The following is a 57671-nucleotide window of genomic DNA, read 5'->3' as shown; positions in this document are numbered from 1 at the left end:
GGCGGTAGCCCCGCCCAGATATTTTTCATGGTGAGAATGTGTTGATCTTGTCTGGCGTGGCGCTGTGAAAAATCGGCACCCACGGCGCGGTAATCCACTTCGCGTCCACCCACGCCCACCGTCACGGTGACGCGACCATTGGAAAGTAAATCCAAGGTGGCAATCTCTTTCGCGGCCCATACGGCGGAGTGCATGGGCAGCACATACAACGAAGGCACGATGCGCACGCGTTCGGTGACAGCAGCAGCAAACGCGAGTGTGTTGCGCATCTCCAAGGTGTAACCGGTAATGCGTTCACCGCAAGACAAACTGTGAAAAGGTCCTTGTTCGATGCGTGCGCACCAATCAAGAATCGTGCGCCGTGTGATCGTTTTTTTCATGTAGGGCAAACAGATGCTGATTTTCATGAAAGGCTCCACAGCGTGTAACTGAATAATTATTCGGGTAAATCTTCGATGTAACTTTTACCGCCCAAGCGCTGCATGTTACGCAGTATCCAGCGCTGTCGGCCGCGGATATAGCTGCTGGGTTTATTGGCTTGATACACGCGCGGATTGGGCAATACCGCAGCGAGTAGCGCGGCTTCGGAGGAGGTTAACTGCGCGGCATTTTTTTTGAAAAAATATTGTGCGGCGGCTTCAGCACCGTAAACGCCATCGCCAAGCTCCACAATGTTTACATAAACCTCAAGAATACGCTCCTTGGGCCACAGTGTTTCGATCAACACAGTGAAATACACTTCCATGCCTTTGCGAAACCAGTTGCGTCCACTCCACAAAAAAAGATTTTTGGCGGTTTGTTGCGAGATGGTGGAGGCGCCGCGCGTTTTTTTGTGTTTTTGATTATAGATAGCGGCTTTCTCGATGGCTTTCCAGTCAAAGCCAGCGTGTTCGGCGAACAACTGATCTTCTGCCGCTACTACCGCAACGCCCAGTGCTGGGTTGATTTTTTCGATAGCCGTCCATTGGTAGTGGCGTTGATACGGTTCATCAGAAAACCATGACTCGATGCGACGCTCCATCATCAAGCCGGAAGTGAGCGGTGGAAAAAAACGCAGCAGCAGCGTCAGGGCAACGGTGCTAAGAAAAAAGCCTAACGCACAAAATGCGGCAATTCGCAGTAGGCGTTTCATAGGCTGCGTTTACTGTGCGCTCAGCTGTTGCAAATTGCGCTCGGTGCTAGGGTCATCGCGCACCACGGATAATCCGCGTATCGCCATTTGTCGCGCGCGTGTTGTGTCGCCGCGCTGTTCGTAGATACGCGACAATTCTAGGTAAGCCCGTGCTTCTTGCGGTGCCAGTGTTTGCGCGCGTTCGGCCAGTGTTTGCGCGCGGGTGTAGTCACCCTGTGCGCGTGCTTGCGCCGCGTCTTCCAACAAGTTGGCTGCAGCAGGATTTTGAATCGGGCGCGGCGCCGCCTCGGGCTGTGGCTCAGCTGCAGCAGATACGGGGCTGTTGGTGCCGGCGGCGGTTGGCGCCGTGTGGTGCGCGTGCTGCGCGGAGCTGCCGATTTCTTCGATAGGTGCAGGTTTAGAGGAGGAGCTCGGTTCGATAGCACAGGCGCTGAGCAAAACGCTGCCAACAGCCAAGCAGCACAGCTTCAGTGAGCGTTGTAATGGTGGGTTCATGATTTAGTGTCCGAGAAACTGATCCAGCAAGTTTACCGGCGAGCGGCCGCGACAGGAAACATAAGCAGGTTGTGGGGAACGGCGATCAATGGGCATACGACTGGCGCCACTACAGCCTTCATCGGTGCGATTGCCGCTGGCTTCATCTATCCACTGCCATTCAATATTGGCGTGCGAGGGTTCCGGCAGTGTTTGGTTGGGCAGAGAGGCCATCAAGCTGATCCAAATGGGCAGCGCGCCTGTGGCACCGGTGAGTGGCATCTTCTGGTTATCATCTCGACCCACCCACACCACGGTGTTGTAGTTGCCGGAGAAGCCGGCAAACCAGCTGTCGCGCTGGCTGTCGGTGGTGCCGGTCTTACCGGCCAAGCGCAGGCCGAAGGGCAGGCGGTCATAAGCTGCTCGCGCGGTACCTTCGCGCAGCACGGCTTGCATTGCCCAAGTAATTTCTTGTGTGTAAGCCGCATCAACGGTTTGTTCCATTTCTAAACCGTAGCGTTTGATGGGCTTACCTTCGGCGGTGTACACATCGCGGATGGTGCGGATAGGCAGGGTGAAACCGCCCGAGGCGAGCATTTGATACAGGCGCGCCACTTCCAACGGCGACATGCCACCTGCACCGAGCAGGAGGGAAGGCACGGGATCCAGTTCCGATTGCACACCGGCGCGTCGAATCACCTGGACCAGCGGTTTCACGCCCACCTGCAAGCCCACGCGTGCCGTGGCCAAGTTGTAAGAGTGTGCCAGCGTTTCTAGCAGTGAGACATTGCCGTGCGATTTGCCATCGTAGTTTTGCGGTCGCCACCACGAGCCGTTGGCATTGCGCCAGCTCAGCGGTGAGTCATCTACCTGCGTGGCGAGCGAAAACTTGCCACTTTCCAGCGCGGATAAAAAGATGAACGGCTTCAGCAGTGAGCCCACGGGACGGTTGGCATCAATCGCACGATTAAAGCCGGAAAATTTAGGAGTGCGATCGCCAACCAAGGCAACAACTTCGCCATTGGTGGGATTGGTAACAACCACAGCACCTTGTAGCTGGCCCTTGGCCGCCGTCAGCGACTTGTGCGTATTTTCCAGTTTGTTGATGCCGTTTTGCAGCGCTTGTTCGGCTAGCCACTGCACCTGTGGGTCGATGGTGGTGAAAATCTTCAAGCCTTCGGTCAGCAAGTCTTCGTCTTTGTATTCTGTGTTCAGTTGGCGGCGCACCAATTCTAAAAATGCTGGATAAACGCCAATGCGTGCCTGTCCACCGCTACCTACACCTAATGCCTGCTTGTCTGCCCAGTCGTACTCCGCTTGGCTGATAACGCCTTGGTCCAGCATCGTGCCCAATACCACGCGGCGGCGCTCGGTGGCGCGTTCCGGATTGCGCCATGGGTTGTAATAGGAGGGGCCTTTCACCATGCCAATCAACAGTGCCATCTGGTGCAGTTTTAGCTCGTTCAATGGCTGGCGGAAGAACTGTTGGCTGGCCAAGCCGAAGCCATTAATGGAACGCCCGCCTTCCTGCCCGAAATACACTTCGTTGATGTAAGTTTCCAAGATTTCGCGTTTGCTGTAGTGCACTTCCAGCAACACCGACATCCACACTTCTAAGATTTTGCGCGACAGCGTGCGCTCAGAATTGAGGTAAAAGTTTTTCACCAACTGCTGTGTGATGGTGCTGCCGCCTTGCACCAAACCACCGGCAGAAATATTGATCCACAGCGCACGCAGAATGCCGCGTAGGGAGATGCCATGATGGTCCATGAAGTAGCGGTCTTCAGTAGCAACCAAACCCGCCAGCATCACCGGCGGCACATCTTCCAATTTCACTAGCAGTCGATCGTCATGCTTGCCGGAATACAAGCTGCCGATCATCAAAGGTTCGAGGCGCAAAAGCGGCAGTGTTTTGCCGCTTTTATCGTAAATCTGCGTGATGCCGCTGCTGTTGAAATCCAGTCGAACATGGCGCGAAGGCTCCGGTTTATCCGCAAACGCGAAGCCGCGGGTATGCATTTCTACGCTGTCACCTGTCTGGCGGTACTGACCGGGAAGCCCGCTGCGCTAGAGGCTTGATAGCCCAGCAGCGTTAAGGCATCGGTCATGCCCTTGGCAGAGAATGGCTGCCCGGGATACAGCTCTAAGGGCTTGGCGTATACCTTGGCGGGGATCGTCCATTTGCGCCCTTCAAATTTGTTGCGCACCAGTGAATCCACATACACGCTGGCAAGCAACACAAAGGGAATCACCACGGCGGCACATTTGGCAGTAAAAATCAGCAGCGACACCCACCAGCGACGACTGTTGCGGGCAGGGTGTTTGCGACGGGTGCGGCGGGGAGAGGGGCGGTGATTTGGCATCGCGTCAGTGTACGCAGGCGGGCATTACAGGCAAGGCTTTTGTGGTGGATAATGCCAGCTCGTTTAATTAAGTGAATAAAAAACAATGCGTTATCACATTTATGGCATAGGCGCGGCACTGGTCGATACAGAGATCGATGTGTCGGATCAGGATTTGGCGCAACTGGACATCACCAAAGGGCACATGACCTTGGTGGATGCAGAAAAACAGCAAGCCATCATGGCGTATCTCGCCGATCACACGATTCACAACAAACGCAGCGGTGGCAGTGCAGCCAACTCGGTAATCGCCGCCAGTTATTTTGGCGCGAAAACTTTTTATTCCTGCAAAGTCGCCAATGACGACAACGGCAATTTTTATCATCACGATATGCAAGTGGCTGGCGTGGCCTGCAACGGCATAGAGCCGTCTGCAGCGGGTGAAACCGGTAAATGTTTGGTGCTGATTACGCCGGACGCCGAGCGCACGATGCTGACACATTTGGGTATCAGTGAAACGCTATGCAGCCAAACATTGAATGCAGCGGCGATTGCACAAACGCAGTATGCGTACATTGAAGGTTATTTAGTGACATCGCCCACCGGTCGCGCCGCAGCGATTCAACTGCGCGAGACGGCTGAACAGCACGGTGTAAAAACAGCGCTGTCTTTGTCGGATCCAGGGATGGTGGAGTTTTTTGGCGATGGCTTGCGCGAAATGATTGGTGGTGGTGTGGATTTATTGTTTTGCAATGAAGATGAAGCGTGCGGCTTCACTGCTTGCAGCGATATGCAATCCGCCGCAGAAGCACTTAAAAAATATGCAAAAACTTTTGCTATCACGTGCGGCTCACGCGGTGCTTTGATTTTTGATGGTGAGCAGCTGCACACCATCGCGTCGCACGCGGTAAAAGCCATCGACAGCAACGGCGCGGGCGATATGTTTGCCGGTGCATTTTTGTACGCCATCACGCACGGTTATTCATGGGTAGAAGCGGGTAATTTAGCCAGCCGTGCAGCGGCAGAAGTGGTGAGCCATTATGGGCCGCGCCTAGTTGCAGAAAAACACGCGCAAATTTTCCAGGAAGTATTGGGCTGAATGTCGAACGGACTGCCAATTCAAGCAAAGGCGCAATTCACGACGCAGAAGCGTGAGGCAATTGAGTCGTTTTTGCGATTCTCTGAAGGGCAGGAGTTTCCGCGTTGGCCGTTGGAAGTGTTTCTGGAAGTAAGCAATATCTGTGATTTGCAGTGCGCGATGTGCCCAACATTCTCTGCTTTGAATGTTGATCGCTTTTTTGCGCTCAAACGCGAAGATCGCGGTGTGATTGCTTATGAAACAGCCACTGAGCCGTTAGAAGAAATTTTGAAGCATGCGTTGATCATTCACGCCAGTGGTTACGGTGAGCCTACCATACACCCGCAATATAAAGAGCTGCTGCAGTACTTGTCGCGCTACGAAGCACTGATCGACTTTTTTACTAATGGCATGCACTTGGATGACGAGTTGTGTCAGCACTTGGTGCAGGGTCATGTGCATCGCATCTCAATCAGTTTTTCCGGTGTGACTGCAGAAGAATATGAAAACATCTATATCGGCGGTGATTTTGATCGTGTGCTAGGCGGTATTCGTCGCTTGGCAAAAGCCAAACAAGCAGCGGGCAGTCAGTATCCGCGCATCGAAATTAACAGCTTGGCTTTTCAACACCATATTGAAAAGCTGCCTGCATTTGTGCAATTGATGGCCGATGCAGGTGCCAATGTTATTCATGTCAAACCGCTGCGCTTGTACGCAGGAAAAATTGCCGAGTTGAAACATCACGAATCACACATGCATCCAGAGCGAGAAGCGCATCTTGTGCAAGAGGCAAAGGCGCTGGCAGACACTTTGGGCGTGCGTTTGGCAAGCGCGCCTTATGAAGCTACGCAGAAACACGCGCTGAATTATGAGCGCACATTTAACGCCATGCCGGATGTAGAGCGAGAAGCGTTATTTCAACGCATTCTGGATGAGAAACTGCCTGTCTCACAGATTAAAGCCGTGGCGAATTCTTCTGAAAAGCGTGAAGAGAAAAAGGTGGCGGCGAGTGATGAAAGAAAAATGCGTGAGCGGCGTGCACTGTCTGTTGCGGACGACAATTTTTTTGCGCACAAAGGCACTCCCTGTTTTGAGCCATTCAAAACCTTTCACGCCTCGTTTGATGGCAGGGTAAAAACCTGTTGTTTTACGGAAACGAAACACTGGATAGGTCATTTGCAAGAAGCATCCGGCAGTGAAATTTGGAATAACGCAGCTTATCAAACCATCAGACAGCACGCGGCAAACGGCGAATACCTCACCGCTATGTGTGGCGCTTGCATGAAGAAAAGTGCGTATCCCAAACAGCATTCCTTTCACAGCCACTTCACTATGTACGCAGAGTGGTTTGAAAAAGTTTTTCAACAGGTGTTTATGCCAGAAGCACGAGATGCAGTGCGCGCTGTGCCATCCTCTGCGAATATTTTGGCGGTGCATCAGCGCAGAGAAATAAAGCTGTGAAAAAAATACTGGGCTGGCTGTTGGTCTGTTTGTTATGCAATGTTGTACAAGCTGCGCCCTTGCCACCCAATTTCGTAGTGATTATTGCCGATGATTTGGGTGCCAATGACTTAGGGGTTTTCGGTCACTCGGTGATCAAGTCGCCCAATATTGACCAGCTGGCCAAGCAGGGCATGCAATTTAATAATGCCTTTTTGTCGACTTCTTCTTGCACAGCCAGCCGCGCCAGTATTTTGACGGGGCGTTATCCGCACAACACCGGCTCACCCAAACTAAATGATGTATTGCCTGCGGAGCAGAAAACCGTGGCGGCGTATTTGCGCAATGCCGGTTATTACACGGCGTCTATTGGCAAGTGGCATAACGGCGGTTTGGTGGTGCCGCAGTGGGATGTGGTGAAAGACCCGCCAGGGGAGAGCGGTGCGGAAGGCTGGGTCGATGCACTGCGCAATCGCCCAAAAGATAAACCGTTTTTCTTTTGGTTTGCCAGCCGCGACCCGCATGTGCCGTATGCGCCACTGCAGCCAGATGGCCCGTATCAGCCCCAAGATGCCGTGATTTTGCCGGCATATTTAGACGGGCCAGATGCACGCTACACCATTGCGCAGTACTACACAGAAATTACGCGCCTCGACAGTTATGTAGGAAAAGTAGTGGATGAGCTGCGTGCGCAAAATTTGTTGGATAACACCTATATTATTTTTCTATCAGATAACGGCGCGCCCATGCCACGCGCAAAAACCACGCTGTATGACGCGGGCATTAAAACGCCCTTGATCATGGCAGGTGCGCGTATTGCTGCGCAGTCACAAAGTAATGCCTTGGTGAGTTCAATAGATATTATGCCAACGGTGTTGGAGCTCGCTGGCGTAGCTTCTGCTGAATCAATGCAAGGGAAGTCGTTCGTTTCTTTGTTTAAAAATACCACCGAAAATTTCCGCTCAGAAGTTTTTTCTGAGCAGTTTGATCACGGCTTCGTGTTAAATCGCCGCGCGGTGCGCAATAAAGATTTTTTATATATTCATAACTTTGCAGAGAGCAAATACCGCTGCTTGTTGGAAGCGCAGCCCATGGGTAAGGCGTTGATACAGGCTTTTCAAGCGAGCAAGCTCAACTCAGAACAGGCGCAGTGTTTTGATCGGCGTTCGCCTGTGGAGGAGTTGTACGATGTGCGTAGCGATGCGTTAAATAGGCATAATCTAGCGGAAAGTTCTGCGTATGCAGAAACTAAAAATGCTATGCGCCAACTGTTGTTGCAACAGGCAAGAGACACGCAGGATGTGGTGTATCTTCAAACCGCGCGCTGATGGCTGTGCTGAATTTTTTCTAGGCGCTGTTCGATAGTTTGGGTGATTGCTGCAGCAGAAAGCCCGCAATCATCCAGTAAGTCGCTGTGCTTGCCGTGATGGAGAAATGCATCGGGCAAGCCGAGGTTTAACACGGGCATCACCATGCCTTGTGCGGCTAAAAATTCGTTGACGGCAGCGCCGGCACCACCCATCAGTGTATTTTCTTCTAGCGTCACCAGCAGTGTGTGTTGTGCTGCCATCTGCAGAATCAGCGCTTCATCCAACGGCTTCACAAAACGCATATCAACAACGGTGGCATTCAATGTTTCTGCTGCACACAACGCGCGTTGTAACAAAGCGCCAAAACTGAGTATGGCAACGCGCTGTCCTTCGCGTTTCACAACACCTTTGCCGATGGGCAATGCCGTCATTTCACGCGCTACCACGGCGTTGGGGCCGGTGCCGCGCGGATAACGCACCGCTGCCGTGCCGCGGTATTGATAGCCGGTGTATAGCATTTGCCGGCACTCGTTTTCATCAGACGGCGCCATCACTACGATGTTCGGAATACAGCGCAAAAAACTGAGATCAAAACTGCCGGCGTGCGTAGCGCCGTCTTAACCGACGAGCCCTGCGCGATCAATCGCAAACAACATGTCCAGTTCTTGCAGCGCGACATCGTGTATCAATTGATCGTAAGCGCGTTGCAAAAAAGTGGAGTAAATCGCGACAACCGGTTTCATGCCATCGCAGGCCAAACCTGCCGCGAGTGTGACGGCATGTTGCTCGGCAATCGCCACATCGTGAAATTGTTCAGGAAAGCGTTCGCTGAAAGCCACCATGCCTGAGCCTTCACTCATGGCCGGTGTAATCCCGATCAGTTTTTTATCAACCGTAGCCATGTCACACAGCCAGTCGCCAAAAATATCCTGATATTTTTTGCCTTTCGGTTTTTCATCCACCAACTGCACTTTTTTCGGTGCGGCTTCAATTTTGGATAAAGCGTGATAAGTGATCGGATCGGCTTCTGCTGGTGCAAAACCTTTGCCTTTGGTAGTGATGATGTGCAGCAACTGCGGGCCTTCCAACTCGCGCAAATTGTCCAGTGTGCGCACGAGGTCGCTTAAATTGTGGCCATCGATAGGGCCGATGTAGTTAAAGCCCAATTCTTCAAATAAAGTGCCGGGCGCGACCATGCCTTTCATGTGCTCTTCGGTGCGACGCGCCAATTGAAACGCCGGTGGAATTTTTGACAGCACTTTTTTGCCACCGCTGCGCACGGAGGTGTACAACTTACTCGCCCAAATTTTGGCAAAGTAAGTGGCGAGGCCGCCGACATTGTGTGAGATCGACATATTGTTGTCGTTCAACACCACCAACATATTGGCACCTGTGTGGCCGGCGTGATTCAGCGCTTCAAATGCCATGCCCGCTGTCATTGCGCCATCACCAATCACAGCCACGGTTTTGCGCGATAAGTTTTGTGCTTTAGCGGCGAGTGCCATGCCCAGTGCAGCAGAAATGGAAGTGCTGGAGTGACCGACGCCAAAGGTGTCGTACTCGCTTTCACTGCGTTTTGGAAACCCCGACAAGCTGTTTTGCTGGCGAATTGTTGGTAGTTGTTCGCGGCGACCGGTGAGAATTTTGTGCGGATAAGTTTGGTGACCGACATCCCACACCAAACGATCTTCCGGTGTGTTGTAAACAAAGTGCAATGCGACTGTGAGTTCGACCACACCCAAGCCGGCGCCAAAATGCCCGCCGCTTTGCCCTACGCTGTACAGCAAATATTCGCGTAATTGATTGGCGAGTTCTTGCAGTTGTGATTCATCCAACTCGCGCAGTTGTGCCGGCGTATCGATGCGATCCAGCAGCGGCGTGTGCGGGCGCTGTTGCGGGATTTCATGAAACAGGGTGGGTGCGGTCGGAGGAGTCATGGGGTGATGCAAAGCCGAGCAGCAAAATGAGAGTGGCTATTGTAAACGCACAAAATACGACGAATTAAATCCAATGATGAATTTTATTGCGCAGAAGAAGGTTGTTGTTCGTTGCTGAGGCTGCGGTTGTTGTGCGCGTATGGACCGAGCGCGTATTTCTGCAGAAGTGCTCGTTCCGCGCGTGCTAAAGCCGGATCTGGCCGAGGATTGATGATGCGCAACGCCTTCTCTGCCTCTGGGGTATTGGGTTCGGTGAAGGCCGTCAGCCCTTTGTCTAAGCGTCGGTGCATGCGTTGCAAATCTTTCGTGCTGTAAACGCTGGTGATTAATCCAACAACGAGTAAGACGAGGGCAATCCGTCGAGAATGTACGCCATCGCGCAGCAGCATCAGTATTACCGACCAAAAGGGCAACATCAGCGTGGTGTAGCGGCTGGCCAACAACTGCTCCAAACCCATGCCGCCGCGCGAGAGAGCCAGTAACCCTGCTGTGCCTACGCTGAATAGCACCATGCTGTACCACGATGCATGCTTAAGGTGGCGAGGTTTTTTTCGCAGGACAGCCACCAGCAAGCCCAATCCGAGCAACCCAGCCATACCAGCTGCCACTGGATGTAGTCGCCCAATCAAACCGCCGAGGCCAACCAAAAGACTTTTAGCCAAGCCTACGCTGCTGGTGATCAATGTTATGTCGCGGGTATCCGTGTGTGGCACGAGTGCAGACGGTGAGCCTAGCCACCGGAAATATAGCCAAAAATTGACGGCTGTTAGCAGCAGCCAAGGCCAGAACAGCCCATCGCGACGCTGGTATACCAATGGCAACACCGCGAGCCAGAACACCATGCCGGCGGCAAAACTGCCACTGGCCAGCACGCCACAAGCAACGGCTGTCAGTCCTGCTCGTAACGGAGAACGAATTTCTTGCAAGGCGAGTATCCCAGCCAGCACAGCGCTGAGGCATAAGGGAACTTGCAGCTGCCATCCCCAAATCCAGTTTTCTGCTTGGGCAAAGGAGAATGCCAGCAGAGATAGACCGATGCGCAACAACGGCGCTGATGTGGAGGCGTGGTTTGGTAGTAGCAGGCGCAACAGCAGGGCGTAATTCAGGCAAGTCAGCAACAGACTGACGAGCACCTCGGCGCCAGTGTGCCACTGTGTGAGCAGTGCTAGGCCGAGCATCAACAGTTGTGGGAACAGCAGGATGTGCCCGTTATGTGGCGCGAGAAAGTCTGTCAGTGTGAGGCGGTTTTGATAATAGGCGTCCAGCAGGGGCAGTAAGTCCCATTGGTCATGGTAGGGAACATTGACATGCAGCATCCCAATTGCGCCGAATGGCAGTAGCGCCAGTGACCAAGCTAGCCCAGTTTGCTGTCGGATGCTTATCGCCATGCGCTTAATGGCCTTGAAGGAAATACGGCGGGTCTTGTGTTTCACCGATGACGGTGCGGTGAAGTAAATCCAGCGCGATGGCTGCCGCGCGCTGTTGGCAGTGTTTGCGCGTCTCGCCGAGCTGAAAGCAGTGTGCTTGCAGTTGTTGTTGGTTGCCCCATGCAATCCACACGGTACCGACGGGTTTTTCTGTAGTGCCGCCATCTGGCCCAGCAATGCCAGAGAGAGCGATGGCGTAATCCGCACCGCTGCGCTGTAGAGCGCCCAGCGCCATTTCGCGCACGGTTTGCTCACTCACTGCGCCGTGTTGCGCCAGCGTGGACGCTTGCACGCCGAGCATGGCGGTTTTCATGGCATTGGAATAGGTGATGAATCCGGCGTGAAAGGCGCGCGATGCGCCAGGGATTTCTGTTAGCAGGGACGACACCAAGCCGCCAGTACAAGATTCCGCGCAGGTCAGTGTTTTGCCTTGTGCAATGAGTGTTGCCAGCAATGTGGCTGCCGGTGTGAGTGGTAATTCTGAAAAAAAAGCGTCCGAATCACATGCCTGCACTGTTAATCACCCACTTCACCAGCAACACGATGCTGCTAATGAACAATGTGGTAAAGATAAGCCCCGCGGCGATGTACACCTTGATGTTGCCGTGCACAAAATCGCGCTCGCGGTTTTTGTTGCTTTGGATGCCAATGGCCGCTGCGAGTGTGCTCATCACAATCGCGCGGAAATTGGGTTTGTTGGAATTTTCTTGTTCGCTCATTGCTTGCCTCAGTGTTCGTAGCTCAGTGCCGGCGACAAATCGTACTCCACTTGCGCGATATCTTGCTGTTTGCGTGCGGCAATGGCTTCCACTTGGTCTTTCATGATTTTGCCCACGGCAAAGTAGCGCGCATTCGGGTGTGCCATATACCAACCACTCACGCTGGCGGCTGGCAGCATGGCGTAGTGTTCGGTGAGCGTTACACCGGCGTTTTTTTCTGCATCCAATAAGGCAAACAGTTTGCGTTTTTCGGTGTGATCGGGGCAAGCGGGGTAGCCTGGTGCCGGGCGAATACCGCGATAGCGTTCACGAATCAATTCTTCATTGTTGAAATTTTCTTCAGCGGCGTAGCCCCAGAATTCTTTGCGCACGCGCTGATGCAAATGCTCGGCAAAGGCTTCAGCCAAACGGTCGGCCAGTGCTTTTACCATGATGGCGGAGTAGTCATCGTGCTTGGCGTGGTAGGCCGCGACAAGCTCATCCGTGCCGGTGCCAGCAGTCACAGCAAATGCGCCCATGTAATCTTTCAAGCCGCTGGTTTTTGGCGCCACATAATCGGCTAATGACAACAGCGGTGCTTCATCATTTTTGTGATTTTGCTGGCGCAAGTGATGCAATGTGGTTTGCACGGTGCTGCGCGTTTCATCGGTATAAATCTCGATGCTGTCGTCATCAATTTGATTGGCTGGCCACAAGCCAAATACCGCACTTGCTTTCAGCCGTTTATTGCTGACGATGTCTTGCAGCATTTTTTGTGCGTCGGCAAACAGGTTTCTTGCCGCTTCGCCCACCACATTGTCTTCCAGAATATTTGGATACTTACCGGCTAGCTCCCAAGTAATGAAGAACGGCGTCCAGTCGATGAAAGGCACCAGTGCTTCTAGCGGGTAATCATCCAGCACATGCAAGCCTGGTTGTTGTGGTACGGCGGGAACATAACTCTCCCAGTCAATTTTGGAGCCGATTTTTTTCGCGTCTGCATAAGACACCAGGTTTTCACCCGCGCGGCGTTTGGCTGTGCGCTCGCGCACCTGCACATATTCTTCTTGCAAATTCTTAACGTAGTCGTCGCGCAAATCGGCTGACAATAAAGTGGTGGCAACACCTACAGCGCGCGAGGCATCTGGCACATACACCACTTGGTTGTTGGTGTATCTCGGCTCAATTTTTACCGCTGTGTGCGCTTTGGATGTGGTAGCACCGCCAATCAACAGTGGCACTTGGTAGTCCAAACGCTGCATTTCGCGCGCGACATGCACCATTTCATCCAGTGAGGGCGTAATCAAACCGGAGAGGCCGATAAAGTCTGCGTTTTCTTCTTTGGCAACTTGCAGGATTTTGTCGCAGGGTACCATCACGCCGAGATCGACCACATCAAAGTTGTTGCAGCCGAGTACCACGCCGACGATGTTTTTGCCGATGTCATGCACATCGCCTTTTACGGTTGCCATCACGATCTTGCCATTGCTCTTTTTCGCGGCAGCAGATTTTCCGGCTTCAATAAAGGGCGTGAGGTGAGCCACCGCTTGTTTCATCACGCGCGCACTTTTTACCACTTGCGGTAAAAACATTTTTCCAGCGCCGAACAAATCGCCGACCACATTCATGCCGTCCATCAGTGGGCCTTCGATTACATCCAGCGGTTTTTCGCTGTTCAGTCGCGCTTCTTCGGCATCTTCCACAATCCAGTTGGTGATGCCGAGCACCAGCGCATGTTCAATGCGTTTGTTGACCGGCCATTCGCGCCAGCTCAAATCTTCTTCTTTTTTCGTCGCGCCGCCGCCTTTGTAATCGTCAGCAATGGCAAGCAGGGCTTCGGTCGCATTGGGGTTGCGGTTTAAAACCACATCTTCGACTTTGTTGCGCAAGTCTTCTGGTAAATCGTCGTACACCGCGAGTTGCCCGGCGTTGACGATGGCCATATCCAAACCGGCTTTAATCGCGTGGTACAAAAACACCGAGTGAATCGCTTCACGCACAGTGTTGTTGCCGCGAAACGAGAACGACACATTTGATAAACCACCAGACACTAGCGCGCCAGGCAGGTTTTGTTTAATCCAGCGTGTGGTTTCGATGAAGTCCACCGCGTAGTTGTTGTGTTCTTCTATTCCAGTCGCAATCGCAAAAATATTTGGATCAAAAATAATATCGTTTGGATTAAAGCCCACCTCATTGACCAGAATGTCGTAAGACTTTTGGCAGATTTCAATGCGGCGTTCCAATGTGTCGCCTTGGCCTTTTTCATCAAATGCCATCACCACAATCGCTGCGCCGTAGCGTTGACACAGTTTTGCCTGCTCGACAAATTTTTCCACGCCTTCTTTCATGCTGATGGAATTGACGATGGCTTTGCCCTGTGTGCATTTCAGGCCGGTTTCGATCACATCCCACTTGGAGGAATCCAACATCACCGGCACTTTGGCGATATTCGGTTCAACAGCGATTAATTGCGAAAAATGTTTCATCGCATAAAACGAATCCAGCATCGCTTCATCAAAATTGAGGTCGATTACTTGCGCACCGTCGCTCACTTGTTCTTCCGCCACCGCGAGCGCGGCGTTGTAATCGCCGTCCATCACCAAGCGTTTGAATTTGGCGGAGCCGGTAACATTGCAGCGTTCGCCCACATTGGCAAATAAAGAATCGTTATCCAGCGTGACCGCTTCCAAACCGGATAAACGCAACGCAGGTGGAATCACCGGAACCGCACGCGGTTTGCATTCCTTCATTGAAGCGGCAATCGCGGAAATGTGTGCGGGTGTGGTGCCGCAGCAGCCACCGACGATGTTGAGAAATCCACTGTCGGCGTAATCGCGAATCATCACTTCCATGGATTCGGGGGTTTCATCGAAGCCGCCCATTTCATTCGGCAAACCGGCGTTGGGGTGCGCGCTGACATAAACGCCCGCGATGCGCGAGAGTTCTTCCACATGCGGGCGCAATTCGTCCGCGCCCAGCGCGCAGTTCAGGCCGACGGAAATGGGCTTGGCGTGCGCGATGGAGTTCCAGAACGCTTCCACGGTTTGGCCCGTCAGCGTGCGGCCGCTTTTGTCGGGAATGGTGCCGGAAATCATGATCGGCAATTCCAGCCCGCTGTCGTCGAAATACTGGCGCGTGGCGAAGATGGCCGCTTTGCAGTTCAGGGTGTCGAACACGGTTTCGATCAGGATGATGTCCGCGCCGCCTTCCACCAAATGTTGGCAGGCCTCGTAGTAGTCGCGCACCAGCTCGTCCCACTCGATCGAGCGTTTGGCTGGCTCGTTCACATCGCAGATGGTGCAGGCGGCCTTGGTGGTGGGTCCGAGTACGCCGGCCACGAAGCGCGGTTTGTCGGGCGTGCTGGCGGCATCGCACAGCTCACGGGCGAGGCGGGCGGCTTCGCGGTTCAGCTCCGGCACCAAATCTTCCAAGTGGTAGTCGGCCATCGAGGCGCGGGTGGAGTTGAAGGTGCTGGTTTCGATGATGTCGGCACCCGCATCCAAATAGGCTTGGTGAATCTCACGGATCACTTCGGGTTTGGAGAGTACCAGTAAGTCATTGTTTCCTTTGACATCGTGATGCACATCTTTGAAGCGTTCGCCACGGTAGTCCGCTTCTTCCAGCCCGTAAGTCTGCACCATCGTACCCATCGCGCCGTCCAAAATCAGAATGCGCTGCTGCAAAGCCTGCTGGAGCAGAGCGGTGCGAGCGGCAATAGAAGCGGCATTGGGTGCGGACATGGCGGGATTCCTAGCTGTGCTACAGAGAGTGGGCATGATAGCAGCCCGCCAACCTATATCAAAGTTTTTTGATATAGGTTTTTCTTGGCGTTGGCGTTGGCGTTGGCGTTGGCGTTGGCGTTGGCGTTGGCTTGTGCTACGGTTGCTTCTAAAATAAGCAAAAAATAATAAGGATGTTCCATGAGCTGCACATTCTTTCACGGTATCTTCGCTCCTATTAAACGGAGCTTGTGCAATCAATTAGGGTTGTTGTTTGTTGGTTTACTGCTCAGTCCATTGTGTTTGGCGGCTACCAGTAGCGATATCCGTATTCGATCCATAGAGTGCTATAACGGTACGGATTGGGCCACACGAACTTTGACGCAAAGGTGCGGCAGCGCTTTTCCAGGCATATTGGGTTGCGATGATGCCTTGACCGCTTGCGGCCTAGGGAATCCGCCAGTCAATAGTAGCGCTACCAATACATCGGTTAGTGGAACCATCACCCAAGTTAAATACCAAACCGCTACCGGCGGTCCTGTGTGCGCCCGCGCTGCAGGGCAAACACACTGCTGGACACACTCTTTCAACGGTACCAAAACTACGGTTACCTATCAGGGGGTGTTCCCAGATCAAGATAATGATTCTTTACGCGACGACTATGATTTAGATGACGACAGGGATTCTGTTCCAGATACTTCGGATAACTGTGCCTCCATTTATAACCCTGATCAGTTGAACTCCGATGGTGATAGTGAAGGCAATGCCTGCGATACCGACGACGACAACGATGGTGTAGCGGATGCCTCTGATGCCTTCCCGCTGGACGCATCTGAATCTCTCGACACGGATGGTGACGGCGTAGGTAATAACAGCGATTCAACGCCCAACGGCGACACCGACAATGACGGCATCGACAACCTCGCTGACAACTGCGCTGCGGTTGCTAACTCCGATCAACTCAACACGGATGGCGATAGCGAAGGCAACGCCTGCGATAACGACGACGACAATGACGGCGTAGACGATGCGAGTGATGCCTTCCCAATAAATCCCGAAGCAACTACTGATACCGATGGCGACGGCAAACCCGATAGCATCGACACCACAAAACTTCCTGTATTCAATGATTTTGAAAGTGGTGACGGCGGTGGTTGGGTATTCAATTCATGGTACGAAACTGCGGGAGCCAGTTGGGGTGTTTCCACAAAATACAGTGTAAGCCCATCACATTCGCTGCGTTTGATCACCTATCGCGATGCTTCACACAGCACCAATGTGGCATCTTTATCTATCAGCTTGCAGACAGGGTCGACCATTTCTTGGTATCAGCGTGGAGCTTCTTCCCTTGGTGTGTATGGTGTAGAAATCAATGGCATTCCTGCTTACAGCTCATGCACGGCTTCAGGTGTGTGGTCTTTTTGTGTTGTGACAGTAACGCCGGGTACAAATACATTTGCAATGAAAGTGAATTCTGGCACACCGCCAATGACTGGCTCCTATGCAGAGATGTTCATTGATGATTTGCGTATCGGTTCGCCACTTATCGAAGATACAGATGACGACAACGATGGCGTGGCTGATGCGAGTGATGCCTTCCCTCTTGATGCGTCTGAATCGGTAGATGCCGATGGTGACGGCATTGGCGATAACAGTGATGCTTTCCCGAACGATCCTGACGAATCTGCCGACGCGGACAATGACGGCGTGGGTAACAACAGTGACAACTGCGCCGCTGTTTCTAACAGCAACCAATTGGATTGGGATAACAACGGCATCGGCGACGCCTGCGATGCGCCGGTGCCTGTACCTAGTGATGTAGACGGCACAGCCAAAGCCGAAAAAACAGGCGCAGCGGTGGCGTTTGCCGGTGATTTCGATGGCGACGGTTACGGCGATTATGTGATCGGCTCACCGGGCTACAGCGTGCGAGCAGCGCCGCCAGCGAAAGCGATTGTTGGCGTAGGCAAAGCTGAAGTCATTTCCGGCAAAGACGGTAGCGTGATGGCGTCGATTACTGGCAATGCCGCGAAAGATGCGATGGGTTTTGCGGTGGCTGGCAACGCGGATATTGATAAAGACGGTTTTGCCGATGTGGTCGTGGGTGCTCCCAACGCCACGGCGCTGCGCGTTGGCAGCGTCACCGTGTTGTACGGCGGTGCAGGTGAGCGCAGGCACACCTTCTGGGGCGCAATGAAAAACACCGGCTTTGGTTCGGCGTTAGCGCTGGGTGATGTAAACGGCGATGGCTATGCGGATGTGTTGATCGGTGCGCCGAAAGATAAAAGCCCTGTCGCGCCACAAAAAGCGGCGGGCAGCGTGACCGTTTATGACGGCAACAGCTTACAAAGCCGCAAGCGTTTTTACGGACTCTCAACAAACGCACACGCGGGCACAGCCGTAGCAGCAGGGGATGTGGATAACGATGGTGTGGCCGACATCATCGTCGGTGCGCCGGATGAAAGCGGCGTGGGCAGTGTGCGCGCGTACAACAGCAGCGGCACTGAGCTGCTGCAAAAACTCGGCACCAACAAAAAAGCGCGGTTTGGCAAAGCGCTGGCGAGTGCAGACATCAATCATGATGGTTATACCGATATTGTGATCGGCGCACCGCTGGACGATGACGCAGACAGCCGCACCAAAGATACCGGCAGTATCAGTGTGATTAGCGGCAGCGATGGCGAATTGTTATCGACAAAATCTTTCGGTGCGGTGAAAAAAGCCTGGTTGGGCAGCAGTGTGGCGCTGGGTGATGTAAACGGTGATAGCACGCTGGACATCATTGCCGGCGCGCCGCAAGACAACAACATACCCGCAGCAACAAACGACACCGGCAGCGTCACCGTGTGGAACGGCGCGACTTATGCGCCTATCAAAACCGTGTACGGCGATGCGTTTGGAGATTTGTTTGGCGCAGCCGTGAGCACTGGTGACATCAATAGCGATGGCAAGGCGGATCTCATCATCGGCATTCCCAATCAAGATGTGGAGCTGGAATCTTCCGTGCAAAAAGATGCGGGTGGGGTGAAAGTCATTAACGCCACGGCGTTGTAACTGGTAGGGGCGCTGCTGGGGCTGCTCCCTGTTTACAGGCATAATGCGGCACCAGATTTTTAGTAGTAGTTAGCTATGCCGCCCAGCAGTCCTTCGACCCGCGACTTACGCATCGACTTCTTTCGCGGGTTGGCGCTGATCTTCATTTTTTGGGATCACATTACCGGTAGCTTCTTTGGCTATTTCACAATGCGTAATCTGGGTTTCAGCGATGCCGCTGAGTTATTTGTTTTTTTATCGGGTGTTTCTGCGGCCATTGCTTACGGCAAGCGCCTGCAGCGCAGAGGCTATGTTTCAACCACGATGCACATTTTGAGCAGAAGCTGGACGCTGTATATCGCCCATGTTTTTGTGCTCACGCAATTGATGGCGATGCTGTTTCTTGTCAACGACCATGTATTGACGCGCGATTATGTCAATGAAAGGGGCTTGAGCTATTTTCTTGAGAATCCCAAAGCGGCATTGGTTGCCAGCTCGCTGCTGCGGTTTCGCCCAGGGTTGATGGATCCGCTGCCTTTGTACATCGTGCTATTGGCCATGATGGTCGTGGTATTGCCATTTTTACTGCGGCGGCCGCGTTGGGTGTTGCTCGCTTCAGGAGCACTTTATTTACTGGCAACATTTAACGAGTGGAACTTTGAAGCGCGTCCCAACAAAGAGTGGTTTTTTAATCCGTTCACTTGGCAGTTTTTGTTTTTTATCGGCGCTTTGGTTGGCTCGCATCGTGAAGCAAATGCACAGTGGTTGGCGCGTTGTAGTGTGCGGTTTCGGCAGAGTTTATTGTGGGGTGCGCTCGCTTTTCTCGCTATTTGTGCAGTGGTTACGGTTTCTTGGAGTTGGCCTGCGTGGCACGATTCATGGATGCCCTTGCCAGTAGCCGAGTTGCTGTATCCCATCAGTAAATCCTATTTAGGTGGTGCACGCTTACTGCACTTTCTAGCCTTGGTCTTGGTGGCTGTGTTGTTGCTGCCACAAGGTAAATGGTTGGATGGAAAGTTTTCTCAGGCTTTGCAAATGATGGGGCGTCATACCTTGCCGGTTTTTTGCGTCAGTGTGTTGTTGTCTCCCATGGCCGATGCGTTAAATGCTATTGAAGGCGATGATTGGTGGATGCAATGCATCACGGCAGTGTTGGGTGTTGTGTTGTTATGGGCAGTGGCGCAGTTGCTGGAGTGGTATCGCAGAGATGAAAGCAAAGCGTGAGGTGGCGATATGTCTGTAAATGATCTCGATGAACAAGCCTTGGCCGCATCGGTAGAGCGCGAAGTGGTGCGTGCGTATTTGTCGCATCCGTTTGCGCCAGAAATGTCGCCGGAACAAATCAATGTCAGTCGCCAAACCATTTTGCGTTTGCTGAAAGAAAATAATGCAGCCTTGGTGGCGCATTATTACACCGCACCGGTTGTTCAAGCCTTGGCAGAGGAGAGCGGCGGTTGCGTGGCAGATTCTTTGGAGATGGCTCGTTTTGGTCGCGATCATCCAGCGACCACCTTGATTGTGGCCGGTGTGCGTTTCATGGGGGAGACCGCAAAAATTCTCACGCCGCATAAGCGTGTGTTGATGCCCACTTTAGAGGCGACTTGCTCGCTGGATGTGGGCTGTCCCGCCGATACATTTACGGCTTTTTGTGATGAGCATCCCGATCGCACGGTGGTGGTGTACGCCAATACTTCTGCTGCCGTGAAAGCGCGCGCGGATTGGGTGGTCACCTCCAGTTGCGCGGTGGATATCGTCGAGCATTTGGATGCGCAGGGCGAAAAAATTATTTGGGCGCCGGATAAACACCTTGGTGATTATGTGCAGAAAAAAACTGGCGCTGATATGTTGCTGTGGAACGGCAGTTGCATTGTGCACGAGGAATTCAAAGCGCGCGGTCTGTTGGATTTAAAAGCGATTTACCCCGATGCAGCGATCTTGGTGCACCCCGAATCACCCGCTTCGGTGATTGAGTTGGCTGATGTAGTGGGTTCTACCTCGCAGATGATCAACGCGGTAAGAACCATGGAGCGCAAACAATTTATTGTAGCGACCGATCAAGGTATTTTTTACAAAATGCAGCAGGCGGCTGGTGCAGAAAAAGAATTGATTATCGCGCCGACTGCAGGCAGCGGTGCAACTTGCCGTAGTTGCGCTAACTGCCCGTGGATGGCGATGAATGATTTGCAGGCGCTAGAGGCGGTGTTACGCAATCCCAGTGCTGGGCAAGAAATTCATGTGGATCTGGCGCTGGCCGAGCGCGCCATGATGCCGCTGCAGCGTATGTTGGATTTCACAAAAAGCTACAGCGCGGCGACGAATAAATAATCAGCCATCCAATAATTTCTTGCTTTCCATTTCGGTGATGTCCTGCAGGCGTTTTTGCACGCGCCCACTTTGTGAGCGATTGTCGCGGTAAAAATTGAGGGCATAGGTGAGTTGTTGGCGCGCTTTGTCGAAGTCGCCGTTTAAAATGAAATATTCTGCGCGTGCGGTGTGTATGCCACCAGTATCACCGGCTAAACCGCGTAGCTCCGCCAATTCGTACCACACATTGGGTAAGTCTTCGTAGTCAGGTAGCAGTTTTTCTAATTCGCGCGCGGCGCGTTTGTGGTTTTTCATATTTTCGAGAATATTGCTGGCAACCATCGTTACAGGATAATTGCGCGGGTGTGTGGTCAGTAAGCGTTCTGCCAGTGTCAGTGCGTCGTCGTATTGACCCAAGCCATTTAGGATGTCGGCTTGCGCTAATGCATAAAGTAAGTTGTTTGGCGTTTTGGTGTAGAGAGGTTTTAGTGTTTTCTCGGCGGCATCAAATTGACGCAATTTAATTTGTGCCAAGGCTATGCCGTACTGACAGGCGTTGGAGGGCAAACGGTCTCCGTTCATTTCATTTTGAAAGCGTTTAATAGCAACAGACGGATTTTCTGCTGCCGCTAACAGCGCGCGCGCTTTAATAAGTGCAAACTCAGGATCCGTGTCGTATTTCTTGGTGGGGTATTGTTCTGCGCGATTGCGTGAATCGGCAATTCGTTTTTCGGTAACGGGGTGGGTGAGCAAAAACTCTGGTGGTCTCTCGCCGGCGTATTGTGCGGCGCGTTGCATGTTTTCAAACATGGCGGGAATGGCGCGCGGATTCATGTTGACATTAACCATGGTTTGCATGCCGATGCGATCAGCTTCAGCTTCGTTCTCTCGGCTGAAGCGCAGCATAGATTGCATGTTTGCCGCTTGCGTAGACATGATGGCCGCCATGCCCGCATCAGAAGAATTGGAAGTGGCGAGCAATATCAATCCAGCCAGCATGCCAGCCATCGTGGGTAAACGGTTTTGCTGTTGTTGTTCAACACTGCGCTGCCAGTGTTTTTGCGAAAGGTGACCGAGTTCGTGTGCGATGACGCCAGCCAGCTGTTGTTCGTCGTCGGTGTGTAAAAACATGCCATCGTGTATGCCCATGATGCCGCCTGGCACGGCAAATGCATTCAGCGTTGAGTTTTTTACGACAATTAATGTAATGCGTTTATCTTCTAAGTCAGAGCCTTCTGCCATCTTGTATACGAGTTTTTGTGTGTAGTCGTACATCACAGCATCGTTAGATTCAGGCGCTTTTGCACGAAATTGGCGCAGCCACTCTTGGCCTAGATTGCGTGTTTCTTCATCTGATGTGAGTGAGCCTGCGCTGTCACCCAATTCCGGCAAGAGAATTTTTTTCTCTTGCGCCGCTGCGCTGAGGCAGAACACAGTAAGCATGGCTGTGACAATAAAAGAAGTGAGTGCTTGTCGTGTGTGTGATGTGGGTACAGTCATGGTCGTCAGTCAGAAAAGGGCTGTGGGCTATACTACACGGATGAAGTCTTTGAGAAGAGTGGCGTGAAGTGATGACACTGGAATTGCCGGAAAAGTTTCAAGCGCTGCGCATTGATAAGCGGGTGGATGCTCGCGGTTTGAACTGCCCGTTGCCACTGTTGAAAGCGCGACAAGCATTGCGCGACATGGCTGCTGGTGAAACGCTGCTGGTGCTTGCAACCGATGCCGGTTCTTGGCGTGATTTTGCAGCCTTTGCGGAACAAAGTGGTCATGTGTTGCTCGAAGCTGCTGAAATTGATGCGGTGTTTTACTACTTGCTTCAGCGTCGAGTCTGATTTTTACACCGTATTGCCAATGTAGACGGAGTTTCCATGTCCCAATTGTGTATTTTATTTTCTCGTTTGCAGCGACTTCTGCTGATATTTGCGGTGTTGTCTGTGTCGCAGGCCGTAACAGCACAGACGGCAGTTACCAAACTGCTGGATGCGCCAGTCAAAAGCGATATCGATCAGCGCGGCTATCGCAATCTTGAATTAACGAATGGCATGAAGGTGTTGCTGATTTCTGATCCAGCGGCAGATAAAGCCGCCGCAGCGGTTGATGTGGAAGTAGGCAGTGGCAGTGATCCAGAGTCTCGCCAAGGTTTAGCGCACTTTTTAGAGCATATGCTGTTTCTCGGCACCAAAAAGTTTCCCAAGTCTGGTGAGTATCAGGCGTTTATCAGTGCAAATGGCGGCACACACAATGCGTACACCAGCTTGGAGCATACAAACTATTTTTTTGATATTGACCCCAAACAGTTACAGCCGGCACTGGAGAGGTTCTCACAATTTTTTGTCGCGCCATTATTTAATGATGAATATGTAGAGCGAGAAAAAAATGCGGTTAACGCCGAATACAAAGCGCGTATCAATGATGACAGTCGCCGCGCTTTTGATGTTTATCGCGAGCTGTATGCCAAAGAGAATCCGGCAGCAAAATTCAGCGTGGGTAGTTTGGATACACTGGCCGATAGACCTAACGATAAAGTGCGTGATGACTTGCTGGCTTTTTATCAACAGCATTATTCGGCAAATACGATGACGCTAGTGGTATTGGGAAGGGAGTCCTTGCCAGCGCTGCAGGCGTTAGTGGAGCAATATTTTAGTGATGTGCCGAATCGTCATGTGGCAATAGACAACACCGCAAAGCCAGTATTTCGCCAAGGTTTGCTGCCTGCGAAAGTGTTGTTGCAGTCCAAAAAAGATGCGCGTCATTTGACGCTGGCTTTCCCTCTGCCTGCAATGCAATCGTTTTATCGCACCAAGCCTGCTGCTTATGTTAGCTACTTATTGGGGCATGAAGGGGAAGGCAGTTTGTTACATGTGCTCAAGCAGAAAGGTTGGGCGGAAAGCCTGATGGCTGGCACGGGATTTTCCAATCGTTTTGCTGCGTCTATGGATGTAACGATCAAACTCACAGAGGAAGGCTATCGGCATATTGATGACATCACGGCATTATTTTTTGACGCGGTAGATTTGCTGCGCAAACAAGGTGTTGAGGATTGGCGCTACCAAGAGCAAAAAAATATGACAGATATTGCTTTTCGGTTTGTAGAGAAAGGTGATGCCATGTCGTTCACCAGCTCACTGGCCAATAATTTGCAATATTTTCCTGCCAAAGAGGTGATGCGCGGCGATTTTTTAATGGAAGGTTTGGATAAAAAGCAGGTTAATGCGGTATTGCATGAGATGAGGCCGAGCAATGTGTTGGTAAGTGTGAGCTCGCCGGATATTCAGGGTGATAAACATTCGCTGTTTTACAATGTGCCGTACCGTGTTGCCAGTCTTTCCGCTGACGATATAAAAAAATGGGAGCATCTATCAAATAATTCAGGGCTTGCTCTGCCTGCTGCTAACCCCTTTGTGCCAGATAACTTGAAGTTAAAAGCGGTGGCGCAGCCTAGAAGCAAGCTGGAGACCATTCCACAAAAAGTTGTTGCCGAAGAAAATTTCAATTTGTGGTTTTTTCAGGACACGCAATTTCGGGTGCCAAAAGGTGATGTAACGGTGTATTTGCGCAGTGACCTCGCGGCAGACACGGCGCAGCATGCCGCAATGACTGAGCTGTTTGTGCGTTTGGTGCAAGACAAGTTAAATCCATCGCTGTATGCGGCGATGATGGCTGGTATGGATTTGTCCATTGTTAGACTTTCACGCGGTATTAGTTTTTCGTCGTCTGGTTACAGTGAAAAACAAGTCACGCTGTTAAAAATGCTGGCAGATTTGTTAAAAGCTCCTGAATTTGATGAGGCGCGATTTCAGCTTGTGAAAAGAGAATGGACTGATGAGTTGCGTAATGAGGATAAGCTAGCGCCTTATGTGTTATTGAGGGACGATGTTTCTACCGTCTTGGTGCATCGCTATTGGGAAAGAAAGCAGCTGCTGCGAGCGCTGGAAACCATATCGTTAAATGATGTACAGCAGCTGATGGCACAGGTTGTGCGCGATGCGCAGGCAGATGTTTTGGTATATGGCAACTTCGTTCAAGAGGATGCGATGAAATTGGGCGGGATAGTGCAGGGCATTGTATCGAGAGGCAAGCAATCGCCAGTGCCATCGCAAGTGGTTTCTTTGATGCCTGCATCACAGCCTGCTTTGTATGTTGATGCGATGCCACATAACGACGCAGCGCTGATCAAGTATTTCCAAGCGAAGAGCGATGATATAGAGCATCAGGTGCATCTGCAGATGTTGGGTCAAGTGCTCGCTGCGCCATTTTTTGATCGGCTGCGTACCGAGCAGCAGTTGGGCTATATCGTTGCAGGTCGCTACTTGCCGTTGGTTCGGGTGCCAGGGTTAGTGTTTATTGTGCAGTCGCCATCGCACAGTGTTGCCGATATCAATGCACGAGCAAACGATTTCATCCGGCAATATTATTCAGTGATCGAGAAGAAAGATGATGCGTGGTTTGAGCAGCAGAAACGCGCGGTGATGGTGCAATTAGAGGAAAAACCTAAGAACCAAGCCGAGCAAGCGATCCTGTTTTGGGTGGATTTAATATTGGGCTATGCGAACTTTGATTCAAACCAACAGAAAATATCGACACTGCAAAAAATGACTAAACAGGATTTGTTGCAGGCGTACCACGAAGTGTTGTTAGCACCAGAAACGCGCGAGCTACTTTTTGTTAGCCCTGGCAAATTAGGCATTCAAGCTTGGCTGGATGGTGAGGCAAAAGCGTATAAAAAAATTGATGATATTGACGCCTTCAAAAACGGCTTACCAAGTTATTCGCTGCCCTAGGAGAAATCCCACTGTCGCCACGCTTCATAAGCTACAACAGCAACTGCATTGGAAAGGTTGAGACTGCGACTGTCTGGCTGCATCGGCAAGCGCAGAATGTGGTCATTGGGTAGGTTGTCGCGGAAGGCTTGTGGCAAGCCGCGCGTTTCAGGCCCAAAAACCACGGCATCATTTTTCTGGAAACCAATATCACAGTAAGCACGCGTACCTTTGGTGCTCAGTGCAAAAATGCGAGACGGTTGCACGGTGTCGATAAATTGCTGCCAATTGCGATAAGTGGTGGTGCAGGCGCTGTCGCGGTAATCCAAGCCTGCACGGCGCAATTGTTTTTCATCCAGTGTGAAGCCCAGCGGTTCAATGAGATGTAGAGAAAAACCTGTATTGGCGCACAGCCGCATGATGTTGCCAGTATTCGGTGGAATTTCTGGTTCGTACAGAACGATATGTAGCATAGTGATGTCATGTGTGTTCAGAGTGTGCACAATTTTACGGTTTTTCCCGCTGTGTCGGGGCGCTGGTAGTTCGCTATGATGCAAGAAAATCTATGAGGGATGGGGTGATGCATAAACAAGTAGAGTTTCGCACCACGCGCGGCAACTTGCGTTTAATAGCGGATGTTTACGGTGATGCGCAGCAGCAGCCGGTAATTTTGGCGCATGGTGGCGGACAGACGCGCCATGCTTGGGGAAAAACCGCGCAGCAAATTGCCGCTGAAGGTTTTTATGCCGTGGCGGTGGATTTGCGCGGTCACGGTGAGAGTGATTGGGCGACTGATAAAGATTACGCCTTTGATACTTTCGCGCAGGATTTCATTGATATTGCGCGCTGTTTTCAGAAAAAACCTGTAGCGGTAGGTGCGTCGCTAGGCGGCATTTCGTCGCTCGCGGCACAACACATTACGCAGCATGATTTATTGCATGCGCTGATCTTGGTGGATATTACGCCGCATTTGGAAGCTGATGGTTTATCGCGTATCCGTGATTTTATGTTGGAGCGTGCAGTGCAGGGGTTTGCATCTTTGGATGAGGCGGCCGAGTTTGTCGCCAGTTATACCTCGCACCGCAAACGCGGTGAGAACAATGAAGGGTTACGCAAAAATTTGCGACTGTGTGATGACGGTCGCTATCGCTGGCACTGGGATCCTAATTTCATTATGCGCGCCAATCACGCAAAGCATGAAGATGGTTCCACTATCCGTGTCAACTTTTTGGAAGATGCCGCCAAAGCGTTACAAATTCCTACTTTGTTAGTGCGTGGTCGTATGAGTGATTTGATCAGTCCAGAATCGGCGCAAGCGTTTTTGCAAATGGTGCCGCACGCACAATATGCGGATATTAAAGACGCGGGCCACATGGTGGCGGGCGATCAAAACGATGTTTTTTCAGCGGCGGTCTTGGATTTTCTCAGGCAGTTGCGCTGATTTGCTATGATGCTCCCACTGTTTAGGAGCCCAACATGATCGACGAAAAATTACTCAGTATCTTGGTCTGCCCAGTGAGCAAAGCACCACTGACTTACGATGTCGAGAAGCAGGAATTGCTGTGCAAGGCCAGTGGCTTGGCGTACCCCGTGCGTGACGGTATCCCCGTGATGCTGGAAGAAGAAGCCCGCCCGCTAACCGCCGAGGAAAAAGCTGTCTAAATAGGCAGCATAGTCAAGCTTGCACCCCTCTATTGTTAGGAGTAGGGTTTGCCACCCCATTGTGAGCCGGTACCCGAGCCGGAAATCGCATTCATGTCTGACCCTTTGGCTTCTTCGTCCACTTACATCGCCCCGCCCGTGACTGTTCTGCTCGTTGAAGACGATTACAGCGTGCGCCTGAGTGTGGCGATGTTTTTGGAAGGGCTGCAGTACCAAGTTACACAGGCTACTAACGGTCTTGAAGCGTGGGAGTCTTTTAAAAAGAATCCACCCTCGTTGGTGATTAGCGACATCAAAATGCCGCAGATGGATGGATTAGAGTTGCTGCGCCGCATTGCAGCTTCTGAGCATCCGGTTCCCGTTATTTTGTTGTCGGGCGTGAGTGAAGCTTCCGATGTGGTGGATGCACTGCGCAGCGGTGCCTCTGATTTTTTGATCAAGCCGATAGTCAATTTCCATATTCTGAGTCACGCCGTTAATAAGTGCCTTGAGCGCGTGCGCTTACTCGAGCAAAACCGCGCGTATCAAGCGCAGTTAGAAAAGGCGAACAGCGAATTGAAAGCGCATTTACACGCGCTGGAGCAAGATCAACAATCGGGCCGTCAGTTGCAGTTAAAGTTGTATCCGCAACAGGATTTGCAGATTGGTAACTACCATTTTTCACACCGTATGATCCCTTCGCTGTATTTAAGCGGCGATTTTCTGGAGTACATACGATTCGGTGACGAACACTTGGGTTTTTATATTGCAGATGTGTCGGGTCATGGCGTGTCATCGGCATTTGTAACTGCATTGTTGCGTCATTTTTCTTTGAATATTCACCGCGAAACGCGCGAAGCCACACTGGATGGTAAGCCCATCCCATTTCCAACGCCGGCAGATGCCATGGCGTATTACAACCGCGAGTTGTTGGCGGCAGGCATTGATAAATACGCCACGATATTTATGGGTTTGATCGATACCAAGCACAACACCCTCACTTACAGCGTGGCAGGGCATTTGCCGATGCCGATTTTGGCGTCCGGCGACAGCGTGCAGTATCTAAAAGGCAGCGGCATGCCGGTGGGGATTTTGCTGGAAGCGGAGTACCAGAATGTCACCGTGCAGCTGCCGGAGACTTTTACGCTAGTGTTGTGTTCGGATGGTGTATTGGAGATCCTTCCGGCGGATAATCTGATCGACAAAGAAGCTCTGCTGTTGGAGAAAGTTGCCGACAGTGACCGCACGCAACAGGGCGTAGAACAGGCGTTGCTGCTTGATGTTGTCAGCGGAGCGCCGGATGATATTGCCGTGATGACCTTGGTCAAAACGGTGTGATGACAGTGTTTTTTTTTCGTAGAAAACGCACGGCGTTTTCAGGTGCAGGTGTGAGATGGACGGACGCGTTCTAGTTGCTGAACACAACGGTGCTTATGTCTTGAAGTTGGTGGGCGATGTGCGTCTAACATTGTCTTCAACGATTGATCAATGTGTTGAGAGGATGTTTGCTAGTACCGCTTGTCAGTCTGTCATTATTGATCTGACGGAAACAGAAGGTTTGGATAGCACAACGCTAGGCATGTTGGCAAAAATGGCTTTGTTTGTGCGCAAGCAATTGCATCTGCGTCCAATAGCAGTTTCTGATAACGACAGTATTATTCGGTTGCTCAATAGCATGGGCTTTGAGCAAATTATGGATATTCAGTGTGCGCAAGCTGTCAGTGCAATGGCGGATGGTGAATTGCACGCTACAGCCATGGATGAGACGACATTGGATGAAAAACAAGCAAAAGAAAAAGTGCTGCAAGCACACCAAGTACTGATGACCTTGAATCAAAAAAACAAAGCTATGTTCAAGGAGTTGGTAGACAGTTTATGTAAGGATTGTTGATGTCTGATTCTGTTTCCCGTTTTGATGCTATTCGCCCTTTTCGTGATGAAGAAGTCCCTGCTGTTCTCGCGCGCGTTCTGGCTGATGAAGAGCTGATTACTGCGCTCATTCGCTTTCGATTTCCTCGCCTGCCAACATGCGTGCATAGTCTTGCAGCGCCGCTTGTGCGTTTGTTTCTACGGAGAAAAGTGCGCGCAGTACGCGATGTGAGAGGTTTTCAGGCGATCGTTGAAGCTTACATGCAGCACATGGTTTCGAGTACAACCACAGCCTTAACGGTGTCTGGCTTAGAGAAGCTGGACTCTCAGCAGGCGTATTTATTTGTTAGCAATCACCGCGATATTGCGATGGATCCAGCGTTTATGAACTGGGTGTTGTGGCATAACGGCATGGATACAGTGCGCATTGCCATTGGTGATAACTTGCTTTCTAAGCCTTTTGTTTCTGATTTGATGCGGCTCAATAAAAGTTTTTTGGTGCAGCGCGGTGAAACGGCACCCAAAAAGATTTACGCGGCATTGAAACAGTTGTCTGCGTATATTCATTTTTCTGTCATGGAAGAAAAATCATCTGTCTGGATTGCGCAGCGCGAAGGGCGTGCAAAAGACGGCTTGGATCGCACGGAAGAGGCGATTATTAAAATGTTTGCCATGAGTAAGCCCAAAGAGCAGTCGTTGACGGATTTTGTGCATGAGTTAAATATCGTACCGGTATCCATCTCGTATGAATGGGATCCTTGCGATTTTGCCAAGGCGCGGGAATTGCAGCAAAAAGCAGAGCTGGGCAGCTATCAAAAAGATACGCATGAAGATGTGCAGAGCATTGCTTTAGGTATTTCTGGCAACAAAGGCCGAGTGCATGTCAGTTTTGGCGATGTGTTACGCGGTGATTACGCCTCAACGGAAGCGGTGACGGCAGAAATTGATCGTCAGATACTCGTCAACTATGTGTGTTTCCCGTCTAACTATTTGGCCGCAGAAAAGATGGGCTGGGATGCCGTGGGAACTTATGGCTATCCCGCTCGTCCATTCAACAGCGCAAATGTGACAGCAGAAAAGGCTATTTTCCAAGCGCGTATGGCGCAATGCCCTGATAACTGTCTCCCATATTGGTTGGCGATGTATGCCAATCCTGTGCGGCGTATAGAAATAAACTGAGTAGTAAGCGACTTCCAAAAAATAATGGTGATCCATGATCCGTATTGAAAATCTGACGCGGCGATTTGGCGCGTTTACGGCTGTAGATAATCTGAGCTTTCAGGTGGCGCCTGGTGAAGTGTTGGGCTTCCTTGGTCCAAACGGCGCAGGGAAATCAACCACCATGAAAATGATCACGGGTTTTTTGCAGCCTACGAGTGGGCGTGTGGATGTTTTTGGCTATGACATGTGGCGCAATCCGTTGCCGGCCAAAAAAGTTGATCGGTTATTTGCCGGAAGGTGCGCCGAGTTACGGCGAAATGGCGGTGCGCGATTTCTTGGCGTTTATTGCGGATGTGCGCGGTTTGCGTGGTGCAGAAAAACAACGCGCTATTGCAGTGGCGGCAGAAAAATCCGCGCTGACCGAGGTGATGTTGCAGACGGTCGACACTTTGTCGAAAGGTTATCGCCGCCGCGTGGGTATCGCACAGGCTATTTTGCACGATCCACAAGTGTTGATTTTAGATGAGCCTACCGATGGTTTAGATCCCAATCAAAAACACCATGTGCGCGAATTGATACGCAGCTTATCGCAAGAAAAATTGGTTATTGTTTCGACGCATATTTTGGAAGAGGTATCAGCGGTATGTACGCGTGCCATGATTATTGTGCAGGGGAAAATATTGGTGGATGAAACCCCTACAGCATTAGCAGCGCGCTCGACGACAGGGCGATTAGATGATGTGTTTCGCCAGCTGACAGGGGGTGTGTGATGTCAGGTTTTGGGGTTGTTACTGCGCGCGAGTGGAAATCTTATTTTTCTACACCGTTGGCTTATGTTTTTTTGGTTGTGTTTTTGGTGTTGTGTGGGTTTTCCACTTTTGAATTGGGTGGTTTTTATCAAAGAAATCAAGCCGATTTATCCGTGTTTTTTTCGTATCAACCGTGGCTGTATCTTTTCTTGGTGCCGGCCATTTCTATGCGCTTGTGGGCAGAGGAGCGTAAAAGCGGTTCGATTGAATTGTTGCTGACCTTGCCGTTGCATTTGCGCACTATTGTGTTGGCTAAGTTTTTTGCAGCGTGGTTGTTTATTGCCTTGGCGTTGTTGCTGACCTTCCCTGTGTGGGTGACAGTCAATTATCTTGGCTCGCCGGATAATGGTGCGATTTTGGCGGCGTATTTAGGCAGTTGGTTGATGGCCGGTGCTTTCCTTTCTATCGGCTGCTGTTTGTCAGCCGCCAGTAAAAGCCAAGTCATTGTGTTCGTACTGACCGTCACAATCTGTTTTTTATTCGTGTTGTTGGGCTTGCCGCAGTTAATTAACAGTTTGCAGGGTATTTTTCCGCAATGGGCGATTGATGCCATTGCGCAACTCAGTTTGCTGGCGCATTTTGAGGCTATTTCACGCGGTGTTTTGAATGTGGCAGATTTGTTGTACTACGCCTTGTTCATTGTTTGCTGGTTGGCAGCCAATGTGGTTGTGATTGAAAAGAAAAAATCAGAGTGAGATGGTGATATGACAGGTCGTAACATTATCCAGTGTTTTAGCTTGCGGCTTGCGGCACTGGTTTTAGTGCTGTTGGCAGGTGCTGCATCATTGGCATGGCTCAATAAATGGCAAATTGATCTGACGCAGGGCAAGTTGTACACCTTGTCACAAGGCACGCGCAATATCATTGCCGGTATCGAGCAACCCATTACACTCCAGTTTTATTACAGCGAATCCCAGACGCGTGACATTCCAATGCTGCGTAATTATGCGGGCCGTGTGCAGGACATGTTGCGTGAGTATGAGCGCAAGTCACAGGGAAAAATTCAGCTGAAAATTGTGCATCCCGAACCGTTTTCTGAGGCTGAAGATGAGGCAGCCACAGCGGGTTTGCAGGCGATGCCAGACGGTCGCGGTGACAAAATCTATTTGGGTTTAGTGGGTAGCGTCGGCGATCGCTCAGAAAATATTGCTGTGTTTAATCCGCAGAAAGAAAATTTGTTGGAATATCAATTGAGTCAATTGGTTTATCGACTCAATAAGCCCAAACAAATTACAGTGGGTGTTATTGGTGATCTTCCTATTTTTCGTGGTGTAGACCCTAAAACAAACCGTGTGCGCCCCGATTGGTTGATTGTTAATCAATTGAGGCAGTTGTTTGATTTGCGGCGCATGATTGATCCGAATGTCGATAAAATTGATGATGACCTCAGTTTGTTGATGGTGGTTCACCCGCATAAATTTCCTGAAAAAACATTGTTTGCGATAGATCAGTTTGTCTTGCGTGGCGGAAAGTTGTTGGTTTTTGTTGATCCCTTAGCGGAAGCGGATGACAGCGACACGCGCTTGCTGGCTACGGGATTTTCCGATCGCAGCTCTGATTTGGAGCAATTATTTGCTGCGTGGGGCGTTGATTACGATGCCGGCCAAGTGGTTTTAGATTTGGGTAATGCGCACCGTATTCCTGCACAACAAGCTGGCCAGCCTGTGCCGCATGTGGGTATTTTGAGTTTGGAAGGCGATGGAATTAATCGCACACAAAATGTGATCGCCGATTTAGAAAATATCAATATTGCCTCTGCAGGGTCACTTGCGCAGCACCCAGGAAGTCGCATGCAATTTGTGCCATTGCTGACATCCAGTCTACAAACAGATCGTATGGATACGCAGACCTATAGCATGATTGGTAATCATGCAGAGCTGTTAGAAAAAATGCAGCCGAGTAATCATCGGTACACTTTTGCTGCTTGGGTAAGCGGTGCGGTAAAAACGGCTTTTCCGGAAGGGAAGCCTGCAACTAGCCAGTTTTCTGGTGAGGTATTACAGGAATCAAAAGAACCGATACAGGCGATTGTGGTGGCCGATACCGATGTGCTTGCCGATCGCATGTGGGTGGATAGGCAAGAGTATTATGGGCAAACCGTTGCCACACCCTTTGCCGCCAATGGCGATATGGTGGTGAACATGTTGGATGCGCTCGGCGGCAGTGTGGATCTGATCAATTTGCGCAGCCGTGGCACTTACCAGCGACCGTTTACGCGCGTGGATGATTTGGAGAAGGCTGCCAGTAGTCGTTTGCGCGAACAACAAGACGCATTGGCAAAAGCTTTATCGGACACAGAAAGTAAAATTTCCCAGTTGAATGCGGCAGCGGCCAATCAAGAGACGGGAGAAGTGCAAGAACTCACGCCTGCACAAAAACAAGCGGTGGAAATGTTTGAGCAAGAAAGACTCAAAATTCGCAAAAATTTGCGCGAAGTACAGCATCAGCTAAACAGTGATGTCGATAAGTTAGGCGCTATTCTGAAGATTATTAATATTGCTGCTGTACCGCTGCTGCTCATTGTTTTGGCGTTATTGGCGGCAGGATTGCGACGCTATCGCATGCGCCGAATTGGATAGGTCGTCGCACTTGCTTGCTATCTGGTCAGCGAACAAATCATTTGACGCTGATGCATCCTTGTTAGCGCAGCGGCTGTCTGTGCCGCTGTTGTTATCGGAGGCCGATGAACACGCACGCGCCGCGTATTCCTTTTTGTTTGCGTTGGACGAACAGGGATATAGTTTGCTGCAAGGCAAACAGAAAATTGCGGTGGATTTTGTTGCAGGTGCTAGCCGTCATCGCCGCTTGCATGGCGGTGGACGCAGTCAGCCGATAGCAAAAGCAGTCGGTATTAAGTCGGGCAACATTATTCCTTCGGTGTTGGATGCAACGGCGGGTTTGGGCGGTGATGCCTTTGTCTTGGCAACATTAGGCTGTCGTGTGCAGTTGTGTGAACGCTCGCCTGTAGCTCATGCGCTGCTTGATGATGGTATCGCGCGTGTTAGTCATTGTGATGAGCAAAGTCTGCGTGAAATTATTGAGCGCATGCAGTTGTTAGCCGTCGACTCGAAACAGCACATGCAAAACTTGTTGGCGGCTACTGCCGTCACAGAAAAACCAGATGTGGTTTTTTTGGATCCTATGTTTCCTGAAAAGCGCAAAAATGCCGCACCTAAAAAAGAGATGGCAGCATTTCATGTGTTGGTGGGGGCAGATGAAGATGCAGACGCACTGTTACCGCTGGCCTTGCAGGTGGCGCAGCGCCGTGTTGTTGTTAAACGCCCGCGTCATGCGCCAGTGTTGGCGGGAATAAAACCCAGTTTGGTGATGGATGGTGAGTCAACGCGCTTCGATATTTACGCGCTGCGCAGCATGGCTGCAGATGCAGTATCAGTGTGAGTGCGTGGTGCGGTATAGAGTCATGTCTAAGGTAAACAGTTGCGCATCCTCTTTGCCGTCGGCTGTTGGATAGTAGTTTTTGCGCGAGCCAAAAGCAGTAAACCCTATGGTTTGATAAAGCTGCTGCGCCACCACATTGGAAGCGCGCACTTCGAGAAAAATCTTTTGAACGCCATCCTCAAGTTGCAATAGGGATTGTTGCAACAACTGTTTGCCAAAACCTTTGCCCTGCATAAAAGGATGAACGGCAATATTCAGTAAAGTGGCTTCGTCAATAACGGATTCATAAATTGCAAAGCCAATCAGCTCGCGTTCTTTCTGCAAAATAAAACACTGGATGTGCGGCTGTTCTATGCACCAGCGCAAGGTAGATTCAGACCACGGATAGTGGTGCGCTTGTTCTTCAATAAACAGCAGTTCGTTGAGGTCTTTGAGTGTGGCTGTGCGCAGATTCAAACGCGCACCAAAATTTGCAGCGTGCGCCAGGTGTCGGCTTTTTTGCTGGGTGTTTCTAACATTTCATGAAGAGAGCAAACAGCAATAATCGGCCAGTCGCGGTATTGTGTGGTTGGCGTGCTTATATCGTCGTTGTTACTCAATAGCGATACGGCATTGCTGCCAAAACATAAAATTTGTCGCGCGCCTGTGTTTTTTAAGACACCGCCATCGAGCATGCCTTGAAAGTGATCACGCGCAGCGGCCAAACCTTTCACTCGGTGTTGCGGCAGTGGCCAAGAAAATTGGCTGGCATTGGCGAGCTGCTCGTTGCGGCCAATGGCTTTCAAAATATTGCGCAGTAAGGTGAGCTGCGCGTTATCCATGCGCGCTGTTTCTGCCAAAACGAGTAAATCATCCACTTGCCACAGTGCGATCTGGCAATGAAAAACCGTGTTGTCTATTGGCTGTGGCGACGCAGCAGTTTTTTGCGGGGTGATACGGTGCTGTGATGCGAGTGGCGATTGTGGGCGCGATATTTCTGCATCCAATAATTGTCGAAGCTGTTGTGCGTTATTTGCGGATGATGCGCTGGTTTCTATAGCGTCATCAAAAACATCATCTTGTTCAATTTCTGGTGAGGGCAGCGCGCCCAATAGAGGAAAGCGCGCTGCGTACTGAACAATGCCCATGGCATCCAGATAATCCAGTCGCAGCCGCTCGTTCATCATGCGTTCTCCATCACCGCGTTAAACATGATCGCCTTCCTGCGGGTTGATGCGCAGTTTGCCGGAGGCGAGCAAGTTCAGGGCGTTGAGATACGCTTTCACTGAAGCCACCACAATGTCGGTGTCAGCGCCGTTGCCATTAATCACGCGCCCTGCATGTTCCAAACGCACCGTTACTTCGCCTTGTGAATCTGTGCCGCTGGTGATGGCGTTGACGGAGTACAGCAACAAATCTGTACCACTTTGCGCAATGTTTTCAATTGCTTTGAAAGCGGCATCCACGGGACCGCTGCCTTCGGCTTCCGCTTGTACGGTTTCTCCTTTTACGCGCAAAGACAATTTAGCGTGCGGACGGCTGCCGGTTTTGGATTGCACTTCCAAGGTGTCGAGTTGGTAGGTTTCCTGCACTTCACTCGGTTCCATATCGCTGACCAGTGCTTGCAAATCTTCATCAAAAATTTCTGATTTTTTGTCAGCGAGATCTTTGAAGCGTGCAAAGGCTTCGTTTAAGGCGTTGTCATCTAATTCAATGCCAAGATCTTTCAGGCGCGTGCGAAACGCATTGCGACCAGACAATTTTCCGAGCACCAATTTATTAGCATTCCAGCCCACATCTTCAGCGCGCATAATTTCATACGTTTCGCGGTGTTTGAGTACGCCGTCTTGGTGTATGCCAGATTCATGCGCAAACGCATTCGCGCCAACAATCGCTTTGTTGGGCTGCACAGGGTAGCCGGTGATGCTGGATACCAATTTGGATGTCGGCACAATTTGTGTGGCGTCAATGCGCGTTTCCACCGGAAAAATATCTTTGCGCGTGCGCACCGCCATCACAATTTCTTCCAGCGAGGCATTGCCTGCACGCTCGCCAAGACCATTGATGGTGCATTCCACTTGGCGCGCACCGTTCATCACTGCAGCGAGTGAGTTGGCAACCGCCATGCCGAGATCATTGTGGCAGTGTGTGGACCAAATCACTTTGTCCGAGCCTGGCACTTGTTCAATCAACTGCCGCATGCGTTCGCCCCACAATGCGGGAATGGAATAGCCCACGGTGTCGGGTACGTTGATGGTTTTTGCGCCCGCTTTAATTACTTCGCTAAAAATGCGCACGAGAAAATCCATGTCGGAACGCACAGCATCTTCGGCAGAAAACTCCACATCATCCGTGTATTCGCGCGCCAGTTTGACCGCCATGATCGCCTGTTCCACCACTTGATCGGGTGCCATGCGCAATTTCTTTTCCATGTGAATGGGGCTGGTGGCGATAAAGGTGTGTATGCGACCCGATTGCGCCGGTGTAATCGCTTCACCCGCGCGGCGCACATCATTGGCATTGGCGCGCGCCAATGAACACACGGTGGAAGTTTTGATGGTTTTAGCGATAGTTTGAATCGCTTCAAAATCACCGGGGCTGGCGGCGGCGAAACCGGCTTCAATCACATTGACGCCCAGTTTTTCTAATTGACGCGCAATGCGAATTTTTTCATCGCGTGTCATGGAAGCGCCGGGGCTCTGCTCGCCATCGCGCAAAGTGGTATCAAAAATAATTAACTGCTCTTTAGTGGACATGATTCTGCTCCAAAAATTTGTTTGCTATTAAAAATGAAGAAAATGCGTGCTTGGGTGCCCCGCGCGGGGCGTGCGATATAGATGCCCCTCAGGGCAGCAGGAGCAGGCAAAAGCCATGCGGGGACTGCAGGGCGAGTCCGCGGTGAGTGCAATGCTTGTCGAGAGGCTTGCGTTGCATGGCTAATAGGAGGCGTTTCAAATGATGTTGCGGGAATGATAATCCCGCAGAGTGGGTTTTTCCAAGTAGTGCTCAATGTGCCATAGCTTGTTGCGCGGCTCTTGCCAAAAAACCGCTGCGTGTTTCGCCGTGCGCTTTGGCATATTCATCCACGCGCGCCAGTACGCGTTTAGGCAGCGTGATGTTGATTTTTTCTGATTTGCCTTGATAGCGGCTTATATCAACATCCACTAACGCCCACACCCAGCCAGCAAACTCTGGGTCGGCTTGACGGTTGGCCAATGGCTGAGGCGTGGGGATGTCCATGCCATCCTCGCACAACGCTTCGCAATACAGTTCAATCGCTTCCACGGCATTGGCGAATGCTTCCTCTGCAGAGTCTCCCGCGGAAAAACAGCCGGCTAAATCTGGCACCACCACGCCCCATGCGGTGTTCTCTGTGGCAGGTTCAATAGCAATGGGAAATTTCATAAAACACCTCACTTAAGTCCAGCTTGCTTCAGCAATTTATGCACCAAACCCACGCCTAAATCTCGTTTAGGATGCGGCACGGTAATATGCCCCAGTTTGGTTGGGTGGTTAAAAACATGGTGGCTGCCGCGCATACTGCGCAATTGCCAGCCGTCATCTTCTAGTTGCTTAATAATGTCTTTGCTGTTCATGGTGGTTATTGTAACCACTGCATGGGGCTTTGAGGAATGGGGGGCAATGCGGGTCAGAGTGACATTCGATAAACCGTGATTGCGGCAATCAATCCCCGCAATACACACAACCGCTGGTGCAGGTTTCTTTCACGATAATCTTACTCAGTAGCGGCAGCGCGGGTTTCAGTGCGCACCAAATCCAGCGCGCTAGGTTTTCGCTGGTGGGGTTTTCAAGGCCGGTAATATCGTTGAGATAGTGATGATCGAGCTGTTCCCAGATGGGTTTGAAGGCGGCTTTGATGTCGGCAAAATCCATCACCCAGCCGCTCTGCGCATCCACGGAGCCTGAGACATGGATAGAGACTTGAAAGGAATGACCGTGCAGGCGGGCGCATTTGTGCCCTTCGGGGACATGAGGCAGGCGGTGGGCGGCTTCAATGGAGAATTCTTTGTAGATTTCCATGCGGCTCTCGAAGCGAAAACGGGGTAAAGGGGCTGGTGGCGCGCGATTCTAAAGCAATTAGGTGGAAAAGCGACCATAAAAAGGCGGCAAAAGGCTGGATACGGCTTGCCTGATGGCTTGGCTTTTCTTACAATACGCGCCCTTCGACCTGCCTCAAAAGGCGGGCGTTATTTGGAGTGAATAGACATGTACGCGGTTATTGAGTCTGGTGGCAAGCAACACCGGGTTGTTGAAGGTGAAGTTCTCAACGTCGAATTGCTGGAAGCAGCAGCTGGCGAAAAAATTGATTTCAGCGAAGTGCTGATGGTGGGTAATGGTGCAGAAGTGAAAATCGGCGCGCCATTTGTAGCCGGTGGCAAAGTGACTGCTGAAGTGGTGGGTCACGGTCGTGCGGACAAAATCCGTATCATCAAATTCCGTCGCCGCAAGCACTATCGCAAGCAGCAGGGTCACCGTCAGTGGTTCACCCAAATCAAGATCACCGCAATCAGCGCGTAATAGCAGCGCAGCTACAGAGGTAAACAGACATGGCTCACAAGAAAGCAGGCGGTAGTACCAAGAACGGTCGCGATTCCCAGTCCAAACGCTTGGGCGTGAAGATGTTCGGCGGCCAGAAAGTTGTGGCGGGCAACATCATCGTGCGTCAGCGCGGCACTGAGTATCACGCCGGTGCGAATGTTGGCATGGGCACAGATCACACGCTGTTTGCTACAGCAGCTGGTGAAGTGAAGTTTGAAGTGAAAGGTAAGCACAACCGCCGTTTTGTCAGCATCATCGCTGCTTAATTGCTGTTCTGCTCTGAGAAAGCCCCGCAATGCGGGGCTTTTTTGTTTTAAGCTAGATCGACTCAAAAGCACAAAAATAGCCTTGTTGCTGGATGTATCCCCATGAAATTTGTAGATGAAGTGCCCATCTCCGTACACGCGGGAAAAGGCGGCAATGGCTGCATGAGCTTTCGTCGTGAAAAATATGTGCCGTTTGGCGGGCCAGATGGCGGCGACGGCGGCGATGGCGGCAGTGTGTACCTGCAAGCGGATGCCGCACTCAACACGCTGATTGATTACCGCTACCAGCGTCGGCACCGCGCCAAAGACGGTCAATCTGGACGCGGCGCAAATTGCACCGGTCACGGCGGTGATGATTTGGTACTGAATGTGCCGGTGGGCACCACGGTGATCGACGAAGACACCGGCGAAGTGCTGGGCGATTTAACGCAGGCCAAGCAGCGCCTGCTGGTGGCACAGGGCGGTTTTCACGGCATTGGCAATGCGCGTTTTAAATCCAGTATCAATCGTGCACCGCGTCAGACCAAGCCGGGGCAGCCGGGTGAAGCGCGTAACTTGCGTCTCGAATTGAAAGTGCTGGCCGATGTGGGTTTGCTGGGCTTGCCCAATGCGGGCAAATCAACTTTGATTCACGCCATTTCTTCCGCGCGCCCCAAGGTAGCGGATTATCCGTTCACGACTTTGGTGCCGAATCTCGGTGTAGTCAGCGTCAGCAAAATGCGCAGTTTTGTAGTGGCGGATATTCCAGGTTTGATCGAAGGCGCCGCTGAAGGTGCGGGCTTGGGTATTCGTTTTCTCAAACACCTCACGCGCACGCGCTTGCTGCTGCATTTGGTGGATGTAATGCCGCCCGATGGCTCTGATCCTTTTGATAACATCCGCGCGATTGAAAAAGAGTTGAAAGCGTTTAGCCCCACGCTGGCGGCGCGTCCGCGTTGGTTGGTGTTGAATAAATTGGATTTGATTCCAGCGGATGAACGCGAAGCGTTTTGCAAAAAATTGTACAAACGGCTGAAGCTGACAAAAAAAATGCCGCACTTCGCCATTGTTGCTGCCAGCGGTGAAGGCACGCAGGATTTATGTGAAGCCATCATGTCGCACATTGAGTTGGAGCGTGACATGCAGCAAGAAAATCCAGAATTGGCGCGCGCCGAGGCGGATATTCAACGCGCCATGCAAGAAGAATCCCGCGAGGCGATTGCACAGTTGGCAGAGGCGCGCAAACAAGCGCGTTTACAAAAAGACAATGATGACGACGAAGATTGGGATGAAGATTGGGACGACGGCGATGTGGAAGTGCATTACGTCCAATAAATAAAAAACAAGCAAAAGGTTAGGGGCGGTGAGAACAGAAATACAGGAAGCCAAACGCTGGGTAATTAAAATTGGCAGCGCGGTGTTGACGGATGATGGTCGCGGTTTGGATCGCGACAGCATTCAGCATTGGGTCGAGCAAATTGTCGAGCTGCGTCAGCGCGGCATTGAAATCGTGTTGGTGTCTTCCGGTGCCGTGGCCGAAGGCATGAGTCGCTTGGGTTGGAAGAATCGCCCGGAAGCATTGCACGAATTGCAGGCGGCCGCCGCGATTGGCCAAATGGGTTTAGTGCAGGCTTATGAATCTTGCTTTCACCAATATGGTATTCATACGGCGCAAATTTTGTTGGATCACGATGACTTATCGAATCGTGAACGCTATTTGAATGCGCGCAGCACCATGCAAACGCTGATTGAGTTGGGTGCGATTGCTGTCGTCAACGAGAACGACACAGTGGTTACCGACGAAATTCGCTTTGGTGACAACGATACTTTGGCAGCTCTGGTTGCTAATTTAGTGGAAGCCGATTTACTGATTATTCTCACCGACCAAGACGGTTTATTTGATAAAGATCCGCGCAGCCATGCCGATGCCAAATTAATTGCTAGCGCGCGCGCCAGTGATGAAACGCTAGAAGGGATGGCGAGCGGCACGGGAGGGCGTTTAGGTCGCGGCGGCATGAGCACAAAAATTCGCGCAGCAAAATTGGCGGCGCGTTCCGGCTGTCACACGGTAATTGCCAGCGGACGCAGAAAATCTTTGCTACGCACTTTGCATGAAGAAAACACGCCGATCAGTTTATTAGTGGCGGATGAAAAACCGATGGCGGCGCGCAAGCGCTGGTTGGCAGGGCAGTTGCAAACGCGCGGCACAGTAGTGCTGGATGCAGGCGCGGTCGATGTGGTGCGCAGCAAAGGCAAAAGTTTGCTGCCCGTTGGCGTAAAAGCTGTGCAGGGTGATTTTGAACGCGGCGATATGGTGATTTGCGTTGATGAAAGCGGCAACGAAATTGCGCGCGGCCTGATCAATTATCGCGCAGAAGAAGCGCGAAAAATTATCGGAAAATCAACAGCGGCTATCGCAGCAGAGCTGGGCTATTTCAGCGGTGAAGAACTGGTTCATCGCGATAATCTAGTTGTGAATTAACACAGGGAATACACATGAAGTCGCTGTTTTTATGGGGATTGGTCGCTGCACTCGGCACCAGTGCTTTTGCTGTGCTCGCTTTATCGCAAGGTGAAACCGTCAACGCACTGTGGTTGGTGGTTGCGGCGGTGTGTACTTACAGCATTGCCTACCGTTTTTACGCGCGCTTTGTGGCGCAACGGGTGATGGAGCTCAATGATCGTCGTTTAACCCCAGCTGAACGCCACAACGATGGTTTGGATTATGTGCCCACGCACAAATGGGTGCTGTTTGGTCACCACTTCGCCGCGATTGCTGGCGCTGGCCCGTTGGTCGGCCCAGTGTTGGCGGCACAAATGGGTTATCTGCCCGGCACTTTATGGATATTAGTGGGCGTTGTACTCGCAGGTGCTGTGCAAGACGCCATCATTCTTTTTATTTCCACGCGCCGTGATGGGCGTTCACTCGGCGAAATTATTCGCATGGAAATGGGCAACACCGCAGGCGCGGTGGCGATGCTCGGTATTTTGGCGATAGTGGTTATTTTATTGGCCGTGCTCGGCATGGTGGTGGTGAAAGCGCTGGCCGATAGTCCGTGGGCAGTCTCCACTTTGCTGGCAACAATTCCAATTGCTTTGTTGATGGGCGTTTATTCGCGTTGGTTTCGCCCAGGAAAAATTGGCGAAGTATCGCTGATAGGCTTTGTATTGTTGATGGCAGCGTTGTACGGCGGTCATTGGGTGGCAGCGCATCCGGTGTGGAGCGCACTGTTCACTTTGAAAGGTGAGGCGCTGGCCATCGGTTTAATTGGCTACGGTTTTATCGCTGCGGTGTTGCCCGTGTGGTTGTTGCTGGCGCCGCGCGATTATTTATCCACTTTTTTGAAAATTGGCACCATCATCGCGTTGGCAATCGGCATAGTGATTGTTGCGCCGCCGTTAAAAATGCACGCCATTACGCAATTTGTGGATGGCACGGGGCCAGTGTTTGCCGGTTCGTTATTTCCATTTTTATTTATCACCATTGCCTGCGGCGCTGTCAGTGGTTTTCATGCCTTGGTAGCCTCTGGCACAACGCCAAAAATGTTGGAGCGTGAGTCGCATATTGTGGCGATTGGCTACGGTGCGATGTTGATGGAATCGTTTGTCGCGGTGATGGCGATGATTGCAGCCTGTGTATTGGAGCCTGGAATTTATTTCGCGTTAAACAGCCCCGCAGCAGTGATTGGCACAACAGTAGAATCTGCTTCGCAAGCGATCAGCCAGTGGGGTTTTGTTGTCACGCCAGACATGCTCACGCAATTGGCGAAAGATGTGGGCGAACATTCGGTGTTGTCGCGCACCGGCGGTGCACCAACTTTTGCGGTGGGCATGGCAAAAATTCTTGCCGATATGATCGGCGGCGCGTCGATGATGGCGTTTTGGTATCACTTTGCGATTTTGTTTGAAGCGTTATTTATTCTGACTACGCTGGATGCGGGAACGCGTGTTTGTCGTTTTCTGATTCAAGACATGCTAGGCAATGTAGTGCCTGTGCTTGGCAATACGCGCTCTTGGGTTGCCAATATTTTGGCAACGGCTTTGGCTGTGGGTGCTTGGGGTTGGTTTTTGTATCAGGGTGTGACAGATCCGTTTGGCGGCATCAATAGCCTGTGGGCGTTGTTTGGCATTGCCAACCAAATGTTGGCGGGGATGGCGTTAATTCTGGCAACAGTGGTTTTAGTGCGCATGAAAAAAATGCGCTTCGTGTGGGTGACGGCCTTGCCCGCCGCTGGTGTGTTGTTAGTGACATTGTTGGCGGGTTGGCAAAAAGTTTTTTCGCCCGATACCAAGATTGGTTTTTTGGCGCAGGCAGAAAAATTTTCGGCGGCCTTGGCGCGCAGTGAGGTGCTGGCGCCCGCCAAAACTTTACAACAAGTCGAGCAAATTATTTTTAATAGCTATGTGGATGCAGCGATGGCGCTGTTTTTTATTGCCGTGGTGGTATCGATGCTGTTTTTTGCGCTGCATGCAATTTGGCAGGCGCACCAGCATCCAGCGGTGACAGCCAATGAATCGCTAGTGGTGTGGCGCCCTGAGCACGAGTGGCGCAACGAGGCGGTGTGGCATGAATAAAGAAGCATCACTACAGCGCGTAATTGTTGGCTGGCAGCGCATTGCACAAACCGCGCGTTTAATGGTGGGTGTGGGTGATTACCGCGCCTATGTTGCACACATGCAAAAGCAGCATGCGGAAGCGCCAGTGATGTCAGAGCGGGAGTATTTTCGCTACAGCCAGAATAGCCGCTACGGTGCAGAAGAGGGCAGCATCAAACGCTGCCCTTGTTGATTATGCGGGGGGGGGTAGACTGGAGGCCGAATTTAGCTTTTTGCTTTATCCTCTTAGAAGAAAATCAAACTTAATAAAGGGAATATTGCGATGAAAAAAATGAAAATTGCTGGTTTGTTATTGGCGTGTGCGCTGCCGCTTTCTGCTAATGCTGCGGATGTGTGCTTGAGTATTAATAACGGAGTGATGTTAGTGAAGTTTAAAAAGCCATCAGTGGCTAAAGGGACATATACAACAAAGCTCGATCCCGTATTGTACGTACCGGAGTATGGTTTGGTGGGTATGGGTTCGGGGACTATCGTTGTTCACACAAATGGAGAAGTTGATTTTGGCCTGAATTTGTCTGCTGGAGGTAGCGCGCCAATGAAAAATGATGGCGAACTGTCAGCGACAATATATGTTGCTCGATATAATGTGGACAAGAAAACTTTCACTGGGGGGGCGGCCGGTTCATATGAAGAGGCGTATATTTACGATGAGATTAGTAATGAATCCATCCTGTCTACTGAGAGTGTGGTAATAGCTTCTGTTAGCTGCAAAACACTCCCTGCTTTCTAAAATAAGTTATGTGTTGATAGAAATAAAAAAACCGGCATTGCCGGTTTTTTTATGCTCAGAAAAAGGCGGTAATAGATTTATTCAATAGCCGGCGCGACAGGAAAGGTGCGCATAATTTTTTCAACTGCAATGCGCAGTGCAGCGCGGCGTTCGGCTTCGTTAGAGCTGCCTTTTAGGATGCGTGCAGCAGAGCTGTGCCAGACAGTTTGACCTTGCGTGTTGAAGGCTGCCAAGTGCAATTCGCCACGGTTGTATAGCACAGCGTGAGTTTTTGGTGCTTGCAAGCCTTGGAAAGTGGGTGATTTATCTTTGTCGAATGTCCAGCGCAAACCGTAGTCATTGGCTTCGGAATTATCAAACGCTGGTGCGTCGTTTTCTTCGGTTTCTTCCTGTGTTACCACCACGCGATAATCCAGAGTGATATCCGCATCGCCTTTGGCTACACGCGTAAAGCCGCGATCGTTCATCAGCATGTCGACATACTCACACACCACGCGGTTGAACTCTTGTGTGTGGCCGCCGGTAGGGACAGTTTTATCCATGCCGGAAAAATCCCAGCGATAGGTTTTTAATTCTTCAAAATCGGCACTGGTGTCCGTGCTGTGTGTTTCTACATCGGTACGGCTGGAACTGGAGCACGCGGAGATGGCAAAGCATGCGCACAAAATCAGCGCAAAGCGCATGATCATTTTTTGAAAAGTGGCGGTGATGGTGTGTTGTGCAGAGGATGTCATTAGCGGTTACCGCGATTGGTGGAAGTGTTAGAAGTGTTTTCCGTGGTTGTAGGTGTTGCTGTTTCTACCTTAACAGTTACAGGAATCCATTTGTTAATGATGGCGCGCAATATGCCGTCTCTTTGCATGATGGCGAGCTGTTGATTGACGGTCTGCAAGAGAGCGCTGTTGTTTTTGTTCACGGCCCAACCTAAGCGTTCATCCGTCAATTCATTGTTGAGGCTCATGAAATCTTGGCGTGTGGTATCGGTAGCAAGTGACCAACTGGTTGCGGCATCGTGAATAACATAATCAACGCTGCCATTTTTTAATTTTGCCAAGGCTTCACTGATCGAGTCACAGCGCGAGATAGCCGCATTGCGCAAACTGTCATTGGTGAATTTTTCTCCTGTGCTACCAGCTACGACGGCAACGCGCGCATCGGGGCGAAACAGTGTGCCTTTGTAACCAAAGCGGCTGGCATCGGCGTAGCGAATAATCGCCATTTGTCCGGCGCTGAGATATGGGTTGCTGAAACTCACCAACTGGTTGCGCTCTGGTGTGATGGTCATGCCGGACATGATGATGTCAATTTTTCCGGCTTGCAGTGCAGGAATGAGCTGATTAAATGGCATCTCAACAAATTCTGCTTGGCGGCCGATTTGTTGTGCAATGGTTTCACCAGCGGCGATGTCGATGCCGGTGAGTTGTCCGTCTTGTTTATAAGCCAGTGGTTGATAGTTTGGTGAAACGCCAATGCGCAGCACTTGGTTGGCGAACGCAGAGCCTGCTAATGCGAAGCTGGCGAGCAGTAGAAATAGTTTGATGAACTGACGCATACGATGGTTCTCCTTGAAGTGTTTTCAGTTAGCGTTGTGCATTCAGCGCGCAATAATAACGGGTCTGTTGTTAAAAAAAGCGCATCGACAGATCAATCGCGCGGCAGTGTTTGGTCAATCCGCCAATCGAAATGAAATCAACACCGGTTTCTGCCGTGGCGCGCAAATTGCTCTCGTTGATATTGCCGGAGGCTTCCAGCAGGGCGCGCTGCGCAGTGCGCTTAACCGCCTGTGTCATGTCATCTAAGGAAAAATCATCCAGCATGATGATTTCACAACCGGTGCGCAGCGCTTCATCCAATTCATCAAAGTTTTCCACTTCCACTTCGACGGGTTTGCCCGGCGCAATGCGGCGCGCTTGTTGCACGGCAGCTGTGATGCCTTTGCAGGCAGCGATGTGGTTTTCTTTGATGAGAAAAGCGTCATACAGACCGATGCGATGGTTGTGGCAGCCGCCCACGGTCACGGCATATTTCTGTGCCGTTCTCAAACCGGGGATGGTTTTGCGGGTGTCGAGCAGGCGCACAGAGGTTCCAGTAACCAGTTGTGCGTAGTGATGGCAGGTGGTGGCGGTGCCGGCCAGCAGCTGCAGAAAATTCAGCGCGGTGCGCTCGGCCGTCAGCAAACTGCGCGCCGCACCGTGCAGCGTAAACAGCGTGCTGTCGCCCTCTACGGTATCGCCATCATGCACGCGCCATTCCACGCGAATGTTTGCATCAACTTGGTGCATCACTTCATCAACCCAAGGCCGCCCGCACATAATCATCGGTTCGCGGGTGATGATGCGCGCTTGGCCGCTCTGCTGTGCAGGGATGAGTTGCGCGGTAATATCGCCGGTGCCGATGTCTTCCGCGAGCGCGGCGCGCACTTGCGCGATGATGTCAGATTGCAGGTGTTGAATTCTGTGCATGGCTGGCATTGGCTGGATTGGTGAGGCCGGTATTGTTGCAGATTGATGGGTGTTATGCATGGCGGTTTGGGTGATAACTTGTTGAACAATCAGGAAAACTTATCGCTGCTGATATTAGCCGGCGGCCGTGGTGAGCGACTGGGCGGGCAAGACAAAGGCTTGCTCACTGTCGATGGCAAAACTTTTGTGGAGCGCTTGCTGCTGTGTTTTGCACCGAAAGTGAGCGCGGTGTTGATTTCGGCCAATCGTCATTTTGATGACTATCAAACAATTGCTGCGCCGTGGCACGCGCAAGTTTTGCCCGATACAAATGCAGGATTTCACGGGCCACTGGCGGGGATTTTGACCGGATTGCAGCACACAGTAACGGATTGGTTGTTAGTGCTGCCCTGTGACGCGCAAGTATTGCCAGAGAATTTGCTTGAGAAATTGCGAGCGTGCTGTGAGCAAACGAATGCGCCCGCTGTTTTTGCGGTGGTTGGTGAGCAGCCGCAGCCCTTGGTGTGTTTTTTACAGCGCTCGTTGGTGAACAAACTGGAGCAGGATTTTTTGGCGGGCGAACGCTCGGTGGTGCGTTGGTTGATTTCAGTTGGTGCAGAGCGCTGCCTATTTGACGATGATGCAGATGCACAGTGCTGGAGTGTCAACACGCCGGAAGATTTGGCGCGTCTGATTGCGCAACCTGTAGTAAACTGAAAAACAGAATAAATTTTTTATTATTTAACCTAGGAAGCCGCCCATGAAAACCCTTCGCCACGCCCTTGTCTTCATATCCGCCTTACTCGGCACTTCATCACTCCACGCCGCCCCTGGGGATTTGGATCTCAGCTTTGGTGGCGGTGGTAAAGTCACCACAGCGATTGGTACGGGCGGCGATTTTGGCTATTCGGTGATCCAGCAGGCAGATGGCAAGCTGGTGGTGGCGGGGAGTAGCTGGAACGGTAGCAATGCTGATGTTGCGCTGGTGCGCTACAACGCCGACGGTCCCTTGGATACCGGCTTTGATGGGGATGGCAAAGTCACTACAGCGATTGGTGGGAGCGATGATGTAGGCTATTCAGTGATCCAGCAGGCGGATGGCAAGCTGGTGGTGACGGTGATTAGCTACAACGGCAGCAGTTATGATTTTGCGCTGGTGCGCTACAACACGGATGGCTCCTTGGATACCGGCTTTGACGGGGATGGCAAAGTCACCACGGCGATTGGTGCGGGCGACGATTATGGCTATTCGGTCATTCAGCAGTCGGATGGCAAGCTGGTGGTGGCGGGGACTAGCTACAACGGCAGCAGTTATGATTTTGCGCTGGTGCGCTACAACGCCGACGGCTCCTTGGATGCCAGCTTTGATGGGGATGGCATAGTCACCACGGCGATTGGTGCGGCCAATGATTATGCACAATCGGTAATCCAGCAGGCAGATGGCAAGCTGGTGGTGGCGGGGTATAGCTGGAACGGCAGCAATGATGATGTTGCGCTGGTGCGCTACAACACGGATGGCTCCTTGGATACCGGCTTTGACGGGGATGGCAAAGTCACCACGGCGATTGGTACGGGCTACGATGAAGGATACTCAGTCATTCAGCAGGCGGATGGCAAGCTGGTGGTGGCGGGGACTAGCTACAACGGCAGCAGTAATGATTTTGCGCTGGTGCGCTACAACGCCGACGGCTCCTTGGATGCCAGCTTTGATGGGGATGGCATAGTCACCACGGCGATTGGTGCGGCCAATGATTATGCACAATCGGTAATCCAGCAGGCAGATGGCAAGCTGGTGGTGGCGGGGTATAGCTGGAACGGCAGTAATGATGATGTTGCGCTGGTGCGCTACAACGAGGACGGTTCTTTGGATACTTCGTTTGATGGCGATGGCAAAGTCACTACGGCGATTGGTGCGGGCGATGATTATGGTCGATCGGTGATCCAGCAGGCGGACGGCAAGTTGGTGGTGGCGGGGCATAGCTACAACGGCAACAATTATGATGTTGCGCTGGTGCGTTATGACAGTGGCCAGCTCATTACTACAACCAATCTATGGCTCAAAAAACTCGCCACCAAGGTGGGTGCTGGCAGCAATGACGACCGTTGGAGTGCGCAATACCTGTACAACGCAGACCGCCGCAGCGGGCAGGTGTTTGACCCTGCCACTGATGCGCTGGATATAACGCTGGCAAGCAGCAATATTCATTTACCAGCCGGCTCTTTGCTGAGCAAAGGCAAGGGCTTTGCGTACAGCACAGCCAAAGGCGTGGTTCCGGCAATCAAAGTGTCCTTGATGCCTTCCACACAAACCCTCACGGTGTCGATGAGTGGCACGGAAATTGGCGCTACTTTGCCTGCAACAGTGGCAAACACGGTGAACTTGGGTAGTGAGCAGCGCGTCTTACAGGTGGAGCTGGATGCCAAAGGCAAGTTCCTGCCCACGACAGCCTATAAATCAGAAGCCGTGGTGGTGACTTCTGCCACCGTCAAAGACAGCGGCACCACCAAAGACAGCTTGGTGTTGAAGTTGAATCTCGCCGACCCTGCATTGTTGAGTGCGTACGATTTTGACACCCCATGCCCGCCAGCCAACAAACACTGCAAGCAGCCGGAGGTGGCAATCACGCTGTATGACGAGAACGGTGATGTGTTGTTGAGCAAGACACTGACCAGCCTGCTGGCTACCACGCGCACGGTTTCCGGTATCACCAATATCTACAGCATGAAGAAAATCGCCGCCGATGCCGCGCCAGACAACATCCTGTCTGCCTTCAGCTTTGCCAGCAAAAAAGGCGCTCTCAGCCTCACCTTGAAAAACCTCGTGCTAAACGATGCGTTGGATTCCGCGCAATCCCAACTGGGCGTCGCCATCACCATCGACGGCAAAATTTACTTCGCCCGCGTGACGCTGTTTGAAACCAAAAGTGGCAGCCAAACTTGGAGCACCAAATACAGCACTTATGCCACACCAACGCCGTGAGGGCGTGGGTTTTGGCGTAACCCGCTACAAAACGAGACAATGCCCGTATCGAAAGATGCGGGCATTTTTGTTTTTGGTATGTTTTTTGCTGCGTTCACGGGCAAAGCAACGCAACATTGGAGAACACCATGCACGACTGTAGCAGCGGGCAAGCGCTGATCTCACTGGAAAAGGCGCTGGCACATTACGCAATACTGCCGGTGCTGGAGCCGGTGACGAAGTCACTGCTGCAAGCGAACGGTGAAGTGTTGGCGGAACCGGCGTATGCCGCCTGCGATTTGCCGCCGTTCACACAGAGCGCGATGGACGGCTATGCCCTGCGCCATGCAGATCTCGGCAGTGCGTTGACCGTGGTGGGCGAAGTGGCAGCGGGGGATGTGTTTTCGCGCCCTTTGCAGGCGGGCGAAGCCGTGCGCATTTTTACCGGCGGGCGACTGCCGGAAGGCGCAGACACGATTGCGCGGCAGGAAATTGCCCAGCGCGACGGCGCGCAGTTGTCGATCAATCAGCCTTTGAAACAAGGGCAAGATGTGCGCCTGCGCGGCGAAGAGGCCAGTTGCGGCACGCAGATATTGGCGGCTGGGCAGCGGCTCACGCCAGGGCGCGTGGCAGCACTGGCCATGGCGGGTGTTGCGCGAGTGACAACATATCGCCGACCGAGAGTCGCCGTCATCATCACCGGTAAAGAAGTCGCGCGACCGGGTGAACCGCTGGCGGAGGGTGCAATCCCCGATGCCAATGGCCCTTTGATCGCCAGTTGGTTGGCTGCACAAGGCTTGGTTTGCACAGAAATGCTGTGGGTGGGTGACGATTTGGCGGAGCTGGTAGCTGCGTTAGCGCAAGCCAGTGCCGCAGCCGATTGGGTTATCACCACCGGCGGGGCATCAGTGGGGGATTACGACTACCTGCCCGCAGCGGCAGAGCAAGCGGGTTTTACCTGCGATTTTCACAAAGTGGCACAGCGGCCGGGCAAGCCAGTGTGGTTCGGACGCAAGCCCGCTTGCCTGTTACTGGCGCTCCCTGGCAACCCTGGCGCGGTGTGGGTGGGCTTGTATGTGCACGCAGCGGCCATTCTTGCTCGTATTGAGGGCGGCGTTGCACCAATTTGGCAGCGCGGGCGGCTGGCGAAATCCATGAAGGCGAATCCATCTGTGGCGCTGTTGCAGCGCATGCAACAACAGCAAGACGAAAGTGGCGTGGTGTGGCTGGCACCGCTGCCGCATCAAGGATCTCATCAGTTGAGCAATTTGGCCGAGGCCAATGCGCTGGTGTGGTTTCCTATCAGCGCCAATCGTGTAGAAGAAGGCACGGTGCTGCCATTTTTGTGCATTGGGTGAGCCTTGGGTCTTACGAGTATAGATCTTGCGATAAACTGACAGTAATCCGTGGAGTATGAGTGATGAAGTTGTTGGTAGATCGTCATGGTCGCACCAAGCGTAAGCTGAGGTTGTCGCTGACTGATCGTTGCAACTTCCGTTGCCGCTATTGCATGCCCGACGAACCCACATGGTTGCCGCGCAAAGAGTTGTTGAGTAACGCTGAGTTACTGCGCTTGGCGGCACTGTTTGTGGAGCAGGGCATCACGCAATTCCGACTCACTGGCGGCGAGCCGCTGCTGCGCATGGATCTGGAAGATGTGGTTGCCCAACTGAACGGGCTGCGCGCCAAAGGCTTAGAGCGCATTTCGATGACCAGCAATGGCACGCTGTTGGCGAAGCGCGCGCAAGCACTGGTGGATGCCGGTGTGGATGATTTCAACATCAGTTTGGATGCGCTGGATGAATCTGTTTTTACGCGCCTGACCAAGGCCGATATCCACCCCGTGTTGGCCGGTATTGATGCCGCACGCGCCACCGGTGTCAGCGTCAAAATCAACACCGTTTTAGTGCGCGGTTACAACGACGATCAAGTGCTGCCGCTGTTGGAATGGGCGATGGCAAAAAATCTGCCGCTGCGTTTTATCGAATACATGCCATTGGATGAGCCGGGGCGCTGGCAACGGCAATCCGTGATGGATGAAGACGCTGTGCTGGCAATACTGCGCAGCCGTCACCGCGTGGAAAAACTGGCGCGCAGCAGTGATCCCGCCAGCCCGTATTTGGTGGATGGTCATTACCCGCTGGGCATCATTAGCACTGTGTCACATCCGTTTTGCGCCAGTTGTGATCGCCTGCGCCTCACGGCCAAAGGCGAGCTGTACACCTGCTTGTTTGCCGCCAACGGCACGCCCTTGGGCGAGCCGCTGCGCCAAGGTGCCAGCGATGAACAGTTGCAAGAAAAAATTGCGCAAGCGGTGTGGCATAAACAAGCCGGTTACGCCGCCGTGCCGGAGCCGGTGGAACGGCCTATCCGAATGTATGCAATGGGAGGTTGAGTGTGAACGCCGAACAAAAAACGGTGACATTTGAATTATTGGCGGGCATAGAACGCCAAGCGGGTTGCCGTTATATCGATGTGCAAGTTGACAGTGAACACGCCACTGTTGGCGATGCTTTACGCGTGCTGCAAAACGAATATCCAAAATTGCATGAAGCGATTGAACGCTGCGCTTGCGCGGTGGGCGATGCCATTGTGCGTCGGCAAGCGACATTGCCCGCGAGCGGCGCGATTGTTTTACTGCCGCCGGTGTCTGGAGGTTGATGGCATGAGTGAACACATTCAGCGCATGGGTGAAGCGCCGTTGGACATCAACGCGCTGCTGGCTTTGAGCGAGTATCCCGATTGCGGCGGCTTGGCATTGTTTGCCGGTGCAGTGCGCAATCACCACGAAGGTAAATCGGTGCAGCGTTTAATTTACAGCGCGTATTTGCCGGTGTGCGAGCGTTTATTGGCAGACATAGAAGCGGAAGCGAAAGCAAAATTTGGTGTGAGCTATATTGCCGTGCGTCATCGCGTGGGCGAATTGGCCATTGGCGAATTGGCGATCGTGTGTGTGGTGCAAGCGCCGCACCGCGCAGAAGCGTTTGCCGCCTGCCGTTGGGCGGTGGATGCAGTGAAACACGGCGCGCCAATTTGGAAAGAAGAGTTTTATACCGATGGCAGCAGCCAGTTTGTGGAAGGCTGTTGTTTACACAATCACGATGATGAAGAAGTAGAGCATCGTCACCATCATCACAAGGAATGCGCATGAAAGACATCACGCTAAAACCTGAGAGTTTGCGTCAAGCGATAGCGACTGCCACCTTAAAAGCACCGCCAGAATGTATTGAATTATTGCGCCGTGGTGAAACAGAAAAAGGTGATGCACTGAAAACGGCACGCGTGGCCGGCATACTCGCGGCGAAACGCTGCGATGAAATGATTCCGCTGTGTCACCCACTGCCGATTTACAGTTCAGAAATTACTTTTGTGTTGGATGCAGCGGCTGTGCATATTCAAGCCAGCGTAGAAACCATTGCTGCGACCGGCGTAGAAATGGAAGCGCTGTTGGCGGCGAATGTTGCCGCACTCACTATTTACGACATGTTGAAGCCGCACACCGAACAGGAAAATTTATTGCTGACCGATTGCAAACTGTTGCAAAAAACCGGCGGCAAATCGCATTTCAAACGCAAATTAAAGCGGCGTTGTTCCGCGATGGTGATCGTGCTGTCGGACACCGTGGCGCAGGGCAGAAAAGAAGATACAGCAGGGCGCAGTATTTGCGAGGTGCTGACCACAGCGGGCTTTGATCCAATTGGCTATTGCGTATTGCCCGATGAATCTGCTGAATTGGAAGCAGTGCTGAAAGAAAACATTGCGCAGCAGGTGAGCTTGATTATCACCGTGGGCGGTACAGGTTTAGGGCCGCGAGACAGAACGGTGGAAGTGGTCACGCCACTGCTCACGCAGGAAGTGCCAGGCATTATGGAAGCGGCGCGTGTCTTCGGACAAAAACGCACACCGTATGCGATGTTGTCGCGCGGCGTGGCCGGTTTTGCCGAGCAAAGTTTGGTGGTGACTTTCCCTGGTAGTCGTCGCGGTGCAGAAGAATCCATGGCAGCTTTATTGCCAGGCTTGGTGCACTTGTTGGATGTTTTTGTTGGCAAACCACACACAGGCGGGTATCAATAAATGAAAAATTTACAGGGAAAAGTGGCGGTGATTACCGGTGCGGGCAGCGGCATAGGCCGTGCGTTGGCACAGGCGTTTGCGGCGGAAGGTTGCCACATGGCACTGGTGGATATTAACGAAGGTGGTTTGCAAGAAACGGCGGCTTTGCTAGCAGGAAAAAATGTGCGCGTGAGTACGCATGTGGCGAGCGTTGCAGATCGTGAACGCATGGCGGCATTGCCTGCCGAAGTGGAACAACAACACGGCGCGATTCATTTGTTATTCAACAATGCAGGCGTCACCGTCAATAAAAGTTTCGCTGATCACACACTGCAAGATTTGGATTTTGTTTTGGGTATCAATCTGTGGGGTGTGTTGTACGGCTGCCATTATTTTTTGCCTTACATACAAAAGCAGGGCGAAGGCCACATCATCAATACCTCCAGCATGACGGGTTTTCTCGGCTTTCCCAATCAGAGTTCTTATTCCCTCACCAAGGCAGCGGTGAAAGGTTTCAGTGAAACGCTGTATGCAGAGTTGGCGCACTGCAATATCGGCGTGACCAGTATTCATCCAGGGGCGATTCGTACCAATATTTTGAACGCCACCATGGAGCGTTCCGGCGCAGACAACGACACAAAGCGCATGGCGGCACTGGTGGCGAAGTTTGGTAGATCACCGGAGTATCTCGCTCAAAAAGTGCTGAAGGCAGTGAAAGCTAATCGCATGCGTGTGGTGATCGGGCCCGACGCGTGGCTGTTTGAAATCGGCAAACGCCTGTTTCCGCAGTGGATACACATTCCCTTTCGCATAGCTTTGACCAAGGCGGCGGCTAAAAAAAGTGATCGTTTGGCGTAGCACACTCCTGTCTATACAATGCGGCAATGCTTTGATTTAACGGCACACCAGTGACAGAAGAACCCTACATCCAGCTCAATAATGTGGCCTTTGCTTACGGGGATCGACCGATCCTGAAAGATATTGATCTGAGCATCCCCAAAGGCAAGTTGGTAGCCATTATGGGCGGCAGCGGTTGTGGGAAAACGACATTGCTGCGTTTATTGTCGGGGCAACAGCGACCGCAACACGGTGAAGTGTTGGTGGGTGGCGAACGCGTTGATCAAATGAATACCAAGGCGCTGTACCGTTTCCGTCGCAAGATGGGCATGTTGTTTCAATTTGGCGCGCTGTTTACCGATTTATCTGTCTTCGATAATGTGGCTTTTCCTCTGCGTGAAAACACCGATCTGCCGGAGAGTGTGATTCGCGATTTGGTGATGATGAAGCTCTCTGCCGTGGGCTTGCGCGGCACACAAGATATGAAAACTTCCGAACTGTCTGGCGGTATGGCGCGTCGCGTTGCCTTGGCGCGTGCGGTGGCACTGGATCCCGCATTGATGTTGTACGACGAACCGTTCACCGGTTTGGATCCGATTTCTCTGGGTGTTATCGCGCATCTCATCAAAAAGCTGAATGCAGCACTGGGCACAACAGCCATTATGGTGACGCACGATATTCACCATTCCCTCGCCTTGGCAGACAAGGTTTGTTTTATGGCGCACGGTGAAATTGTTGCCTCCGGCACACCGCAAGAAGTGCTGAATTCGACAGATCCTTGGGTGAAGCAATTTGTGCGCGGCGCGGCAGACGGTCCGGTGCAGTTTGCGTTTCCTGCCAAGACAACCATTGCGCAAGATTTTGGAATGGAGCAGCAGCATGGCCGATGAGCGCAACTTACCCAGTGGTGTTGTGAACACGCTGCGTGAGCTAGGGGCGTGGTTCATCAATACACTCTGGAAACTCGGGTTCGCCAGCCGTTTTCTAGCGGCGGTGGTGATGCAGTCGGGACAGTTGTTTCTGCGTCCTCAATTACTGATCCGCGAAATCTTTTTTGCCGGCGTGCTCTCGCTCATCATCATCGTGGTGTCGGGCTTGTTTGTCGGTATGGTATTGGGCTTACAGGGTTACAACACGCTGGTGCGATTTGGTTCGGCGGATGCGCTGGGTACGCTGGTAGCGCTGTCGCTGTTGCGTGAGTTGGGGCCGGTGTTAGCGGCGCTGTTGTTTGCCAGTCGTTCCGGTTCGGCCATGACGGCGGAAATTGGTTTGATGAAAGCCACCGAGCAGTTGGACGCGATGGCGGTAATGGGAGTGAACCCGCTGGCGCGCGTAGTTGCACCACGGTTTTGGGCGGGCTTGTTTTCACTGCCTATATTGACGGCGTTGTTCAATGTTATGGGTATCATTGGCGGCTACTATGTCGGCGTGGTGATGATCGGCCTTGATGAAGGCTCATACTGGGCGCAGATGCAAAATGCAGTAGATTTGCATGACGATGTGATCAATGGTCTGATCAAAAGCCTATTTTTTGGTGTTGCTGTAACCTTGATAGCTGTGTTTGAGGGTTATGACGCTGAGGCAACGGCGGCGGGAGTATCTGCTGCCACGACGCGCACAGTAGTGACATCGGCACTGGTGATTTTGGCGATGGATTTTGTACTCACAGCATTTATGTTTTGAGATAAGAAATACAAAAAGGTAATGACGAAATAATGAAACGAGCAACAATAGATTTATGGGTGGGTGTGTTTGTGGCTATCGGCTTATTGTCGGTGGCTTTTTTGTCGTTGAAAGTTGCCAATCTTACAGGCAGTAGTGGTGAGAAAACTTACACACTCTATGCAGATTTTGACAATATCGGTGGTTTGAAAGTAAAAGCGCCGGTGAAATCTTCCGGCGTGGTGGTGGGGCGTGTGGTAAGTATCGGTTTGGATAAAACAACTTACCGTGCACATGTCACCTTGGCGTTGGATGCCAACTACGAATTTAGCCGCGATGCGAGTGTCGAGATTTTAACTTCCGGTTTATTGGGTGAGCAGTACATCGGTGTAACGCAGGGCGGCGATGAAGATGTGCTCAAACCGGGTGAGAAGTTTACTTTGGTGTCTTCGGCCTTGGTGTTGGAGCAGTTGATCGGCAAGTTCATGACATCCATGGCAGAAAAGCCGGCGACAACAACGCCTGCACCAGCGCCTGCACCAACAGCACCGTAAGCGAATTGAGATTTGTGGAGTAAATAACAATGCAAGTGAAATGGTTGCAGTTTTTTTCAGCGGCTTTGTTGGTTTTGAGTGCTCATGTGTATGCACAAGAAACACCGGTTTCCATCGTGAGCGCCACCTCGGAAGCAGTTCGCACTGAATTGCTAAAAGAAAATGGCAGCAATACCGATGCGGTGCGAACGGAAGTTGAGAAGTTGGTGCATCCGCGTTTTGACTTTGCGCGCATGACAGCGCTGGCTGTGGGCAAATACTGGCGCACAGCAACGCCTGAGCAAAAAACAGCTTTGAGTGACGAGTTTCGCGTTCTGCTGACGCGTACTTACTACACCACCATGCTGCGTTATCGCACAGTTAAAGTGGATGTCAGTCCAGATGCGCTGCTGGAAAATGAAGGCAAACAGGCGACTGTAAAATCCACAGTCACCATGGGCGCAGGCCAGCAACCCGTGAAAATTGATTATGTGTTGTATAACACCGAGAAAGGCTGGC

At 51.9% G+C, this 57671-nt stretch carries 55 protein-coding genes and 2 pseudogenes (2 of these 57 cut by a window edge); 36 read left to right on the top strand and 21 right to left on the bottom strand.

The features are described from left to right. The 5 genes in view from IPK30_00550 to IPK30_00530 are tightly spaced (at most 29 nt apart) and all read right to left on the bottom strand, a layout consistent with a single transcriptional unit that may run on beyond the window. Window positions 1–407, bottom strand: the 5' portion of a protein-coding gene (locus tag IPK30_00550) for an LLM class flavin-dependent oxidoreductase (protein MBK8101826.1). Its footprint begins 337 nt before the window's first position; 407 of the gene's 744 nt are visible here — the first part of the coding sequence; its start codon is at window positions 405–407; its stop codon lies off the left edge, out of view. A gap of 29 nt (window positions 408–436) precedes the next feature. Beyond that, window positions 437–1132: a monofunctional biosynthetic peptidoglycan transglycosylase gene (gene mtgA / locus IPK30_00545; protein ID MBK8101825.1), complete on the bottom strand. Its 696-nt coding sequence runs from the start codon at window positions 1130–1132 to the stop codon at window positions 437–439. A 9-nt stretch (window positions 1133–1141) separates the two neighbouring features. Further along, window positions 1142–1627, bottom strand: coding sequence for a tetratricopeptide repeat protein (locus IPK30_00540; protein ID MBK8101824.1), 486 nt, complete (start codon window positions 1625–1627; stop codon window positions 1142–1144). Window positions 1628–1630: 3 nt separating this feature from the next. Next, the gene (gene mrcB, locus IPK30_00535; GenBank protein ID MBK8101823.1) at window positions 1631–3625 is read right to left on the bottom strand and encodes a penicillin-binding protein 1B; all 1995 of its coding nucleotides are present in this window, start codon (window positions 3623–3625) and stop codon (window positions 1631–1633) included. 2 nt (window positions 3626–3627) lie between these two features. After that, window positions 3628–3969, bottom strand: coding sequence for a hypothetical protein (locus IPK30_00530; protein MBK8101822.1), 342 nt, complete (start codon window positions 3967–3969; stop codon window positions 3628–3630). 85 nt (window positions 3970–4054) lie between these two features. Between IPK30_00530 and IPK30_00525 the strand changes: the two genes are divergently transcribed. Genes IPK30_00525 through IPK30_00515 form a run of 3 tightly spaced genes read left to right on the top strand, consistent with a single transcriptional unit; the run spans window position 4055 to window position 7794 of the window. Continuing rightward, window positions 4055–5047: an adenosine kinase gene (locus IPK30_00525; protein ID MBK8101821.1), complete on the top strand. Its 993-nt coding sequence runs from the start codon at window positions 4055–4057 to the stop codon at window positions 5045–5047. Continuing rightward, window positions 5048–6487: a radical SAM protein gene (locus IPK30_00520; protein MBK8101820.1), complete on the top strand. Its 1440-nt coding sequence runs from the start codon at window positions 5048–5050 to the stop codon at window positions 6485–6487. It abuts the gene before it with no gap. After that, window positions 6484–7794 (top strand): sulfatase, encoded by a 1311-nt coding sequence (locus IPK30_00515; protein ID MBK8101819.1) that lies wholly within the window; start codon window positions 6484–6486, stop codon window positions 7792–7794. The genes IPK30_00520 and IPK30_00515 overlap by 4 nt, the downstream gene beginning before the upstream one ends. Here the strand turns inward: IPK30_00515 and dxs are convergent. The 5 genes and pseudogenes from dxs to metH all read right to left on the bottom strand — a co-directional run bounded on the left by dxs (window position 7779) and on the right by metH (window position 15578). Next, window positions 7779–9713: pseudogene (dxs, locus tag IPK30_00510) on the bottom strand (1-deoxy-D-xylulose-5-phosphate synthase). The gene IPK30_00515 and the pseudogene dxs sit on opposite strands and share 16 nt — an antisense overlap. Window positions 9714–9796: 83 nt before the next feature. After that, window positions 9797–11101 (bottom strand): hypothetical protein, encoded by a 1305-nt coding sequence (locus IPK30_00505; protein MBK8101818.1) that lies wholly within the window; start codon window positions 11099–11101, stop codon window positions 9797–9799. 4 nt (window positions 11102–11105) lie between these two features. Further along, entirely contained in the window at window positions 11106–11654 is a 549-nt protein-coding gene (locus IPK30_00500) for a CinA family protein (GenBank protein ID MBK8101817.1), read from the bottom strand. Further along, complete coding sequence (locus tag IPK30_00495) at window positions 11641–11859, bottom strand: DUF2970 domain-containing protein (protein MBK8101816.1); 219 nt, start codon at window positions 11857–11859, stop codon at window positions 11641–11643. Before IPK30_00495 ends, IPK30_00500 begins: the two co-directional genes overlap by 14 nt. An 8-nt stretch (window positions 11860–11867) precedes the next feature. Next, on the bottom strand, window positions 11868–15578 hold the full coding sequence (metH, locus tag IPK30_00490) for a methionine synthase (protein MBK8101815.1): 3711 nt from the start codon (window positions 15576–15578) through the stop codon (window positions 11868–11870). 180 nt (window positions 15579–15758) lie between these two features. Here metH and IPK30_00485 point away from each other — a divergent pair, with 180 nt between their 5' ends. From IPK30_00485 to nadA, 3 genes are all read left to right on the top strand, one after another. Continuing rightward, window positions 15759–18611: an FG-GAP repeat protein gene (locus tag IPK30_00485; GenBank protein MBK8101814.1), complete on the top strand. Its 2853-nt coding sequence runs from the start codon at window positions 15759–15761 to the stop codon at window positions 18609–18611. 75 nt (window positions 18612–18686) lie between these two features. After that, window positions 18687–19814: an OpgC domain-containing protein gene (locus tag IPK30_00480; GenBank protein ID MBK8101813.1), complete on the top strand. Its 1128-nt coding sequence runs from the start codon at window positions 18687–18689 to the stop codon at window positions 19812–19814. Between the two features lie 9 nt (window positions 19815–19823). Beyond that, window positions 19824–20915 carry a quinolinate synthase NadA gene (gene nadA, locus IPK30_00475; GenBank protein MBK8101812.1) on the top strand — a complete coding sequence of 364 codons (1092 nt, stop codon included), beginning with the start codon at window positions 19824–19826 and terminating at the stop codon, window positions 20913–20915. Here nadA and IPK30_00470 read toward each other — a convergent pair whose 3' ends face one another. Continuing rightward, window positions 20916–22394: a M48 family metallopeptidase gene (locus tag IPK30_00470; GenBank protein MBK8101811.1), complete on the bottom strand. Its 1479-nt coding sequence runs from the start codon at window positions 22392–22394 to the stop codon at window positions 20916–20918. A gap of 104 nt (window positions 22395–22498) precedes the next feature. Here IPK30_00470 and IPK30_00465 point away from each other — a divergent pair, with 104 nt between their 5' ends. Both IPK30_00465 and IPK30_00460 read left to right on the top strand, forming a co-directional pair. Continuing rightward, window positions 22499–22729 (top strand): sulfurtransferase TusA family protein, encoded by a 231-nt coding sequence (locus IPK30_00465; GenBank protein ID MBK8101810.1) that lies wholly within the window; start codon window positions 22499–22501, stop codon window positions 22727–22729. Window positions 22730–22765: 36 nt separating this feature from the next. Further along, window positions 22766–25678 (top strand): insulinase family protein, encoded by a 2913-nt coding sequence (locus tag IPK30_00460; protein MBK8101809.1) that lies wholly within the window; start codon window positions 22766–22768, stop codon window positions 25676–25678. On the opposite strand, the gene trmL is transcribed toward IPK30_00460, so the two are convergent. Next, a complete protein-coding gene (trmL, locus tag IPK30_00455) occupies window positions 25675–26130 on the bottom strand; it encodes a tRNA (uridine(34)/cytosine(34)/5-carboxymethylaminomethyluridine(34)-2'-O)-methyltransferase TrmL (protein MBK8101808.1) in 456 nt (151 codons plus the stop codon). The two genes, IPK30_00460 and trmL, sit on opposite strands and share 4 nt — an antisense overlap. 107 nt (window positions 26131–26237) lie before the next feature. On the opposite strand from trmL, the gene IPK30_00450 reads away from it, so the two are divergent. From IPK30_00450 to IPK30_00410, 9 genes and pseudogenes are all read left to right on the top strand, one after another. Then, a complete protein-coding gene (locus tag IPK30_00450) occupies window positions 26238–27098 on the top strand; it encodes an alpha/beta hydrolase (protein MBK8101807.1) in 861 nt (286 codons plus the stop codon). A 35-nt stretch (window positions 27099–27133) separates the two neighbouring features. Further along, window positions 27134–27319, top strand: a complete 186-nt coding sequence (locus IPK30_00445) for a Trm112 family protein (GenBank protein MBK8101806.1) — start codon at window positions 27134–27136, stop codon at window positions 27317–27319. A gap of 93 nt (window positions 27320–27412) precedes the next feature. Then, window positions 27413–28636: a fused response regulator/phosphatase gene (locus IPK30_00440; GenBank protein MBK8101805.1), complete on the top strand. Its 1224-nt coding sequence runs from the start codon at window positions 27413–27415 to the stop codon at window positions 28634–28636. A 55-nt stretch (window positions 28637–28691) separates the two neighbouring features. Further along, window positions 28692–29189, top strand: a complete 498-nt coding sequence (locus tag IPK30_00435) for an STAS domain-containing protein (protein ID MBK8101804.1) — start codon at window positions 28692–28694, stop codon at window positions 29187–29189. Then, window positions 29189–30346, top strand: coding sequence for a 1-acyl-sn-glycerol-3-phosphate acyltransferase (locus IPK30_00430; protein MBK8101803.1), 1158 nt, complete (start codon window positions 29189–29191; stop codon window positions 30344–30346). The genes IPK30_00435 and IPK30_00430 overlap by 1 nt, the downstream gene beginning before the upstream one ends. A gap of 34 nt (window positions 30347–30380) precedes the next feature. After that, window positions 30381–31098: pseudogene (locus IPK30_00425) on the top strand (ABC transporter ATP-binding protein). Continuing rightward, window positions 31098–31832 (top strand): ABC transporter permease subunit, encoded by a 735-nt coding sequence (locus IPK30_00420; GenBank protein ID MBK8101802.1) that lies wholly within the window; start codon window positions 31098–31100, stop codon window positions 31830–31832. The pseudogene IPK30_00425 and the gene IPK30_00420 overlap by 1 nt, the downstream one beginning before the upstream one ends. Window positions 31833–31841: 9 nt before the next feature. Further along, the gene (locus IPK30_00415; GenBank protein MBK8101801.1) at window positions 31842–33716 is read left to right on the top strand and encodes a GldG family protein; all 1875 of its coding nucleotides are present in this window, start codon (window positions 31842–31844) and stop codon (window positions 33714–33716) included. A gap of 10 nt (window positions 33717–33726) precedes the next feature. Next, entirely contained in the window at window positions 33727–34536 is an 810-nt protein-coding gene (locus IPK30_00410; GenBank protein ID MBK8101800.1) for a class I SAM-dependent methyltransferase, read from the top strand. Here the strand turns inward: IPK30_00410 and rimI are convergent. The 6 genes from rimI to queD all read right to left on the bottom strand — a co-directional run bounded on the left by rimI (window position 34528) and on the right by queD (window position 38556). Then, window positions 34528–34986 (bottom strand): ribosomal protein S18-alanine N-acetyltransferase, encoded by a 459-nt coding sequence (gene rimI / locus IPK30_00405; protein MBK8101799.1) that lies wholly within the window; start codon window positions 34984–34986, stop codon window positions 34528–34530. The two genes, IPK30_00410 and rimI, sit on opposite strands and share 9 nt — an antisense overlap. Before the next feature lie 2 nt (window positions 34987–34988). Then, on the bottom strand, window positions 34989–35699 hold the full coding sequence (locus tag IPK30_00400) for a hypothetical protein (protein MBK8101798.1): 711 nt from the start codon (window positions 35697–35699) through the stop codon (window positions 34989–34991). 21 nt (window positions 35700–35720) lie between these two features. Beyond that, the gene (locus IPK30_00395; GenBank protein ID MBK8101797.1) at window positions 35721–37271 is read right to left on the bottom strand and encodes a 2-isopropylmalate synthase; all 1551 of its coding nucleotides are present in this window, start codon (window positions 37269–37271) and stop codon (window positions 35721–35723) included. A gap of 250 nt (window positions 37272–37521) precedes the next feature. Continuing rightward, entirely contained in the window at window positions 37522–37920 is a 399-nt protein-coding gene (locus IPK30_00390; GenBank protein MBK8101796.1) for a type II toxin-antitoxin system HicB family antitoxin, read from the bottom strand. 8 nt (window positions 37921–37928) lie between these two features. Next, window positions 37929–38111, bottom strand: coding sequence for a type II toxin-antitoxin system HicA family toxin (locus IPK30_00385; GenBank protein MBK8101795.1), 183 nt, complete (start codon window positions 38109–38111; stop codon window positions 37929–37931). A gap of 88 nt (window positions 38112–38199) precedes the next feature. Then, window positions 38200–38556 (bottom strand): 6-carboxytetrahydropterin synthase QueD, encoded by a 357-nt coding sequence (gene queD / locus IPK30_00380; GenBank protein MBK8101794.1) that lies wholly within the window; start codon window positions 38554–38556, stop codon window positions 38200–38202. Window positions 38557–38742: 186 nt separating this feature from the next. Here queD and rplU point away from each other — a divergent pair, with 186 nt between their 5' ends. The 7 genes from rplU to IPK30_00345 all read left to right on the top strand — a co-directional run bounded on the left by rplU (window position 38743) and on the right by IPK30_00345 (window position 44667). Continuing rightward, window positions 38743–39054 (top strand): 50S ribosomal protein L21, encoded by a 312-nt coding sequence (gene rplU, locus IPK30_00375; GenBank protein MBK8101793.1) that lies wholly within the window; start codon window positions 38743–38745, stop codon window positions 39052–39054. Window positions 39055–39083: 29 nt separating this feature from the next. Continuing rightward, a complete protein-coding gene (rpmA, locus tag IPK30_00370; GenBank protein MBK8101792.1) occupies window positions 39084–39341 on the top strand; it encodes a 50S ribosomal protein L27 in 258 nt (85 codons plus the stop codon). Between the two features lie 102 nt (window positions 39342–39443). After that, window positions 39444–40655, top strand: a complete 1212-nt coding sequence (gene cgtA / locus IPK30_00365; GenBank protein ID MBK8101791.1) for an Obg family GTPase CgtA — start codon at window positions 39444–39446, stop codon at window positions 40653–40655. 28 nt (window positions 40656–40683) lie between these two features. Further along, complete coding sequence (locus IPK30_00360) at window positions 40684–41802, top strand: glutamate 5-kinase (GenBank protein ID MBK8101790.1); 1119 nt, start codon at window positions 40684–40686, stop codon at window positions 41800–41802. 14 nt (window positions 41803–41816) lie between these two features. Further along, window positions 41817–43895 carry a carbon starvation protein A gene (locus tag IPK30_00355; GenBank protein MBK8101789.1) on the top strand — a complete coding sequence of 693 codons (2079 nt, stop codon included), beginning with the start codon at window positions 41817–41819 and terminating at the stop codon, window positions 43893–43895. After that, entirely contained in the window at window positions 43888–44109 is a 222-nt protein-coding gene (locus IPK30_00350) for a YbdD/YjiX family protein (protein ID MBK8101788.1), read from the top strand. The genes IPK30_00355 and IPK30_00350 overlap by 8 nt, the downstream gene beginning before the upstream one ends. A 90-nt stretch (window positions 44110–44199) precedes the next feature. Then, a complete protein-coding gene (locus tag IPK30_00345) occupies window positions 44200–44667 on the top strand; it encodes a hypothetical protein (GenBank protein ID MBK8101787.1) in 468 nt (155 codons plus the stop codon). 77 nt (window positions 44668–44744) lie between these two features. Here IPK30_00345 and IPK30_00340 read toward each other — a convergent pair whose 3' ends face one another. The 3 genes from IPK30_00340 to IPK30_00330 form a co-directional block, all read right to left on the bottom strand. Further along, a complete protein-coding gene (locus tag IPK30_00340; GenBank protein ID MBK8101786.1) occupies window positions 44745–45401 on the bottom strand; it encodes a DUF4136 domain-containing protein in 657 nt (218 codons plus the stop codon). Beyond that, window positions 45401–46219, bottom strand: coding sequence for a transporter substrate-binding domain-containing protein (locus IPK30_00335; protein ID MBK8101785.1), 819 nt, complete (start codon window positions 46217–46219; stop codon window positions 45401–45403). Before IPK30_00335 ends, IPK30_00340 begins: the two co-directional genes overlap by 1 nt. A 70-nt stretch (window positions 46220–46289) precedes the next feature. Then, window positions 46290–47138 (bottom strand): carboxylating nicotinate-nucleotide diphosphorylase, encoded by an 849-nt coding sequence (locus IPK30_00330; GenBank protein ID MBK8101784.1) that lies wholly within the window; start codon window positions 47136–47138, stop codon window positions 46290–46292. Window positions 47139–47174: 36 nt separating this feature from the next. Here IPK30_00330 and mobA point away from each other — a divergent pair, with 36 nt between their 5' ends. The 12 genes from mobA to IPK30_00270 all read left to right on the top strand — a co-directional run. Further along, window positions 47175–47825, top strand: coding sequence for a molybdenum cofactor guanylyltransferase (gene mobA / locus IPK30_00325; protein MBK8101783.1), 651 nt, complete (start codon window positions 47175–47177; stop codon window positions 47823–47825). Window positions 47826–47868: 43 nt separating this feature from the next. Continuing rightward, entirely contained in the window at window positions 47869–50088 is a 2220-nt protein-coding gene (locus tag IPK30_00320; GenBank protein MBK8101782.1) for a hypothetical protein, read from the top strand. A gap of 128 nt (window positions 50089–50216) precedes the next feature. Next, the gene (locus IPK30_00315; protein ID MBK8101781.1) at window positions 50217–51425 is read left to right on the top strand and encodes a molybdopterin molybdotransferase MoeA; all 1209 of its coding nucleotides are present in this window, start codon (window positions 50217–50219) and stop codon (window positions 51423–51425) included. 62 nt (window positions 51426–51487) lie between these two features. Next, window positions 51488–52462 carry a GTP 3',8-cyclase MoaA gene (gene moaA, locus IPK30_00310; GenBank protein ID MBK8101780.1) on the top strand — a complete coding sequence of 325 codons (975 nt, stop codon included), beginning with the start codon at window positions 51488–51490 and terminating at the stop codon, window positions 52460–52462. Between the two features lie 2 nt (window positions 52463–52464). Next, the gene (locus IPK30_00305; protein MBK8101779.1) at window positions 52465–52728 is read left to right on the top strand and encodes a MoaD/ThiS family protein; all 264 of its coding nucleotides are present in this window, start codon (window positions 52465–52467) and stop codon (window positions 52726–52728) included. Window positions 52729–52753: 25 nt separating this feature from the next. Continuing rightward, on the top strand, window positions 52754–53218 hold the full coding sequence (locus IPK30_00300; protein ID MBK8101778.1) for a molybdenum cofactor biosynthesis protein MoaE: 465 nt from the start codon (window positions 52754–52756) through the stop codon (window positions 53216–53218). Then, a complete protein-coding gene (locus IPK30_00295; protein MBK8101777.1) occupies window positions 53215–54141 on the top strand; it encodes a bifunctional molybdenum cofactor biosynthesis protein MoaC/MoaB in 927 nt (308 codons plus the stop codon). Before IPK30_00300 ends, IPK30_00295 begins: the two co-directional genes overlap by 4 nt. Further along, window positions 54142–54978: an SDR family NAD(P)-dependent oxidoreductase gene (locus tag IPK30_00290; protein MBK8101776.1), complete on the top strand. Its 837-nt coding sequence runs from the start codon at window positions 54142–54144 to the stop codon at window positions 54976–54978. It begins immediately after the preceding gene. 50 nt (window positions 54979–55028) lie between these two features. Next, on the top strand, window positions 55029–55847 hold the full coding sequence (locus IPK30_00285) for an ABC transporter ATP-binding protein (protein MBK8101775.1): 819 nt from the start codon (window positions 55029–55031) through the stop codon (window positions 55845–55847). After that, window positions 55837–56640: a lipid asymmetry maintenance ABC transporter permease subunit MlaE gene (gene mlaE / locus IPK30_00280; GenBank protein ID MBK8101774.1), complete on the top strand. Its 804-nt coding sequence runs from the start codon at window positions 55837–55839 to the stop codon at window positions 56638–56640. Before IPK30_00285 ends, mlaE begins: the two co-directional genes overlap by 11 nt. 32 nt (window positions 56641–56672) lie before the next feature. After that, window positions 56673–57173: an outer membrane lipid asymmetry maintenance protein MlaD gene (gene mlaD / locus IPK30_00275; protein MBK8101773.1), complete on the top strand. Its 501-nt coding sequence runs from the start codon at window positions 56673–56675 to the stop codon at window positions 57171–57173. Window positions 57174–57202: 29 nt separating this feature from the next. Further along, window positions 57203–57671, top strand: the 5' portion of a protein-coding gene (locus IPK30_00270; GenBank protein MBK8101772.1) for an ABC transporter substrate-binding protein. 143 nt of this gene lie beyond the right edge of the window; only the first 469 of its 612 coding nucleotides appear in the window; the start codon lies at window positions 57203–57205; the stop codon falls past the right edge of the window.

The organism is Cellvibrionales bacterium (genome assembly GCA_016713115.1).
In the GTDB taxonomy this organism is placed as follows: Bacteria; Pseudomonadota; Gammaproteobacteria; order Pseudomonadales; family UBA7239; genus UBA7239.
Note: the sequence above shows the minus strand (reverse complement) of the source record. Positions and strands in the feature narration are given on the sequence as shown.

What these genes read in the sequence shown, in the direction of transcription:
- IPK30_00295 (MBK8101777.1), top strand. Translation starts at nt 53,215, where the DNA reads ATGAAAGACATCACGCTAAAACCTGAGAGTTTGCGTCAAGCGATAGCG.
- IPK30_00480 (MBK8101813.1), top strand. Translation starts at nt 18,687, where the DNA reads ATGCCGCCCAGCAGTCCTTCGACCCGCGACTTACGCATCGACTTCTTT.
- IPK30_00345 (MBK8101787.1), top strand. Translation starts at nt 44,200, where the DNA reads ATGAAAAAAATGAAAATTGCTGGTTTGTTATTGGCGTGTGCGCTGCCG.
- mobA (MBK8101783.1), top strand. Translation starts at nt 47,175, where the DNA reads ATGGGTGTTATGCATGGCGGTTTGGGTGATAACTTGTTGAACAATCAG.
- IPK30_00400 (MBK8101798.1), bottom strand. Translation starts at nt 35,699, where the DNA reads ATGAACGAGCGGCTGCGACTGGATTATCTGGATGCCATGGGCATTGTT.
- mrcB (MBK8101823.1), bottom strand. Translation starts at nt 3,625, where the DNA reads ATGCATACCCGCGGCTTCGCGTTTGCGGATAAACCGGAGCCTTCGCGC.
- moaA (MBK8101780.1), top strand. Translation starts at nt 51,488, where the DNA reads ATGAAGTTGTTGGTAGATCGTCATGGTCGCACCAAGCGTAAGCTGAGG.
- IPK30_00385 (MBK8101795.1), bottom strand. Translation starts at nt 38,111, where the DNA reads ATGAACAGCAAAGACATTATTAAGCAACTAGAAGATGACGGCTGGCAA.
- IPK30_00335 (MBK8101785.1), bottom strand. Translation starts at nt 46,219, where the DNA reads ATGCGTCAGTTCATCAAACTATTTCTACTGCTCGCCAGCTTCGCATTA.
- IPK30_00315 (MBK8101781.1), top strand. Translation starts at nt 50,217, where the DNA reads ATGCACGACTGTAGCAGCGGGCAAGCGCTGATCTCACTGGAAAAGGCG.
- IPK30_00300 (MBK8101778.1), top strand. Translation starts at nt 52,754, where the DNA reads ATGGGTGAAGCGCCGTTGGACATCAACGCGCTGCTGGCTTTGAGCGAG.
- mlaD (MBK8101773.1), top strand. Translation starts at nt 56,673, where the DNA reads ATGAAACGAGCAACAATAGATTTATGGGTGGGTGTGTTTGTGGCTATC.
- rpmA (MBK8101792.1), top strand. Translation starts at nt 39,084, where the DNA reads ATGGCTCACAAGAAAGCAGGCGGTAGTACCAAGAACGGTCGCGATTCC.
- IPK30_00505 (MBK8101818.1), bottom strand. Translation starts at nt 11,101, where the DNA reads ATGGCGATAAGCATCCGACAGCAAACTGGGCTAGCTTGGTCACTGGCG.
- cgtA (MBK8101791.1), top strand. Translation starts at nt 39,444, where the DNA reads ATGAAATTTGTAGATGAAGTGCCCATCTCCGTACACGCGGGAAAAGGC.
- IPK30_00540 (MBK8101824.1), bottom strand. Translation starts at nt 1,627, where the DNA reads ATGAACCCACCATTACAACGCTCACTGAAGCTGTGCTGCTTGGCTGTT.
- IPK30_00290 (MBK8101776.1), top strand. Translation starts at nt 54,142, where the DNA reads ATGAAAAATTTACAGGGAAAAGTGGCGGTGATTACCGGTGCGGGCAGC.
- IPK30_00430 (MBK8101803.1), top strand. Translation starts at nt 29,189, where the DNA reads ATGTCTGATTCTGTTTCCCGTTTTGATGCTATTCGCCCTTTTCGTGAT.
- IPK30_00390 (MBK8101796.1), bottom strand. Translation starts at nt 37,920, where the DNA reads ATGAAATTTCCCATTGCTATTGAACCTGCCACAGAGAACACCGCATGG.
- rplU (MBK8101793.1), top strand. Translation starts at nt 38,743, where the DNA reads ATGTACGCGGTTATTGAGTCTGGTGGCAAGCAACACCGGGTTGTTGAA.
- IPK30_00495 (MBK8101816.1), bottom strand. Translation starts at nt 11,859, where the DNA reads ATGAGCGAACAAGAAAATTCCAACAAACCCAATTTCCGCGCGATTGTG.
- IPK30_00340 (MBK8101786.1), bottom strand. Translation starts at nt 45,401, where the DNA reads ATGACATCCTCTGCACAACACACCATCACCGCCACTTTTCAAAAAATG.
- IPK30_00420 (MBK8101802.1), top strand. Translation starts at nt 31,098, where the DNA reads ATGTCAGGTTTTGGGGTTGTTACTGCGCGCGAGTGGAAATCTTATTTT.
- IPK30_00320 (MBK8101782.1), top strand. Translation starts at nt 47,869, where the DNA reads ATGAAAACCCTTCGCCACGCCCTTGTCTTCATATCCGCCTTACTCGGC.
- IPK30_00470 (MBK8101811.1), bottom strand. Translation starts at nt 22,394, where the DNA reads ATGACTGTACCCACATCACACACACGACAAGCACTCACTTCTTTTATT.
- IPK30_00460 (MBK8101809.1), top strand. Translation starts at nt 22,766, where the DNA reads ATGTCCCAATTGTGTATTTTATTTTCTCGTTTGCAGCGACTTCTGCTG.
- IPK30_00350 (MBK8101788.1), top strand. Translation starts at nt 43,888, where the DNA reads ATGAATAAAGAAGCATCACTACAGCGCGTAATTGTTGGCTGGCAGCGC.
- IPK30_00415 (MBK8101801.1), top strand. Translation starts at nt 31,842, where the DNA reads ATGACAGGTCGTAACATTATCCAGTGTTTTAGCTTGCGGCTTGCGGCA.
- mtgA (MBK8101825.1), bottom strand. Translation starts at nt 1,132, where the DNA reads ATGAAACGCCTACTGCGAATTGCCGCATTTTGTGCGTTAGGCTTTTTT.
- nadA (MBK8101812.1), top strand. Translation starts at nt 19,824, where the DNA reads ATGTCTGTAAATGATCTCGATGAACAAGCCTTGGCCGCATCGGTAGAG.
- IPK30_00485 (MBK8101814.1), top strand. Translation starts at nt 15,759, where the DNA reads ATGAGCTGCACATTCTTTCACGGTATCTTCGCTCCTATTAAACGGAGC.
- queD (MBK8101794.1), bottom strand. Translation starts at nt 38,556, where the DNA reads ATGGAAATCTACAAAGAATTCTCCATTGAAGCCGCCCACCGCCTGCCT.
- IPK30_00520 (MBK8101820.1), top strand. Translation starts at nt 5,048, where the DNA reads ATGTCGAACGGACTGCCAATTCAAGCAAAGGCGCAATTCACGACGCAG.
- metH (MBK8101815.1), bottom strand. Translation starts at nt 15,578, where the DNA reads ATGTCCGCACCCAATGCCGCTTCTATTGCCGCTCGCACCGCTCTGCTC.
- IPK30_00525 (MBK8101821.1), top strand. Translation starts at nt 4,055, where the DNA reads ATGCGTTATCACATTTATGGCATAGGCGCGGCACTGGTCGATACAGAG.
- IPK30_00435 (MBK8101804.1), top strand. Translation starts at nt 28,692, where the DNA reads ATGGACGGACGCGTTCTAGTTGCTGAACACAACGGTGCTTATGTCTTG.
- IPK30_00445 (MBK8101806.1), top strand. Translation starts at nt 27,134, where the DNA reads ATGATCGACGAAAAATTACTCAGTATCTTGGTCTGCCCAGTGAGCAAA.
- IPK30_00355 (MBK8101789.1), top strand. Translation starts at nt 41,817, where the DNA reads ATGAAGTCGCTGTTTTTATGGGGATTGGTCGCTGCACTCGGCACCAGT.
- mlaE (MBK8101774.1), top strand. Translation starts at nt 55,837, where the DNA reads ATGGCCGATGAGCGCAACTTACCCAGTGGTGTTGTGAACACGCTGCGT.
- IPK30_00530 (MBK8101822.1), bottom strand. Translation starts at nt 3,969, where the DNA reads ATGCCAAATCACCGCCCCTCTCCCCGCCGCACCCGTCGCAAACACCCT.
- IPK30_00395 (MBK8101797.1), bottom strand. Translation starts at nt 37,271, where the DNA reads ATGTCCACTAAAGAGCAGTTAATTATTTTTGATACCACTTTGCGCGAT.
- trmL (MBK8101808.1), bottom strand. Translation starts at nt 26,130, where the DNA reads ATGCTACATATCGTTCTGTACGAACCAGAAATTCCACCGAATACTGGC.
- IPK30_00450 (MBK8101807.1), top strand. Translation starts at nt 26,238, where the DNA reads ATGCATAAACAAGTAGAGTTTCGCACCACGCGCGGCAACTTGCGTTTA.
- IPK30_00330 (MBK8101784.1), bottom strand. Translation starts at nt 47,138, where the DNA reads ATGCCAGCCATGCACAGAATTCAACACCTGCAATCTGACATCATCGCG.
- IPK30_00440 (MBK8101805.1), top strand. Translation starts at nt 27,413, where the DNA reads ATGTCTGACCCTTTGGCTTCTTCGTCCACTTACATCGCCCCGCCCGTG.